This is a genomic window from Streptomyces sp. NPDC056734, assembly GCF_042790455.1.
In the GTDB taxonomy this organism is placed as follows: Bacteria; Actinomycetota; Actinomycetes; order Streptomycetales; family Streptomycetaceae; genus Streptomyces.
In genome coordinates this window covers 200,763-249,301 of the sequence record NZ_JBHTZD010000016.1, presented here as the reverse complement: position 1 = coordinate 249,301, position 48,539 = coordinate 200,763, and the positions used below count along the sequence as shown (strand labels likewise).

The window sequence follows — 48,539 nt, the reverse complement described above, 5'->3', positions numbered from 1 at the left end:
GACGAAGCCGGCCTTGCCGGTCTTGTCGTTCACGGCGGCTCCGGCGGCGGCGACCTGGTCCCAGGTCGCGGTGGCCGGGTCGATCTCCTGGCCGGCTTCGGCGAGCAGGTCGGTGTTCACGTAGAGGGCGTACGGCGAGTTGGAGAACGGGTAGGCGTAGAGGGTGCCGTCGCGGCTGAACTCCGCTGTCACACTGCCGAGCAGGTCGTCGTACTTCCAGCCCGGGGTGGCCTTGAGTGTGTCGGTGAGGCCGAGGAGGGCGTCGGAGGCGATGAGGTCACTGGACAGGTCGCCCATCCAGGCGAGGTCGGGGGCGTTGCCGCCGGCGATCTGGGTGGTGAGCGTGGTGTTGTAGTCGGCGAACGGCAGGCTCTCGAAGGTGATCCCGGCGACGTCCGGGTGGTCGGCCCGGTAGGCGTCGGCGATGCTGTTCAGCAGCTTCAGCTGGGCCTCGTCCGACGTCCAGACCGTCATCCGCAGCTGGGTCGCGGTGTCCTGGCTGTCGGCCGCCGGCCCGGAGCAGGCCGCCGCGCCGAGCGTGAGCGCCGTCGTCGCGGCGAGTGCGCCGAGCGCCTTTCTGGTTCTGAACATGTGCGCGTTCCCTTTCGTGGTGCTGGTCGGCCCTTCGCGGCTCAGTAGCCGACGATCTCGGGCCAGTGCAGTTCGACGCCGGCCTCGGTCAGGCGGCGCTGGAGCTGATCGACGAGTGCGGGTTCGGCGGCGACCTGCCGCGGGCTGAGCGCGCGGTCCAGGCAGAAGGCGGCGAGTTCGCCCGCGGACTCGCCGATGTTCCATTCGACCGGATGGAGCCGGTAGGCGCCGTTGGTGATGTGGGTGGTGCCGATGTTCTTGGCGGCCGGGATCAGGTTCTGGGTCCGGACCGGGACCAGGGCGCCCAGCGGGATCTCGAACGGCGCCGACTCGACGTCGATGTAGTTGTCACCGCCGGTCGAGGGATGCAGGTCGATCCGGTACATGCCCACCCCGACGGACGCGTCGAACCGGGCCGGGCCGGCGTATCCGCGGGCCTCGATCGAGATGTCCTGCTCGCGGATGGTGGTCAGCGCCTTGATCCGGCGCGATTCGCGGATGTACGGCGCCTGCGCGAAGCCGTCGGTGGTGCCGACCACATCTCCGCGCAGCCGCAGCCCCGGCCAGCCGCGGCCCCCGTCGGGCCGGGGCGCCTCGGTCTGGAGCCAGTGGACGTAGGCCCGGGACTGTGCCTTCGCCGCGGCCAGGTGCGTCAGCCGCTCGTCGGTGTCGATGATGGAGCCGCCGACGTAGTCCAGCTGCGGCCAGTTGGCCAGCACGATGTCACTGCCGTACAGCCCGTCGGTGAAGGTCTGCCGCGCGGCGATCCGCCGGAACTGCCACAGGTCCCGGTCACCCGCGTCGAACCGCGGGTCACCGGAGACGTCCCGCTCCGGATTGACGATCATGGTGCGCTGCTCCGGCACCAGGGTGCGCGGATCGGGCGCGGTGAACGACAGCATCGGCGCTCCCCAGAAGGGCAGTTCGAGCGCGCGCCAGTCGTCGTAGTCGGCGGGCCGGGCGATGGTGTGATCGCCGTGTGCGTCGTGATCGAAGACGAAGCACCACGCGATCGACTGCACGTTGGTGGGGTCGGCGACCTCGGCCGCGCTCGGCTCACCGGTGTCGGACCGCGCCTCGGCACCGACGACGTACTCGGTGCCGGTCAGCGGGAGCAGGTCACCGGTCTCCGTGCCGTCCAGCACGAACCGGGCCGTGATCACACTCTCCGCCCCGGTCGCCGGATGGGCGACGGTGACCGTGCGGACCACGCCGTCCACGACGTCCGCCGCGAGGGGAACCGCGGGTTGCAGGACGGTCAGCCGGCCGCTCGACCGGTACGGGGCGAGGAGAGCGTCGATCACCGCGAGCGCCACCCGCGGCTCGTGGCACAGCCGGCTCACCCGGCCGCGGCCCGGGTTGAGTTCACGGTCCGCGCGCGCCGCCGCCGACAGCGGATAGTGGTCCCGGTAGTAGCGGCGGATGTGGTCCCGCAGCGTCCGGTAGCGGGCGGTGACGCCGAACTGCTCCACCCAGATGTGCTCGTCCGGCGGCACCGCCTGGGAGGTCAGCTGGCCGCCCAGCCAGGGGTATTCCTCGGTCATCACCACCTGGTGACCGCGTTCCAGCAGCGCGAGCGCCGCCGCCACCGATCCGAGGCCGCCGCCGATGATCGCCACCTCCGCGGCGAGCGCGTTCACGAGAGCCCCGTCGAGCGGGCGACAACGGTCTCGCCCGCTTCGACCTCGGCCACCAGCAGCCGCTGGGTGTCCAGGCCGGCCCACTCCTGCGGGTCGGTGACGATCAGCTGCTGCAACAGCTCCAGCGCGTCGGCGGCGACCTGCTTGCGCGGCACCCGGAAGCCCGTCAGCGCCCGCCCGTCGACGCGATGCCCCCGCACCTCGCCGAGCGCGGCGACGGAGATCTCGCCGGGCACGTCGACCCCGGCGCCGACGAGCGACAGGATGACATCCTCGGTGAGGAAGGCGTCCTCGGCGATGATCAGCGTGGCCTCGGTGGCGCGGGCCAGCCGGGGCAGGTCGGCGACGCGCTCCTCACCGACGAGCATGAACGCCATACGGCCCGCCGCCGAGGCCGCCTCGACCGCGCCACGCCTGTCCCGCGCGGTGGCGGTGTCGCGGCCACGGTGCACATACAGCGCCTGGCGGTGCCCGCCGGCCGCGGCCAGGTCGATCACGGTGTCCGTCGGAGTGACGTAGTCGATACCGACGTAGGGCACCGCCGCGGCCGTCTCGTCCCTGCGGCCGACCGCGACGAACGGGAACTGCTCGGCGACCATCCGCTCCAGCTCGGAGCCGACCATCTGCTGGCCGAGCAGGATGCAGCCGTCGGTGAGGCGCAGGCGGGTCTTGCGGTGGAACAGACTGCGGGTGCCGTTCTCGACCGGCGAGGACGTGAAGAACAGCAGGTCCCAGCCGATCGTCTCGGCCGCGCGCTCGATGCCGTTCAGCAGCGGGCCGTAGAAGTCCATGCTCTCCGGCGACAGGGCTTCCTCGTAGGTGAAGACGCCGATGATCTGGTTGTCCAGACCGGCCAGCCGGCGGGCCGCCGGATCGGCTACGTAGGTGGCCTGATCGAGCGCCCGCCTGACCCGCGCCCGCGTCTCCTCCGAGATGCGGGCGTTCGTGTCGTCACGGTCGTTCAGCACCACCGACACGGTGGTCTGACTGACGCCCGCGATCTCGGCGATCTCGCGCTGGGTCACCCGGCGCGGCTTCGTTGGCATCGATCCTCCGCTGATAATGCGTATCTGCAACGAACATCGGTGACCTTAAGCCGCCGGAAACAAGAACGCAATCCCCTCTTGACCAACGGGTCACCGAGTTGACATCGTCCGTCTCGCCGCGCTGAAGCAGCCACGACGGCAGCCATGACGGCGCCGTGAAGATAGGCATTATCACGACACCGCGCGGCCGGACAGGAGCGAACGATGACCACGCCCCATGCTCAAGGCCCTCATGCCCGAGGCCCCCGCCTCAGCCGTCGCGGTCTGCTCGGCGCGGCGCTCGCGGCCAGCGTCGTACTGATCGCCGAGCCCACCGCCGTGACGGCCCACGCCGCGGCCGGTGATGTCACCCTGACCGCCGGCGGGATCAGTCTGCTGGCCGGTGTGGGTGGTCGGCTGGCCATCCGTGACGCGGCCGGTGTCACCCGCTCCGCCGGGTCGAAGTTCCAGATCAAGGACCGGCTCACCGGCATCCACCTGTCGACCGGCGGCACCCCCGCACCGGCCTCACTCCCGGACGGCACACCGGCGATCCGGATGGACTACACCTTCGACGCCGCCGCCGGCCCCACCACCGTCGTCGGCTGGTTCAGCGTCAGCACCGGGCACGCCCGGCTGGAGTGGCGGATCAGCGGCGCGGACACCCTGGTACCGGACGGCTTCCTGTTCAGCCGGGCGATCCAGGCACCGACCGGGCCCGACGACTACATCGCGATCACCGAGTGGGTCCGCGACACCGGCGGCGGCATCCCGTACGAGGAGACCGCGGGCGTCGCGCACACCTCGGCCTGGGGCAGTCTGCACGGGCTGTTCCTGCTGGAACGGTCACGTCAGGCATGGACGAACACGACCTGGGTGCACGCACCGGGGGTGGCGGACCCGGCCGGCGGGTGGACCAGCCGGGCCGACTTCTTCTTCTCGGAGACCAGGCCGTCGGCGACGGCCACCATCGGCCGCGGGATCGAACTCGGCCTGGAGCTGACCGCCGACCGCGACTTCAACCTCTATCAGGTCCCCGGCGAGCCGATGCTGCTCACCGCCCTGGTCGCCAACGGCGGCGCCGCACGGACGGCCGAGCTGGAACTGTCGGTGCGCGACTTCGACGGCGCACACCTGGCCGCCACGACGGTGACCGGCAACATCACCGCGGCGGGCACCTGGCAGCACACCTTCACCGTGCCCGCGCCGACCGCCGGCATCGCGATGGCCGAGGTCGTCGTACGGTCGGCGGGCGACGAGGCATTCGCCCGGACCAACCTCGCGACGCTCGCGCCCCACACCTACCAGGCCGGTGCGGACAGCATGTTCGGCATCGCCAACTATCCGTGGCTGCAACGGCCGAGCGCCACCGCCGTACTCGATCTCTGGCAGCGGGCCGGTATCTCACTGGTCCGCATCGCCTACGACGGCGGCCCGGGGCTGCCTCCCTCCGCGTTCGACGCGCGCGGCATGCGTCACAACATCGAGCTGCAACCGTCACTCGAAGCGACCGACACCGAGGCGGCTGCCTGGGCCGCCGACAAACTGACCGTGGCGCAAGGGGCGGGCGCCGGCTATTTCGAGGTCGGCAACGAACTGAACCGGCCGTTCAACACCGGGGTGGCCGCCCAGTCCTATCTGGACAAGGCGCTGCGCCCGGTCTTCGACCGGCGGGCGGCGACCGGTGCCACGATCAAGCTGATGAACAACGGCCTCGCCGGGATGGACAAGCCCTGGGTGGAGAATTTCATCGCCGCCGGCGGCTGGGACCTGATCGACGCGTTCGCCTATCACCCCGGGCGCGGCAACTTCACCCCGGACTACATACCGCCGGGCGGTGACTGGAGCACCGGCCCCGAGGGCAGCTACTGGAACTTCTACGGCGGGCTGAAGCAGCTCAAGACGCTGATGGCGCAGCACGGCGAGAAGGAGATCTGGCTGACGGAGGCCTACGCGCCGACCAGGCCGAACAGCTGGTGGCACGACACCTACCGGCACGCGGCGGAGAACGTCCTGCTCAGCCTGGCACTGGCCAAAGCCGAAGGGGTCACCTGTGTGTGCTGGTACCAGTTCCACGACAGTGTGCTGGGCATGCCGCAGGTCGCCGACCCGGACAATGTCGAGTACCACTACGGGCTGATGAACCGCGACCTCAGCCCGAAGCCGTCGCTCCTCGCCTACGCGACCGCGGCCCGCCTCCTCGACCAGGCCACCTTCCAGGGCCACCTGGCCTTCACCGACCCGCAGACCTTCGGCCTGTGGTTCGCCACACCCGACGGCCCGGCGGTCGTCCTGTGGAACCGGGCCGACGGCTACCTCCTCAACACCTCCGGCCAGCGCACCGACTGGCACTTCCCCGCCCCCGAGATCTGGGTCGACCCATGGCCGACCAAGACCCTCCTCACGGTCACCGCGGGCACCGCCGTACGCGAGCTGGACGCCATCGGCCGCAGCCGGCAGCTCTCACCGGCACAGGGCCAGGTGACACTCACCCTCGACGGCGCCCCACGCGTCTTCTACGGCCTGACTCCGGTGGCCCAGCAGGGCACCCATACGCTGGCGGGCTGCCGCATCACGACGGCGAGGGCGCGCGCGTGAGGCGGCGGCGTGACTCCGTGTGGTGCTTGAGCAGGCGGGCGGGGCGGGATCATGATCGGTATGGACACTCCCTTCACCATGGACTCTCGTTTCACCATGGACCGTCGTTCCACCATGGACACTCGTTTCGTCGGCATCGGCGAGCTGGTCGAGGTCCCGTCCGTCGCTGTCGTGGTGGACGTCATGCGTGCTTTCACGGTGGCCGGCTGGGTCTTCGCCCAGGGGGCGGAGAAGATCGTGCTTGCCGGGTCGCTGGACGAAGCCCTCGCGCTCAAGGCCCGCCACCCGGAGTGAGTGACGCTCAAGGACGGCCCGAGGGCGCCCGGTTTCGACCTGGTCAACTCGCCGGGCCTGCTGCGGTCGGTCGACCTCGGCGGACGGACCGTTGTGCAGAAGACCACGGCAGGGACGGTCGGCGCCCTCGCGGTCAAGGAGGCGTCGCTGGTGCTGTGCGCGAGCTTCGTGGTGGCGGAGGCGACGGCTCGGGTCCTGCGGACACGCGGGAGTGACGGTGTCACGTTCGTGGTCACCGGCGACGACGGACGGGCCGATGAGGATCTGGCGTGCGCTCACTACATCGCCCGGAGAGCCGTCGAGCCCGGGACGGACGCCGCCGGGTTCCTGCGCCGCGCCGCCGGGTCGCGCGCCGCCGCCGAACTGGCCGACGGTGTGCGTCAAGGGGTCCATCCCGATGACGTGGAACTCTGTCTTGAGCTGGACCGGTTTCCCTTTGCCATGGCGGCGGCGTCGGAGGACTCACTCATGGTGCTGCGTCCGTGCGCCGTGCCTTCGCCGGTCGGCGACGCCTCGATCTGACGGGGTCTCTCCGTCGTCACCTGGTGCCGGGTAGCGGGCCGTCGCCGTGCGGCCTCCCGGCCGGGGCGCCCTGTACGGCCGCGAGTTCCACCGCCAGCAGCAGGCGCAGGGTGGGGTCCTCCAGGGGCAGGCCGAAGATCCGCTCGGCCTTGCGCAGCCGCTGGCGCAGGGTGTTCTGGTGGACGTGCAGTGCCGCACTGGCGGGAGCTACCTCGCCGAAGTGCCTGAGGTAGGCGGCCAGCGTGGTCAGGAACTCGGTGCCGTGCTGGGCGTCGTGGGCGGCGATCCGCTCGGCGGTGCCGGTGCGCAGGTCCGCCCGTTCACGCACGGTCCGCAGCAATCGGCGCAGCACCAGGTCGGCGCGGAGGTCGCCGATGCGGTACAGGCCCGGCCCGGCGCCGGTGTCGTCCAGGTGGTCCAGGGCGGCGTCGATGTCATGGCGTGCGACGCGCAGCCCCGGCGGGGCTACATCGGCGTCCGTGCGCACCGCGACGTACCGGCGCCGGGTGGCTCGGTACGCCCGCTGGAGAAGGTGGTCAAGCAGTTGACCGAAGGGCACGGCGGCGCCTGAGGCGGCCGGCAACAGGGCGTACAGCCGCCCGCCGATCACCGCCGCCGCGGGCTCGTACCCGAGGGAGCGCCCGTCCAGGGCCACCAGGTCGAGCAGACGCAGCAGATCGGCACGGTGTCGGCGTCGGGCCTCTTCGGGTGCGGTGCGGGGCGCGGATTCGGCCGGGGGCGGGGGCGGGGTCTGGGGTGGGGGTGGCGTCGAGGCTGTGGACGCGGTCGGGACTGGTGACGCGCTCAGGTCCAGGGGCCCGGTCGAGTCCGCAGGCGCGGTCAAGTCCGGAGTCGCGGTCGAGTCCGCAGACCTGGTCCAGATTCGAGACGCGGTCGACTCCGGAGACCCGGTCCAGTTTCCTGACCCAGTCGAATTCGAGGACCCGCTCAAATCCGGAGACCCAGCCGACCCCGGCGACCCAGCCGACCCCAGAGACCCGGTCAACCCCGGAGCCACCACCGCTTCCGCCAAGCCAACCAGCACCCCACCCAGCAGCAACCCACCCGAGACCCCGGAAGCCTCACCGGGCGCGGACCGGCCGGCCTGCGGGGGGTCCAGGGCAGCCCGCAGGGCCTGGTTCCGGCTGTCCTGGTCGGCGTCGATCTGCCGGCGCAACGCGAGCATGTGGAGGGCGGCCACCCCGGCGGCCTCGCGGAGGGCGGCCTCGAAGTCGCCGGCCGGGCCGTCGGGTGGGAAGGCCACCCAGAGGGATCCCAGGACATCCATGCCGGCCCGGATCGCCACGGCCAGCCGCGGCAGGTCACCGGGCCGGTGATGGCGTACCACGGAGTCCGCCCGCCACAGTTCGCGGTCCAGATGGTCGGCCACGGCGTCCTCGGGGACCTGCCGGCTCAGGATGCCGCGTCGGCGGGTGTCGTCGATGGGCTGGCCGGGCAGCGTGGAGTAGGCCACGACGATCCGGTGGACGTCCATGATCGCGACAGCCCCGCCGACGATCGCGGCGAGGGCGTCCGCCAGGGCGAAGAGGTCTCCCCCGGCCGGCCGGTCCCCGCCCCGGCCCGCGTTGGCGGACGGGGCGGCGAGCAGCGTGCCCACCATGTGCTGGATGCGGCTCCACGGCACTTGGGGGTCCACGGCGAGCACCGCCACCCCCTCGCGGCGGGCCTGCTCCAGCAGGGCGGGGGCGGCGGGCAGCGGGGTTTTGACGGCGAGGGCGGCCGAGCAGCGCGCCGCGGTCCGCAGGGCTTCCCCGGCCGCCGTACCACCGGGATCGAGGCCCACGCCGAGCAGCAGCAGCCCCGGCGGAAGGTCGCCGGTGGCGTCCGGGCAGTCCAGCAGGTCGACCCCGGTGACCGCCTCGGGCCGCCCCTCGGTCAACGGGGTCACCGCGCCCTGGGGCAGCGCGCCCACCAGGCGCCGCAGCGACAGCGACGGCATGGGTCCGGTCCCTCCTCATGGCAGACACTCGACGGGTTCTCGGCACCCGACGTCGGATCCGATGTCGGATCCAGTGTCGGATCCGACACCAGCGACCGACTCTCAGTGTACGTTCCGCCATTGCCGCGAGGAGTGCGCAAGTCCGATGCTCGTTATGAGCCGCTCTCCCCAGCTGTCCCCGGTCGTCACGGGCCACGTCCGGCACGGCCCAGGCCCCCACCCCACCCCGCCACCGCCCCGCCATCGCCCACCCCCACCCTCGCCCGACCCGAAGGAGCCACGGTGACTCTCGCGGCGCATCCGCCCGTCCCCCAGCCGCCCCCGTCCATGAGTGACGCCGAGTGGCAGGCCCGTCTGGAACTGGCCGCCTGCTACCGGATCTTCGACCATCTCGGCTGGGTCGAAATGATCTTCAACCACATCACGCTGCGCGTCCCCGGAGAGGACGGCAGCCTGCTCATCAACCCGTTCGGCCTGATGTACCACGAGGTCACGGCGTCGAACCTGGTGAAGATCGACTACGAGGGCCGGATCCTGTCCGACTCCCCGTGGCCGGTGAACGAGGCCGGGCTGCTGATCCACACCGCGCTGCACGCCGCCCGTACCGACGCCCACTGCGTCATGCACACCCACACCACCGCCGGTACCGCCGTCGCCTGTCTCGCCGACGGCCTCGACCCGGACAACTTCTACTCGGCCCAACTGCACGACATGGTCGCCTACCACGACTTCGAGGGCATCACCGTCAACCCCGGCGAGCGGGAACGGCTGGTCAGCGACCTGGGTGAGCGCAATCTGATGATCCTGCGCAACCACGGGCTGCTGGCGCTCGGCCCCACCCTGCCGGCCGCGTTCTCCGCCCTGTGGACGCTTCAGCGTGCCTGCGAGATCCAGCTGGCCGCGGCGTCCGCCGGGCAGCCGCTGGCCAAGGTGAGCCACGAGGCCGCGGTCCAGTCGACCCAGGAGTCGTTCCAGATGGGCGACCGCACCGGCGCCGGACGCACGCTGTTCGAGGCGCTGCGCCGCAAGATCGACCGTATCGACCCGTCCTACCAGAGCTGAGGGATGTCCGTGAAGATCACGATTGTGGGGCCGGGAGCCGTCGGCGCGACCCTGGCCGCCTCCTTCCTCCCGTCCGGTGCCCAGGTGTCCCTGCTGGGTGCCCCGGGCACCCACCTCGACGCGATCGAGGAGCACGGCCTGCTGCTGCGCACGGGCGGGCAGGAGGTACGGCACCGGCTGGCCGCCTCCGCCGACCCCGCGCGGCTGGACGAGCCGGACCTGGTGGTCATCTGCGTCAAGACGCAGGATCTGCCCGGCGCCGTCGCCTCCGTGCACCCCTGGATCGCGGCGGGCGCCGATCTGCTGGTCGTGGCCAACGGCGTGCCCTGGTGGCTGCTGGCGACCGTCGAGAACGCCCCCGGCGACCAGGTGATCCGCGCGGTGGACCCCGAGGGGCAGTTGCTCGAACTGCTGCCGCCGTCGCGGGTCCTGGCCGGCGTCGCGCACTTCAGCAGTTCCGTCCCGGCACCCGGCGAGGTCGCCCACACCGGCGGCGACCTGCTGATCCTCGGTGAGCCGCTGGGCGGCACCAGCGAGCGCGCCGAGAAGTACGCCAAGGCGCTGTCGCAGGGTCCGGTGCGGGCCGAGCTGAACACCGACATCCGCACCGCGATCTGGGAGAAGCTGCTCGGCAACGTCAACCTCAACCCGGTGAGCGCGCTGACCGAGGCCACCGTGATCGACATCCTGGACACGCCGGCCGTACGGGACCTGTGCGCGACGATCTTCACGGAGGCCGCCGAGGTGGGGGCCAGGCTGGGTGTTCCGACGGCCATGACGGCGGAGGAGCGTCTCGACGTGGCCCGCCGGCTGGGTGCCTTCCGTACCTCGATGCTCCAGGACTCCGACCGTGGCCGGCCCTTGGAGACGGACGCCATCCTCGGCGCGGTCAGGGAACTGGCCCGCCGTACCGGAGTGCCCAGCCCGGGCATGGACGCCGTGGACGGCCTGCTGTCGCTGCGCGAACGCATGCGGCACGGCGAGACGGGGCGGGGCGGCCCGGAGCAGGGCTCCGCAAACAGGGCGCGCGGCTGATGGGGCACCCGCTCGGCACCACGCCATCGAAGATCATCGCCCTGCATCTGAACTATCCGAGCCGGGTGGCGGAGCGGGGCCGGGTTCCGGCGCAGCCGTCGTACTTCCTGAAGCCCCCGTCGTCGCTGGCGGGTTCCGGGGAGCCGCTGGTGCGCCCCGAGGGGTGTGACCTCATGGCGTTCGAGGGGGAGATCGCCCTGGTGATCGGCGCGCCGGCACACCGCGTGGCCCCCGAGGACGGATGGCGGCACGTCGCGTACGTCACCGCCGCGAACGACGCGGGGGTGTACGACCTGCGGTACGCGGACCGGGGCTCGAACCTGCGGTCCAAGGGCGCCGACGGGTTCACGCCGATCGGGCCCAGGCTGCTGGACGCGCGGACGCTCGACCCGGCGGGGCTGCGGCTGCGGACCTGGGTCAATGGGCAACTGGTGCAGGACGACACGACGGACACCCTGCTGTTCCCCTTCGGACAGCTGGTGGCGGACCTGTCCCGGCTGGTCACGCTGGAGGAGGGCGATGTCATCCTCACCGGCACCCCCGCGGGGGCGTCGGTGGTGGTTCCCGGGGACATCGTCGAGGTCGAGGTCGGCGACGGCACCGTGTCCACCGGCCGTCTGCGCAGTGAGGTGGTGCGGGGCGAGGCGCTGGACCCGTACGGGGCGATGCCGAGGGCGACCCCCGCGGAGCGGGAGGCGGCGTGGGGTGCGGCGTTCACGCCGAAGCCGCTGCTGGACAAGCGGATCGCGGACGGCCTGCGGTCGGTGTCGGTGGCCACGCTCAGTGCCCAGCTACGGGCCAGGCACGGGCTGCCGCACATGTCGATCGACGGGGTCCGCCCCACCCAGCCGGGCCGGTCCATGGTCGGGGTGGCCCACACCCTGCGGTATCTGCCGCTGCGCGAGGACCTGTTCAAGCGGGTCGGCGGCGGGATGAACGCGCAGAAACGCGCGATCGAGGAACTCGGTCCCGGGCAGGTGCTGGTGATGGACGCCCGCCGGGACACCACGGCCGGAACGCTCGGTGACATCCTCGCGCTGCGGGCGCTCCAGCGGGGTGCGGCGGGTGTGGTCACCGACGGTTCGATCCGTGACAGCGCGCTGATCGCGGCGCTCGACCTGCCGGTGTACCGCGGGGGTGAGCATCCCTCGGTGCTGGGCCGGCGGCATGTGCCGTGGGACACGGGGGTGCCCATCGCCTGTGGGGGCGCCCTGGTCCAGCCGGGCGACCTGCTGGTCGGTGACAGTGACGGCGTGGTCGTGGTGCCGCCCGAGCTGGCCGAGGAACTGATCGCCGACAGCCAGGAACAGGAGCGGCAGGAGCGGTTCGTCACCGAGCAGGTGTACGCGGGGCAGAGCATCGACGGTCTCTACCCGCTGGGCCCGGCCTGGCGTGAGGCGTACCGGCAGTGGTGCGCCCGGCAGGACACCACACGCAATCATGGTCAAGGAGTGGATGATGAAGTTTCGTAGTGATCCGGCGTCGGTGCGTGGGTCGATCGCCCCGGTGGTGACGCCGTTCGGCGAGGACGGGGCGGTCGATCACGAGAGTCTGCGGGCCCTGGTCCGGTTCCAGCTGGAGTCGGGTTCGCACGGGGTGTCGCTGGGCGGGTCGACGGGTGAGCCCAGCGCGCAGAGCACGGCCGAGCGGATCGCCGCGATGCGGACGGTGTCTCAGGAGATCGCCGACCGGGTGCCGTTCCTGCCCGGGACCGGGTCGCACAAGCTGGACGAGACCCTGGAGCTGACGGCCGCCGCCCGCGAGCTGGGGGCGGACGCCGCACTGGTCATCACCCCCTACTACGCGCGCCCCACCCAGGAGGCGCTCTACCAGTGGTACGCGACGGTGGCACGGGAGTTTCCCGATCTGCCGATCGTGGCCTACAACGTGCCCTCGCGGACGGCGGTCGACATCTCCCCCGAGACGGTGAAGCGGCTGTTCACCGAGTTCGACAATTTCGTCGGGGTGAAGGAGACGACGAAGGACTTCGAGCACTTCTCCCGGGTGCTGCACGCGTGCGGGCGGGAGCTGCTGGTGTGGTCCGGCATCGAGCTGCTGTGCCTGCCGCTGCTCGCGCTGGGCGGTGCCGGGTTCGTCAGCGCGGTCGCCAACATCGCCCCGGGGCCGGTGGCCCGGATGTACGAGTTGTGGGAGGCCGGTGACTTCGACGCGGCCCGGGATCTGCACTACCGGCTGCACCCGCTGGTGGATCTGCTGTTCGTGGAGACCAACCCGGCACCCGTCAAGTGGCTCCTGCACCAGCAGGGCCGGATCGCCTCCGCCCATGTGCGGCCCCCGCTGACCGGCCCCACCGACGCCGGGATCGCCAAGATCCGCGCCCTGCTGGCCGAGGGCGGCGACCTCACTCCCCAGCTCGCCCCGGTCCCGTAGCTCCCCCGGCTCACCCAGATCCCCGGTCCCCCGGCTCACCCGCCTCACCCAGATCCCCCGGTCCCCCGGCTCTCCCGGACCGGCGCGGGTCCCGTAGATCGATCCGACGTTTGAAAGGCCCCTTGTCATGCGACCCACTGGTCTTCCCGACGCCATCCGGCACTGGATCGGCGGCACCCTGCTGGACTCCGCCGACGGGCGCACCTTCGAGGTGGCCGACCCGGTCAGCAACACCGCCTATGCGCGTGCGGCCGCCGGTGCCGCCGCCGATGTGGACCGTGCGGTGGCCGCCGCACGGGCGGCGTTCCCCGCGTGGGCGGGGCTGTCCAGCCGGCAGCGGGCCACCGTCCTGCACCGGGTCGCGGACGCGATCGAGGCCCGCCATGAGCAGCTGGCGGAGTTCGAGTCGTTCGACTCCGGTCTGCCGATCACCCAGGCGCGGGGACAGGCCCGGCGGGCGGCGGAGAACTTCCGCTACTTCGCCGATGTGATCGTCGCCCTCGGCGAGGAAGCGTTCCGCCAGGGCGAGGAACAGATCAGCTACGTCGTGCGCTCCCCCGCCGGCGTAGCTGGTCTGATCACCCCGTGGAACACCCCGTTCATGCTGGAGAGCTGGAAGCTCGCCCCGGCGCTCGCCGCGGGCTGCACCCTGGTCCTGAAGCCGGCGGAGTGGACACCGCTGTCGGCGTCGCTGTGGCCGGACATCTTCGCCGAGGCGGGGGTTCCCGCCGGGGTGGTCAACATCGTGCACGGCATCGGCGAAGAGGCCGGGCAGGCTCTCGTCGACCACCCGGAGGTGCCGCTGATCTCCTTCACCGGCTCCACCGACACCGGCCGCCACATCATCCGTTCGTCCGCCCAGCACCTCAAGACCACCTCCATGGAGCTGGGTGGCAAGTCGCCGGTGGTGGTGTTCGCCGACGCCGATCTCGACGCGGCCCTCGACTCGGTGCTGTTCGGGGTGTTCTCCCTCAACGGCGAACGCTGCACCGCCGGCTCGCGCGTGCTCATCGAACGTCCCGTCTACGAGGAGTTCGCCCGGCGCCTCGCCGAGCGCGCCGCGGCCGTCCGCGTCGGACCCCCCTCGGACCCGGCCACGGAGGTGGGCGCGCTCGTCCATCCCGAGCACTACGCCCGGGTCATGCACTACGTCGAGCTGGGCAGGAAGGAGGGCCGTCTGCTGGCGGGCGGCACCCGGCCCGAGCACCTGAGTGAGGGCAACTACCTCCAGCCCACGGTGTTCGCCGATGTCTCCCGGGACGCCCGGATCTTCCAGGAGGAGATCTTCGGTCCGGTCGTCGCCCTCGCGCCCTTCGACACCGAGGACGAGGCGATCGACCTGGCCAACGCCACCCAGTTCGGCCTGGCCGCGTACATCTGGACCAGCAATCTCAGCCGCGGGCACCGCATCGCGCACGCCGTCGAGTCCGGCATGCTCTGGATCAATTCCCACAACGTCCGTGATCTGCGCACTCCGTTCGGCGGGGTCAAGGCGTCCGGGGTGGGCCGGGAAGGCGGCGCCCACAGCATCGACTTCTACACCGAATCGAAGATCGTGCATGTCGCCCTGACGGACGTACACACTCCCCGCTTCGGAGCCCGGTCATGACGGCACCCACCCCCTCGACGGGAGCCCACCCCGACGCCCCCGATGTCGTCCGCTCGGCCTACGCCCAGCTCGCCGTGACCGACCTGGGTGCGGCCCGCTGGTTCTGGGTCGAGATGCTCGGCTTCCATGTCCAGCACGAGGACTCCGACGCCCTCTATCTGCGCGGCACCGACGAACTCACCCATCACTCCCTGGTCCTGCGCCAGGGGCCGGTGGCGGCGCTCGACCATCTCGCCTACCGCGTCCGCACCCCCGAGGACGTCGACAAGGCCGAGCGGTACTTCACCGGTCTGGGCTGCCCGGTGCGCCGGACACCCGCCGGGCAGGGCACCCACGCGGTCGGGGACGCCGTCCGGGTCATCGACCCGCTCGGCTTCCCCATCGAGTTCTTCCACCACATCGAGCGCGGCGAGCGCCTCATCCAGCGCTACGACCTGCGCCGCGGCGCCGAGATCGCCCGTCTCGACCACTTCAACATCTGCACCCCCGACATCCCCGCCGCCTACACCCACTACAAGTCACTGGGTTTCGGCTGCTCCGAGACCATCGAGGGCGACGAGCACGAGCTGTACGCGGCCTGGATGTACCGCAAACAGACCGTCCACGACGTCGCCTTCACCGGCGGCGCCGGGCCCCGGCTGCACCATCTCGGCGTCGCCACCCATGAGTCCCACCAGGTTCTGCGGATGGCCGACATCCTCGGCGCGCTCCGCAAGGAGCACCACATCGAACGCGGCCCCGGCCGCCATGGTGTCTCCAACGCCTTCTATCTCTACCTGCGCGACCCCGACGGTCACCGCGTCGAGATCTACACCTCCGACTACTACACCGGCGACCCCGACCACGAGACCTACCGCTGGAGCGTGCACGACGACCGCCGGCGCGACTTCTGGGGCAACGCGGTCATCGAGTCCTGGTACAAGGAAGCCAGTCCGGTCCTGGATCTGGCCGGCACCCTCCAGCCCGTCACGGACACCCTTCTCGACGAGTCCGCCGTACGGGTCGGCGCCGACGGACTGGGCTGAGCGAGCGACCCGGCGGACGGCTGTCCGCAGGCACCCGAAGGGGGCCGGAGTACACACTCCGGCCCCCTTCGTCGATGCGTGGGGCGCCCCCGCGGCTCAGCCGCCGTCCGCGGTGAGGCCGGCGGTCTCGATGCCGTGGACCGCGCACGCCTCGTCCTTGTCGGGGTGGTCGCCGCTGATGCCCACGGCGCCGATGACCCGGCCCTCGCCGTCGCGGATCAGTACGCCGCCGGGCACCGGAGCGATCCGGCCGTCGGAGATGGCGGTGAGCGCGGTGAAGAACTCCGGTGCGTCGGCGGCCCGCTTGGCGAGGTTGCGTCCGCCCGCCCCCATCCCCAGCGCGCCCCACGCCTTGGCCTCGGCGATCTTCGGCCGGAGGATCCCGCTGCCGTCCTGCCGCTGGAGAGCCACCAGGTGGCCACCCGCGTCCAGGACCGCCACGGTCAGCGGCCTGGCGCCCAGGGTGTGCCCGTGCGCCAGCGCGGCGTCGACGATCCGGGCGGCGTCGTTGAGTTGAAGGTACATGTTCTCGTTTCCGTTCCTTGTGCTGCTCGTACGTGGTCCTGCATGTCCCGCGTGGTTCCTCGCGGTGTCCGGTCCTGTCCTGTCCTGTCTGGTTTGGTCCGCTTCAGCCGACAGCGGCGTGCACGGCACCGATGGGGGTGGTGCCGTGCACGCCGCGTGAGCCGGTCGGCCCCAGAGATATCAGACCCGCTGCCCGGGCCGCTCCACGGTCGGCTGCTCCGGGAGGGTGTCCGGAAGAGTGTGTCCCGGGATCTCCTCCAGGTCGTACTCGTCGGACTCGGCCGGCGGGATGACCACCGGCGGCAGTCCGATGAGGAAGATCTCCAGCTGCTGCGTGGCGGTCATCCGCAGGGTCTCGCCCGGATCGGCCTGGATCGCGGCCAGTTCGGACACGGCCTGGCCCTCGGCGGTGCCCTCACCCGAGCGCACCACCAGCAGGCGGCGGGCCCGGGGGTCGGTCGAGGTCCAGGTGGCGCCCTTGGCGACGCGGACCATCTCGATCCAGACACCCCGCTCGGAGTAGGACCCCATGAACTTGTTCTCGACGCCCTGGGCGCCGTCCACGGGCAGCCAGTTGAACCGCTTGATGTCCGCGATCTGCACGTTCTTGTAGCGCGGCCGGGGGTACTTGAGCCGCTCGCCGAAGACATGCTCCCAGATGGTGTTCAGGCCCCACTGCACCTTGCCGTCCGGCCGGTGGTAGTAGGGGCCGACGAACTTCCCTCCTGTCTCCAGCAGTTCGTCCCACGCCTTGCGGCGCTGCTCGATGCTCATGAAGCCGTAGCCGGAGGAGCCGCCGAACTGGAGGACCATCGACAGGCGCTCGCCCGGGGCGGCCTTGCCCAGCGGGTCGTCCTGCGGCCCGTAGGACAGCCCTTCCGGGAAGTAGCCGACCTGGCCCACCTCCAGGACCTGGCCCCGGCCGATGCTCATCGAACCCACGATCGGCAGCCGGATCTGCTCGAAGTTGTGCCGGTGGCGGGGCATCGCGAAGTCGGCGTCCTGCCGGCCCAGCACGTACATGAAGTTCTCGCGGGACTCGGGATCGCCCTTGAGCATGTGCTGGAACGCGATGGCTCCGGTGGGGTGGTCCTTCTTCCAGTTGCTCTCGTCGAAGGGAACGATCTTCATGAGGTTTCTCCAGACACTCAGGACGTGACAGTCTTGTCGAGGGGGACCTGTACGGGGGTCCGCGCCTCGGCGATGTGCCGTCGGGTCAGGCTGAACGCGAACAGCACCAGTCCGCAGATCAGTGAGGCACTTCCCGCCACCAGGAACATGGTCGCGGGGGACGCCCCGTCGGCGAGCAGCTTGGCTCCGATCATCGGGCCGATGATGCCGCCGAAGCGGCCGGCGCCGATGGACCAGCCCACACCGGTGGCCCGCAGCCGGGTCTCGTAGAAGATCGCGCACAGGGAGACCGTGCACAGCTGGGCGCCGATGGCGCCGAGACCGGCCACGAAGGTGACGAGCAGCAGCAGTCCGCCGGAGCCGTCGGCCCAGCCGATGAGGGCGATGAAGACCGCGCCGACCGCGTAGGCCCCGCCGATCAGCAGGGCGGGCCTGGCGAGCCGGTCGGCGATCCGGCTGATCACCAGACAGCCGATCACGCCGCCGAGGTTGAGCGCGGACACGGCCAGCAGGGCGTTGCTCATCCCGGCACCGGCCGCGATGGTGGGCAGCCAGACGGTCAGGAAGTACGCCATCAGCAGGGTGAAGAACATGGCGGCCCACAGCAGCAGGGTGCCGCTCGCCCGGCCCTGCCGGAACAGGTCGACCATGGGCGACTTGGGGGCACTGGAGTGGCTGGCGTCCTCCACCGCCGTCGCGGGGTCGATGCCGAGCCGGTCCAGGACCTTGGCCGCGCCGGCGGTGTCGCCGCGGACCTGGAGGAAGCGGGCGGACTCGGGGAGCTTGGCGAAGGCCAGCACCAGGACCAGCAGCGGCACCACGCCGCCCACGTAGAAGAGGCTCTCCCAGCCGTAGGCCGGGATCATCCACGCGGCGAGCAGACCGCCGATCACGGCGCCCATGGGGAAGCCGCACCACATCATGCCGACGATGGTGGCCCTGGACTTGGCCGGAGCGTACTCCGACGCCAGGGAGACGATGCCGGGCACCGCGGCGCCCAGGCCGATCCCGGTGACGAAGCGCAGTATCTCCAGGGATTCCATCGAGGTGGCGAGGGCCGGGGTCAGAAGGGTGAGGAGGGCGAACTCCAGGACGCCGAACAGCACCAGCGGCCGGCGGCCCACCTTGTCACCGATCACTCCGGCGACCATCGCGCCGAGCAGCCCGCCGAGCAGGCCGATGCTGAAGATGGTGCCGAAGTCATGCGGGTCGACATGCCACTCGGCGCCGATCGCGGGGGCGGCGAGGGAGATCGCCTGGGTGTCGAACCCGTCCAGGAGGGCCACCGAGGCACACAGGGCGATGACCATCGCCACGCCGCGGGTGCTGCCTCTGCTGGGGATCGCTGAATCCTCATTGATTCGTTGGCGGGACATGGGTCTCCTCGGTCAAATGTCAGGTCCTGCTGAGTGGTGTTCCTCCTGAGGGCCGCGGAGCGGGGTGCCGCTGCACGACCTTCACGGTCCGGTGCGCTGCGAGCCTGTGGCGGCAGGGCGGCGCTGCGGTCGGTGTGACGGTCAGCCGGTCACCGGGTGGTAGCGGTGGACCCGGTGTTCATCAGGGATGCGATGAGCTGGGAGAACTGGGGGTTGGTGATCGTGACCCCGTCGGTGCGGGGGCGGGCGGTGACCACTTCCAGTGCCCGGGAGTGATAGGCCCGTACCATGGCCGCCGCCCGAGCGCCGTCCCGGGCCTCGACGGCCTCCACGACGGCGATGCGGTAGGCGTGCAGGGCGCCCGTGTTGCGTTGCCAGTCGGCGAGGCTGGGTCCCCCGGAGATGGCGAAGGCGAGTTCCACCTGCACCTCGGAGAAGAACCGGCACAGCGTCGACAGCAGGTCGTTTCGCGAGAGGCCGGACAGCCGGTTGAGGAACTCCCTCAGATCGGCGGCCGTCTCCCCCACGTCGGTCACCACGGCGAGCTTCTCCGCGGCCGACCGCAGCGCGGCGATCTCCTCGTCGGAGGCGTCGGCGGCGCCGGTCTCCACGGCGCGCGCGTTCAGCACCCCGAGCAGATCGAGCACCTCGGGGGCGCCCACCTGCTTCAGCTGGATCGCGGAGGCCATCGACTCGGCGACCATCCGGTCCGCCGACGCGGTCACGAACGAGCCACTGCCGTGGCGCACACTGACCAGGCCCATGGTCGTCAGGGCCCGCACGGCCTCACGGACCGTGGCACCGCTGACCCCGTAGTGTTCGGCGAGTTCGCGTTCCGCCGGCAGCCGTGACCCGTCGGTCAGGGTGCCGGACAGGATCTGATGGCGCAGGTCTTCCATGATCCGGTCGGCGACCCGGCCACGGTCGAATCTCCGGAACTTCGGTTCGTTGTTCATGTCATCCGTCATGGGTGCATCCTCCGTGGTCGGCCACGGGCGCCGACGGGTCGGGTCGCCCGGTGTGCGACTGGGGCTCGGGAGGGCCGCGGGTGTGCGGCACGCCCGTCCGCAGCAGCACACATGGGTGCCGGCCGGCGGGTGAAGGGTGTGCGGGTGGTGGAGCCTGGCGGGGCTCCGGGCATTGGTTGTCGGGCGGCTCAGCCTGTAACGTGGCTCAGACTAAGTCACTAGGTGACTTAGGGTCAATGCTCCGGCCGGAATGTTCTCCGGACCACTCCTGCGGTGCCCTCGCCGATACCGTGCACCGCATCCGGCCCACCTCAGGGCAGTACCAGAAGGGACGACCGACCATGGTTCTCACCCCGCCCGATCCCCACCTCGGCACCTCCGCCGCACCCGCCGACGCCGTGCACCACGGCATCGGCTCGCTGATGACCCGCTTCGGTGCCGCGATCGACGGCAAGCAGGCGCAGGAGGTCGCCGCGCTGTTCACCGACGACTGTTCCTTCTCTCCCCCGACGGGTGAGGCGCTGCGGGGCCGGGCGGCGGTGGCGGAGTTCTACGAGGGCCGGTTCGCCGACCTGCGGCGGCGGACCTGCCACACCTGGGCCAATCTCCAGGTGTTTCCCGAGAGTGCGGACCGGGCCCGGTCCGAGGCGGTCATGACCACCTACGCCTTCGAGCCCTCGGTGTCCGAGACCCATGTACAGCTGCGGGTGGGCAGGGTGCACGGCCGGTGCGAGCAGGGCTCGGACGGCATATGGCGCTTCGCGGAGCACAGCTTCGAGATGGCCTTCCCGCTCAGCATCCCGCTGAAGGACTGACCGGCGGATGCCCGGCGGTGCGGCATGGCCCGCCGGGCACCGGCTCCCGGAAGCCGGCAGTGACGGCGCGCCCCGGAGGTTCAGTGGGTCCCGGCCGTGGCGCGCAGCTCGTGGATCGGCTCGGTGACCGGATCGGCCTCCAGTGGCCGACTGCGTGTCTCCGCGTCCAGGACCGTCACCTGCGGCGCGGTCGCGTCGGCGGCCGGCCAGGGGGTGCCGTCCGGGCTGCTCGGTACCCCGGTGCGGGCGAACTCCGTCCAGGCGTGGAGCATCGTGTCCGACACCCGTTCGTCCTGCTCGTCGTAGCCCTGGCCGTCGTCGATGTGCCCGAAGACGTAGGGGATGTCGGAGCGGTGGGAGGCGAGCATGCCCGACTCACGGCGAGAGCCGGTCGAACCGGTAGGCGTACGAGGTGCGGCCCAGGCCGGTGAATCGCCGGTACGAGGCGAAGGCGGGCTCGGTCCACACAGCGGCGGTGACCACCTGCGCCAACGCCTCGCAGGGACCGCCGGTGAGCTGGGCGAGGATGGCGTCGGCGTACTTTCCGCCGACGACGGCCGTCATGTTCTCCAGGGTGGTGGGCGGGCAGATCCCGCCGGAGTGGGCGGCGCAGGGCGGCCTGCCGTGGGGACGGGGCGGGACTCCGTGGGCGCCGGGCGGCCCGCTGTCGCGGCCGGTCCGAACCCGGCAGCGTCCCGCACGCCTTGCCAAGGGGCGGGCGGCTGCGGCGACGCCCACCGCAGCTCCCCCACCGGTAGGGCGGCATAGGGCACCCCCCGGAAACGGCGTACCCCGCGCCGCTCATTGCCCTGGAGGATGCCTTGTCCACGCGGACCTGGCTCGTGATCACACTCCGGCGAAGGACTCTAGGGACCGAGGTGCTTCTGATCCGCGGACAGTTGTGAGACGAGCCGGGCGAAATCGGTGTCGGTGAGCCGGAAGGACTTCGACCGTGACGCGGTGTCGATCAGATCGCGCATGCGGTCGGAGTAGTTCTCCAGGCACTTGACGGCGCGCTCCGCGTCCCGGGCCTCCAGCGCGGCCACGAGGGCCATCCTGTCGTCCCGGAGCGGGCCCGCCGCCTTCTTCCATGCGGCGGGCTTCCTGGTGCCCAGCTCAAGCGCGAGCCGCACCTGGACGTCGATGAGGAACCCGCACAGCGCGTCCAGCAGCGGGTTGTGGCCGATGGCCGCCAGTCTGCGCAGGAAGACGCTCAGGTTCTCGGCGGACTCCTCCGGGCCGGGGGCGAGCAGGTGCTCCGCGCTCTCGCGGAGCTGGGCGAGGTCTTCGTCCGAGGCGTGGGTGACGCCGAGCGCCGTCGCGTGGGACAGCAGTGCGGCGAGGACACCCAGGACGTCGGCGACCCCCAGTTTGTCCAGTTGGATGACGGAGGCCAGGGACAGGGCGGTCAGATTGCCGCTGCGGGCCGTCACGAAGGCGCCGCGCCCCTGCTTCGAGGTGACCAGACCCATGGCGGTGAGCGCCCGGATCGACTCGCGGACCGTCTGCCCGCTCACTCCGTACTCGGCGGCCAGGTCCCGCTCCGCCGGCAGTCTGGTGCCGTGGGGAAGAGCGCTGCTCAGAATCCGGTCACGCAGATCCTCGTAGATCAGATCCGAGACCCTCTCGCGGGCGAACTTCCTGGCCCCGGCATCCGCACTCATGCCGCCAAGCTATTCCTCTAGAGACCTAGTGTCAAAGTAACTGACGACCTGCGGGCTCCCCGCACACCGGATCGCTGCGCGGCCAGAACCACCGTGGGCGATTCCGCCAGAGGCATCATGGGCGATCAGCGGTGGTCGGCGAAGAACGCGCGGATGTCGTCGAGCAGCAGGTCAGGGGCCTCCATCGCGGTGAAGTGGCCGCCGCGGTCGAAGTCGGACCAGCGCACCACGTTGTTGGCCTTCTCCTCGACGAACCGGCCCTGTGGGTGGGGCTGGTGGGCATCCCCTTCACCGTGCACGAGCCACCCGGACTCATCACCCACGTCCAGGCCCTCGCCGCCCGCCGGGCCCAGGGGGTTCCGCGCGCCGGCGACCGCTGACGACCGCTGACGGCCGCCCGCCGGGGGAAGGGCGGGCGCTGTGCGCTCAGGTTCCGGTGGTCGTGGCCGGCTGCGGGAAGGTGACGCCGGTCAGCTCCTCGGAGACCGTCCACAGGCGCCGGGCCGTCGCGGGGTCGCTGGCCGCCGGGGAGCGGCCGACGAGGGTCGGGTTGCCGCGCACCTCGCCGCGGCCGTCCGGGCCGACATAGCTCGCGCCGGGGAGGTCCTGGACGGCGGCGTACAGGGTCGGCAGTGCTCCGGCCCTGCTGTCCTGGGCCACGACCCGCATGACCGCGCGGCTCAGGGCGCTGCCGTCATGGCGCTGGAGGTTCGTGACGGCCCAGCCGGGGTGGGCGGCCAGGGCGCGCACGGGTGAGTGCGCGGCGGCGAGGCGGCGCTGGAGTTCCAGTGTGAACAGCAGGTTGGCCAGCTTGGACTGGCTGTACGCCTTCCTGGGCCGGTACTCGCCGGTGAGGCTGAGGTTGCCGAAGTGGATGTGCGGGGTGCCCGGCTTCTTGTGCGCCTCGGACGACACGGTCACCACGCGGTCGGTGATGTGCGGCAGGAGCAGGTTGGTCAGGGCGAAGTGGCCCAGGTGGTTGGTGCCGAACTGTGTCTCGAAGCCGTCCTTGGTGCGGGACTCCGGGGTGTTCATGACCCCGGCGTTGTTGATGAGCAGGTCCAGGTCGCCTCGCCAGGCGGCGGCGAACTCCCGCACGGAGGTGAGGTCGGCAAGGTCGAGCCGGCGTACCTCCACACTGCCGTCGACGCCCGCGGCGGCGGCCTCGCCGCGTTCGGGGTCCCGTACCGCGAGCACCACATGGGCGCCCGCGGCGGCCAGCGCGTCGACGGTGGCGATGCCGATGCCGCTGTTGCCGCCGGTGACGACGGCGGTGCGACCGCGCTGGTCCGGGATATCGGTGCGGGTCCACTTGCCGGGTGCGGCACTGGTTGCGGTAGCGGTAGCCGATGCGGCACGGGGTGCAGTAGTCATGGGCCCCGATTGTGGGCGACGCCCACATTGTTGTCAATGACAGCAATGGAGGCGCGGGTCAACAATGTGGGCGTTGCGAACATGGCCGATACACTGGCCCCCATGCCGACCCGCCCACGCCCCTATCACCACGGAGATCTACGCGCCGCGCTGCTGGCCCGCGCCGAGGAGACGCTCCGGGAAAGGGGTTCCGCCGCCCTGTCGCTGCGCGAACTCGCCCGCGACCTCGGGGTCAGCCACAACGCGCCGAACCGACACTTCAAGGAGCGCCAAGCGCTGCTGGACGCACTCGCGCTGGTCGGCTACGAGCGGATGACCGAGGCCATGCTCGCGTCGCAGGAGGGCGCCGGGGAATCGTGCCGCAAGAAGCTGGAGGCGGTGGTCCGCGCGTATGTGGGCTTCAGCCTGGACAATGCCGCGCTGCTCGACCTGATGTGCTCGGTCAAGCACGACGCGCACGCGTCCGCCGCGCTACTGGAGGCCAGTAAGCGCTGGTCCGAGCTGATCGAGGCCCTGATGCGGGAGGGCCAGCGTCAGGGTGAGGTGCGCGAGGGACCCCTTGAGTGGATCGGCGTCCCGGTCTTCGCGACACTGCACGGCTTCGCCGACCTGGCCGCGACCGGCATGATCGCCCCGGAGGTCGCGGAACGCGGGCTGGACGAGGTGATCGCGTTCATCCTGCGGGGCTGCGCGCCGGACGGCCGCGACTGAGCCGGCGTCCGCTCCGCCCCGGATCCGGGGCGGAGCGGACGCCGGCGGGGAACACCACCACTACCGCCGCCGACGCCCGTCAGGAAAGCTGCCCCGGCCCACGGTTACCCTCTCGTCGCCAGGTGTCGGCCGGGGGTTCCGGCTCCCGGTGGGAGAGCGCGAAGTGGAACACCCAGGTGCCGATGATGAACAGCAGCACGGCGAGAACCAGCGCATAGACCGGGTCGATCAGGGCGACCAGGATCACCAGGGCCACGGCGATGAGCACGGCGAGGGCCATCTTGCGGAGCAGGGCGAGCACGGAGGGGGCCTCTCGATGGGCGGTCGTTGCCTGCCTGGACGCGCCTGCGGGCAGCCCGGTTGCACGCGCCACTGCCCCTGGCGGCCAAGGGGCCCCGCCCCCACGCCCCACCACCTCTACCGCCGCATCCACCCGTCGGCGCGGCGGGCCGCGGCGCGGATGTTGCGTTTCACGCCGCGCGGGAGGCGTCGCACCACCGTGCGGTAGCCCTGGCGGACGCGGTGGTCGGCGGCGGTCCGCAGCAGGAGGCGGCGGGTGGTGCCGATCCGGTCGGGGCCGCTGACGGCGAGTTCGAACTGGCCGCCGGGCCCGGTCCAGGCCGGGGTGACCAGACGCGGTGGTACGCCGACCGCGACGGTGCCCAGCGAGATACGCGTACGGCCCCGGGTGGGGACCAGCCGGGGGCGGCGGCCGATACCCAGCAACTGGGCACCGACCCAGACCTGGTGGGTGCCGGGGGTCATGGGCCCGGCACCGGTGAGAGTCAGCGGGTCGATGACCGTCTCCCCGGCGACCACGACCCGGTGGCGGCCACCGCCGAGCGCTTCCAGTTCTGGTGCCAGCTCCCCGTCGGGGAACCACCATTGGTTCTTGGCGGTGTCATGGACGATGAGTTCGCCGTAGGCGTGCGAGAAGGGGTCGGGGACCTCCCAGCCCTCGGCTCCCTCGATGCCGTCGAGGAGTTCGGGGTCGAGGAGCATCCGTCCGCCGCGCTCGACGAGGGTCAGCGGGCGGCCGTCGGCGCGGATCATGCCGATCCGGGTCCGGATCACCAGCCTGTCGTTCCGCCAGCGCATGTCGTCCACCTCGACATGCGGCTTGATCCGCTCGGTGCGGCGGGCGAGTTCGATCAGGGAGTCCAGCCGGTCCTGCACGAGCAGCTCCGCACGTAACCGGCTGAGCGCCGGGAGCCCGTCACGTACCCCCGGCGGGTAGCTCGTCATCGCCATCCTGCGGACGGTGGTGAAGTACTCCTCCAGATCCTTCCCGGTCCGCCGGAGCACCCGTGGCTCGCTCACCGGCCGCAGCAGCTCCACTCGGAACGAGCGGCGCAGCAGCCGGTCCTGGAGGTCGCCGGGCTGGGTGCCCTCCTTGATCGCTTCCACCACCTTGTCCAGGTGGCCGTAGTAGTCGTCGGCGGTGACGCGGCGGCTGCTGTTGTTGCCGCCGTCCTCGCGCCGGTTCCACTGGTAGCAGGGGTAGTCGCCGAGAATCGACACCGTCTTCGCGCGCACGTAGGCGCGGGCCATGAACAGCTGGTCCTCCAGCCTGACCCGGCCCTCCGGGAAGCGGATCCCGTGCTCCCGCAGGAAATCCCGGCGGAACATCTTGTGCGGTGTCAGGCTCTCGAACAGGGGTGCGTCGGCGGCGGTGCACCGCTCGACCGTCCGCTTGAAGACATTGCTGGGCCCCTGCATCGTCCCGTGGATCTTGCCCAGCACGATGTCGGAGCCGTTGCGATCCCCCAGGGCGAAGAGCCGTTCCAGCGCCTCGTACGACAACTCGTCGTCCTGGTCCACGAACTGGACGTACTTCCCCCTGGCCCGGTCGACCCCCACATTGCGCGGCTTGCCCGGCCAGCCGGAGTTCTCCTGCTCGTAGACCCGGACGTGCGTGTGCGCGTCGGCCAGCCGTCGGAGGCGCTCGGCCGAATCGTCCGTCGACCCGTCATCGACGTACACGACCTCGTACGCGTCGGCCCCGAGGCTCTGGTTGACGAGCGAGGGGGCGCAACGCTCGATGTAGGAACCGGCGTTGTAGATCGGCACGACGACGCTTACCTTGATCAAAATTCTCCTCCATGGGACAAGTGCTGTTGCCGTACCAGACACTTGCTGTTGGGGAGAAGTTGTACGGCCCTTGGTGCACATCAGACGAAACGCGCCACAGCCCTTTGCCGTCACGGGTCCGGCGGACAGTCACCGTGCGTCTCATGGGGCGGGGCGTGGGACGCGGCGTGGGTGGATGAGGGCGACGGTGGTGAGGACGGCGGTGAACGCGAGCAGACCGGCGGCCGTGAGGACGGCGCGTGTGCCGTCGGTGACCTCCTGGCCGCCGGTCCCGGTGCCGCCGTAGCGGGCGAACACCGCGCCCAGCGCGGCGGTGCCGACGCCGGCTCCGAGGGAGGCGAGGGTGGAGACGGTCCCGGCGACCATGCCGATCCGCTCGGGTGCGGTGACCCGGACCGCCACGGCCATGACGGGGGCGCCGGCGAGTCCGCCGCCGGCGCCCCAGGCCAGCAGCGGGAGCACCAGTGCCCACCAGGGTGTGCCGGGTGAGATCAGCAGGGCCAGGGCGATGAGGCCGAGGCCCTTGAGTGCGTAGCCGGATCCGATCACCAGGCCGGGGGCCAGGTGGCTGAGGAGCCTGGAACCGGCCATGCCCGCGGCGATCTGTGCGAGGAAGATCGGTGTCATGAGCAGACCTGCGGCGGTCGGGCTCAGATTCAGGCCGTCCGACAGGTACAGCACCAGGTAGACCGAGGCGCCGATGGTCAGGACGCGGGAGAGCAGGACGGCCAGCATCGCGCCGCTGAACGCGGGCCGGGTGAACATCCGCAGTTCCAGCGTCGGCGTCGGCACGCGGAGCTGGAGGGCCAGGAAGGCGGTCAGCGCCAGGCAGGAGGAAAGCAGGACGGCGGTGTCCTGAACGGCCCAGGGTTCGTCGCCCGTACGGAGCATGAGCAGGGTCGCCGTGCCGAGGCCGAGCAGCAGACCACCCGCCCAGTCCGGGCGCCCCGTTGAGGGTGCGGGGGTGGTGTGCGGAAGCACGCGGGCGGCCAGCGCCCAGGCCGCTGTGCCGAGCGGGATGTTGATCGCGAAGACCGCCCGCCAGCCGAAGGCATCGATCAGCAGGCCGCCGACGGTCGGGGCCAGGAGTCCGGCCGCGGTCGCGAAGGACCCCCATGCGCCGATGGCGAGGTTGCGCTCCTCGCCGGTGTAGCGGTCCGAGAGCAGCGGAATGCCGTTCACCATGATCACTGCGGCTCCGCAGCCCTGGACCACCCTGGCCGCGTTCAGCCACCACAGGTCGGGCGCCAGTGCCGCGGCCAGGGAGGCCAGGGTGAACACGGCGATCCCCGCCAGGAACAGCGGCCGGCGCCCCCACCGGTCCGAGAGGCTTCCGGCCACCTGGGTGAGCGCCCCCATCGCGACCATGTAGGTCACCACCACCGACTCCGCCGACGCCCCGTCCGCGGCGTCGGCGCTGATCTGCGGGAGTCCGAGGGCGACGATCGTGAGGTCGATGACGACCAGCCCCGTGGAGGCCATCACCAGGACGAGGACGCCGCTGGGCGGAGGGAATCGGCGGGACTTCGGGGCTGCCATGTGGGCGTGACCTCCAGGTACTTGCGGACGGTGACGCCAGCCTGGGGGCACCCGACGCTAAAAGTCAACATGCGTGAAGTTTAAGGGGCGGTTCAAGGGGCCCGTAGGCTGGCGCCATGCCTGCCGCTTCCCGCCGCCGTCCCACCACCCGCAAGGGCCGCCCCGTCCTCACCCGGGAAGCCATCGCCGCCAAGGCGCTGGAGATGGCCGGCGCGCAGGGCTTCCGCTCGCTCACCATGCGCGCGCTCGCCACCGAGCTCGGGGTGACGGTGCGGGCGCTGTACAACTACGTCGAGGACCGCCAGGACGTCGTGGACCTCGCCCTCGGGCTCATGCTCGACTCCTGGAACCCGCCGCCCCTGCGCGCCGCGGACTGGGAAAGGTCCCTCGCCGGGTACGCGGGCTCGCTGCGCGAGCTGTACCGGCGCTGGCCGCGCGCCCTGCTGGTCTCCCTCGACGAGGACACGCCCCCCGCCGCCGTCCACCCCAACCGGCTGCTCCACCTGGACCGTTTCCTAGCGTTCCTGCACAGCGTCGGTCTCGATCTCCCCACAGCCCTGGAGGTGCATCGCCATCTCTCCTTGCTCGTGCTGTCCTTCGCCCTCCTGGTCGACCACCCCGCCGAGCAGGCCGCGCCGGGCCGTAGTGCCGTCGTGCCAGAAACCTGGCTGACGGCCCACTGCGAGCTGGACATCCCCGTCCTGCGCCGGGCCGCCGCGCTGCCCGTCCCCAGTGCGGACACACAGTTCGACCAGCTCGTCGCCGCCGTGATCACACAGGTCCGCGGCCAGGTGGGCGGCGCGTCCACGTAGGCGGGGTGTCCTGCGGTGGCCGATGGTCGACGCGGGACCAGGGCGCGCGGCGCGTGCCTCCCGGTGGCCGTGTCCGCCGCAAAGATCGACGTCCGATGGTCGGAGCGCGGTGATAGACAGTCAGCATGGCCAATACTCTGGAGTTCCCCGTTCTGCTGGGGCTGATCAGCGAACGGTCGGTCGCGTTCCGGGGCGCGGTCGCGTCCGCGTCCGGCCTCGATGTGCGGGTGCCGTCCTGTCCCGAGTGGACGCTGTTCGATCTGGTGCGGCATCTGGGCAAGGTGCACCGCTGCTGGGCCGCCGCCGTGGCCGCGGGGCCTGCCTCGGCTCCCCCGGACGAGACGGCTCTGGAAGGCATCCTGGCTGTCTCCCGGGAGCGCGAGGCCCTGCTGGCCTGGTCGGCCGAGGCCACGGAGCAACTACTGTGCGCGCTACGGGAGTCCGGACCGGATCGCGGCTGCTGGACCTGGTGGGGAGGGTCGCAGTCACCGCAGACCTGCGGTGCCGTCGCCCGGCACCAGCTCCAGGAAGTCGCGGTGCACACCTACGACGCCCAGCTCACCCTGGGCGCCCCGCAGCCGTTGCCGGACGAGGCGGCGCTCGACGGTGTCGAGGAGTTCCTGTCCACCAGTTGCTCGTGGACCGCCCCTTGGCCGCATAAACCCGCCGCCGTCGATTTTCACGCCACCGAGGGCCGCTCCTGGCGCCTCTCGCTCCGCGCCGAAGGCACCCGGACCAGCCGTCTCCCCCACTCTCCCGGGACCCTGCCCGCCGTCTCCGCCCGGGGTACGGCCGGTGAGCTGGTCCTCGCCCTGTACGGCCGGATTCCGGTGGACTCCTTGCGGGTCGACGGCGACCGACGGGTCTTTGACCGGCTCCTGGCCCGGGACCCGGATCGGTAGACGGCCCGCCGCCCACCGCTTCGACCGACCGTCCGGTGGCGCCGCCCCCACCCCCGGCACCGGCCGGTCGGCTTCCCGGTACGTGGTCCAGGTCCATGTCCGTGACGGTGTCCCAGGCCGGTTCGGCCACCAGGAGGCTCAGTTGCCGGTCGCGGAGATCGATGTCGAGGACGTACCGGAAGCCGGCGGCCGCAGCTGCCCCGGCGGAGGAGTGGTCGCGGAGGCGCCCGGCGGCGCGGCGTTCCACTCGGATGATGACATCGCCGGCCGGCGCGCGCAGGCGCAGGCGCAGGCGGGCGGTGAAGCGTGCCCGGGAATCCACGGCGATCTGCCAGGAGCCGGGGATGTCCAGCGCAGTGTGATCTCCGTCGTGCCGTCCACTCTGATCACGGCTGTACGGTGTCATCCCACTGTTCGTCGGGGACCCCGCCGACGGCGCCTCGTCGACCACACCAGGCATGGCTGCCAGCGCCGGCTCGACCTCGGCCGGACAGACGTTCTCGCCGCCGCTGATGACCAGGTCCTTGAGCCGATCGACGATGTAGAGGTAGCCGTCCTCGTCCAGGTGGCCGATGTCGCCCGAGTGGAACAGGCCCTCCTCGTCGGATGCCGCGCGGTTGGCCTCCGGGTTGTTCCAGTGACCCGAGATGACGTTGGGACCACGGACGACGAGTTCCCAGGGATGTGTTGGTGGCCGCGTCGACCACGCGGACCTCGGTGAAGAGCATGGGGATGCCCGCGGAACCGATCTCGTCCAGGGTGCGCCCGCCGGGCAGATGCGCGACGGCGGCGGCCGGGTTGAGGTCGACCCGCAGGCCCGACTTGGGTGGGTGTGGGGTCGTGGCTCCGGCGGCGAAGGGCCGGGGGCACGAGCGGCTCCCCGTTGGGCGGCGTACTCGTCCGCGACCGGGCGTCCCTACGCCGCGGCCCCCGCACCCGCCTCACCCGGGTCGCCCAGCGGCTGGGTCAGGGTGTCCTCCGCGCTCGCCCGGCGTCCCGGCTCCGTCTCGTCCAGCTCCCAGTGGTGGCGGCACTCGTCGCACCGGTACTCCACCGGCCCCACGTCGATCGTCAGCACCGCCCCGTACGGGCAGGCGCTGCCGTCGCCACGCCCCGCGCACTCCTGCTCCTGTGTGTCCCCCACGGGTCCGACGATGCGCCGTACCCGCAGGATCGGGGCAGAGTGCGTGCAGGGCGCACAGGCGCTCATACCGGGCAACACGCCCCAGCACCCGCCAGTAGCCCCACGAGACGCCCCGGCCCTCCGTTTCCCATCCCGCCACCGGGATGCCGCACAGCCCGGTCAGCCGCCGGTGATCTCCACCGCGAGATCGTTGTCGACCGTGTAGTAGGGGCGGGCCTCCAGCGCGTCCAGTGTCGAGGCCGGGTAGACGAACACCTTCTTGCGGTCGGCGACGTCGTCCAGGAGCCGGGCCGTACGGACCAGGAGTGTGTCCGCGGACGGGCGGACGAAGACGTCCCACAGGCCGGGTCCGGCGGTGCCAGGTGCTTCGAGCAGGTCCTGGTAGGGGGCGGTGAAGGAGAAGGTGTGGGCGTACTGGGCCGTCAGCTCCGCCTCCCGTACGGGGCCGCCCTTTCCGCGGCGGCGCAGCACGGCCACCGCTCCGGCGCCCAGGTCGGTACCGAAGAGCCGGCCCTGTACCGACATCGCGGCATCGGTCACGTGGACGCGGTCCACCTCCGCGTGCGCCGTGCGCAGCCAGGTACGCAGGGCGAGGTAGCCGTCCAGCGTGACGTACGGGATACGGACCGCCAGCGGTGACGGGGTCGTGCCGGGAGCGCGGCCGGTCACGAGGGCGCGCAGATCGCGGACGCCGGGGAGGAGCCGTTGGCGGGAGGTGTCGGCCGGGTCGGTGGCGGCGGGGAGGAGGTAGGGGTCCCATCGGCCCTCCTCCAGGGTGGGCTCCGGTCCGATGGTCGTCTGCCAGTGGCCGGGGTCGGCGGCCGGTTCCAGGTCGAACACGTGCTTGATCTGCTCGGGTCGGCCCTTCGGGGGGCGCAGACGCAGCAGCAGCCGGGGGCGGGAGGTCATGGTCGCGGGCGTGACGGGGGTGGTGATGCGCAGGGCAATACGGCCGTCGCCGTCCACCGTGCAGTGGGCGCGGGGACGCACGGTCCCGGCGGCGGGTCGCTGACCGGACGGCCGTACGCTCCGGGCGCTCGCGCCACTCTCGCCACTCTGGGCGCTCTCGCCGCGGTCCGTGCTCATCGCCTTGCCTTCCGTACGGTCCTCAGGATGGCGCTGGCGGCCGAGTACGCGGCGTCGCGGGCCGCGTAGCCGCCGGCCACGAGTGTGCCGTCGATGCCGGTGGTGTGCGTGGCGGGCGGACGGTCCGCCGCTCTCGCCGAGGTCAGGGCGCCGAAGAGGTCTTCCGCCTGGGCCACGATCGGGCCGGGGGCGTAGCGTTCGGAGTTCTTCAGTGCCGCGCGTCCCATCCGGCGGCGCGTCTCGTCGTCCCGTACGAGTGCGAGCAGGGCGGCGGAGAGGGCCGCGCGGTCGCCGACGGGCACCAGCGTGCCGTCCTCGCCGTCCGTGATGATCTCGGCCGGGCCGTGCGGGCAGTCGGTGCTGACGACGGGGAGTCCGCAGCGCATCGCCTCGACGAGGGTCATGCCGAAGGGCTCGAAGCTCGATGTCGCCGCGGCGATCGAGGCTTTGGCCCACTCGGCCTCCATGGGGATCGCGACGCCCATGAGGAACACGTTGTTGTACAGGCCGAGTTCCTCGATGAGCCGTCTCAGCCGGTCGTGTTCGTCGCCCTTGCCGTAGATCCGCAGCTGCCAGTGGGGATGTTCGGCCGCCACGGCCGCGAACGCCTCGATGAGCAGGTCGTACCGTTTCACGGGGACCAGCCGGCCGGCGGCGGCCACGACGGGGGCCGTGCCGTCCGAGGGCGGGAGCGAGGGGTCGGGGACGCTGTTGGGCAGCGCCTCCACGCGGACGCCCGGCAGTCGCATCTTCCTGCGGTACGCGGTGGCGTCGGCATGGGTGACGGTGGTCAGTGCGTCCAGGCGCGGATACGTCCGGCGCAGCACACGGCGGAGTCTGGGCGGGTGGTTGTCGAGGGTGAGGTGTTCCTGTCCCACCCGCACGGTCCTGGTGGGCGCCTGAAGCGCGAGGTGCACATTGAGGCCCGGCCGCGTCCCCACCACGACATCGGCGTCCGTCGCCGCCAGGAACTCCCCGATCCGCTGATCGGTCAGGGCGCTGTACTGGCGGTAGCGGTACTCGTAGGTGGGGAACACCTTCGCCGGTGTGAGATGGAGCGGGTGCTGCCGCTCGGACCGCAGGTCGACGAGGGGGCGCAGCCGTACCCGCGGGTGCGTGGGGACGTTCGGGTGCTCGCGGTGCCGGAGGGCCGAGACGATTTCCACCTCATGCCGTTCGGCCAGCGCGCCGGCCAGGTTGTTCGTGGTGGTGATGGTCCCTCCGATCCCGTAGGCGTTGTGAATGAGGAAAGAAATCTTCATGTGAGTGAAGATTGGTTTGCTCACCGATGCGTTGCCTGCGTTACGGGGACTTGCGGGACTTGAGGGACTTGGGCGTCAGGACGAGCATCGTGGCGTCGTCGCCGATCTCGCCGCAGTACTCCAGCAGGTCGGCCCACACCCGCGCGGTCAGCACGGCCGGGTCCTCGCCGTCGAACGCCCGCAGCCGCTGCGCGAGCGGGTAGTAGTCGCCGGAAGCGTTCCTGGCCTCCCACACCCCGTCGGAGGCCAGGAACAGCCGGTCGCCCGGTCCCAGTCCCAGGGTGATCTCCTTGGGCGGGTCGCCCCCGAACCGGCCGATGCCCAGCGGAATCCCCGGGGTGACGGTGATCTCGCGGGCCTGTCCGTCCCGCAGCAGTACGGGCGGCGGATGGCCGCGCACCACGATCCGCACCGAGCGGACATCGGCGGAGAACTCCATCAGTACGGCGGTGGCGAACATCTCGGAGTCGCGCGCACCCGACGAGTCCACCGTCAGCCTGCGGTCCATCCGCGCCGCGACCCCCGCGAGGTCCGGCTGGTCGAGCACCGCCTCCCGGAAGGCACCCAGCAGCGACACCACGGTGGGGACCGTGGCCAGTCCATGGCCCTGCACATCGGCCATCACGGCCCGCACCCCGTACGGGCCCTCTCGCACGTCGAAGAAGTCCCCGCCGACCAGTGTCCCGTGCTGGGCGGCCCGGTACAGCCCGGAACAGCCGATGTCCCCGACCCGGTCCGGCAGCGGCGGTGCCACCGCATGCTGCACGGCCTCCGCGACCGTCCGTTCGGTGACCAGCTGAGCGTCCCGGTGACTGCGCACATAGGACACGAACACACTCAGTAGCACGACGAACACGAGGGTGAGCAGATCGGTGTTCCCCGGCTGGTTGAGATGCGTCCTCGGCACGTTCATCACGGTCACCACGAGGGCGCCCATCACCCCGGTGGCCAGCGGACCGTAGCTCAGCACGGTGAGCGGCGGGATGGCTCCCAGCAGGAAGCCGATGTCCAGCGCGTCACGGCTGATCAGCGTGGCCGCGGTCACCCCCACGAACAGGGCGACGGGCAGCACCCGCACCCAGCGTGGCGGCTCCGCTCCCCGCAGCCAGCCCCGCTCGTCCCCGCGCCGCCGCGCCGGCCGACCGCGGATCGTTGCCATACACCCACGCTACGCCCGGCATCATCGCCCGGCGCCGCGCCGATGCGGGCCGGCCCCGGCAGTGGGAGAGCACCGGCACCACGGACGACGTCACGCTCCGCATGGAGGCTGGGGCGGAGCGTGAATGGGTCCCTGCGACCCGATCCGGCACCGAACGCAAAGCCAGGCACCGATCCACTCATGTGAGGCAGATCACGTCCGATATGCCGGATTGCCGGGTCTCCCCGCCCCGCCATGATGCCCGCAAGCAAGCAGTCAAGGGACGGAGTTCATCAGTGGACGACAGTCAGAGCGTCGGGTCGTGGCGGGAACTCGGCGGCCATCTCGGCACCGCCGTGGTACTCGCCGGGGGCGTACTCATCGGCGCCGTCACGATCTACCTGGCCGCGAGCCTGCTGCCGACGGCGGTCGCCGACATCGGCGGTGAACGCCTCTACGCATGGAGCATGACCGTCTTCCTGACCGCCCAGGTCGTCGCGACCATGCTCGTGAACCGCGCCCTTGCCCGGCGCGGCAGTATCGGCGCCTACCTGCTCGGCTTCGGTGTCTTCACCGTCGGTTCGGTTGTCTGCGCGGCCAGTCCGTCCATGCCGGTACTGCTGGTCGGCCGGGGCACGCAGGGACTCGGGGCGGGCCTGTTGACCGGTCTGGGGTTCGCTCTGATCTATTCGGCACTGCCGCGCCAACTGTGGGTGCGGGGCAGCGCGTTGATCTCCGCCCTGTTCGGCCTGGGAAACTTCGTCGGTCCGGCTCTGGGCGGGCTCTTCGCCCAGTTCGGGTCGTGGCGGCCGGCCTTCGTCGTGCTGGCTGTCGCCTCCGCGGTGATGGCAGCGTTCGTCCCCCGGGTACTGCCGGGGAGTGACCCGGCCGGGGCGGTGGCGGTTCCGGTGCCACTGGGCTCGTTGGTGCTGGTCATCGGGGCCGCAGGTGCCGTGAGTGTCGCCGGGATCCTCTCGAACGAGGTCATGATGGCGGTGTTCATCGCGCTGGCACTGGCGTTGGTCGGGGCCTTTGTGGTGACGGAGAAGCGGAGTCAGGTCCGGGTCCTGCCCCGCGCGACCTACGAGGCCGGCTCCGCTGTGCGGTGGGTCTACCTGACCATCGTGTTCCTCGCGGCCGGTGTCGCCGTGGAGATCTTCCTGCCGCTGTTCGGTCAGCGCCTGGGCGGACTGCCGCCGGCCGCCGCCGGGTTCTTCGGGGCGGCCCTGTCGCTCGGCTGGTCGGTGAGCCAGGTCGTCAGCTCCTCGGCAGAGCGGCAGCGGACGGTGCGCAGGCTACGGGTGGCCGGTCCCGTTCTTCTTGCGGCCGGGCTCGCCGTGCTCGCGCTGTTGCAGCAGCGCGACGCACCACCCCTTCTGGTCATCGCATGGCTGCCCGTGCTGCTCCTCGCCGGCACCGGGATCGGCCTGGCCATGCCCCATCTGTCCGTTGCCGCGATGGCCGGCACAGCGGACAAGGAGGAGGGAGAGAAGGCCGCCGCGGCCATCGCGACGGTGCTCACCATGTCCACGGCGTTCGGTGCGGCGGTCGCCGGCCTCCTGGTCAACCTGGGCGGCCCTTCCACCGTCACATCCGCCCGCTTCCTCCTGCTCGGCTTCGCGGCGATCTCCGCCCTCGGAGTACTGACCGCGCTCCGCGCCAACCACCTCACTCACCTCACCGTGACGACGGTGACCAGCGACGAGAGGGTATGACCGCGCTCAAGGCCGCCGTCGTCGCCTCGGCCCAGCCCGGCCCCCAGCACAGTCCCGCACCCGACCCCGATCACGATTCGCCGCCGGCAGGGTCCCCCACACGAAGCGACGCCTGAAAGGCACGTTGAGCAATGTCCTCGAAGCCGACTGGCCCATGACCCGTGAGCGCGGCGACATCACCGGTGACCTCGGCGAATCGCTGCCCCCGCACGGACTCGAACATGCTCGCGAAAGCATAGGTCCACCACGGTGTGACGTGCTGCCGCAGAAGCAGTGCGGCGAACTCCGTCGGATCGATATCGGTGGGCCGCACCGGCCGGGAACCGAGCCGCGCAGCAAGGCGGGCGACCTCCGCAAGGCCGTAGCTCTCCTCCCCGGTGGCATGCACCAAGGAGCCGGCGCGGCGGACAGCGCACTCGACCAGGCATCGCGCGACGTCATCACGCGAGATCAGCGACACTGTGCCATCCCTCATGGGCAGCGCCAGCTCACCGGTCGAAGCCGCCTCCACGACCCAACGCAGAAAGAACTCACTGTAAATGGAGGAGCGCACGACGGTGTGGGGCAGTCCGTGGTCCCGCAGCATCCTTTCGGTCTCGCGATGCACCGGCGCAAAACAGAACGGTGAGTCCGCCTCAACATCGAGGATGCTGAGATACACCACATGCTCCACACCCGCCGAGACAGCCGCGGCCAGCACATTGCCGTGGTGGATGAGCATCGGGGCCGCCTCGCCGTCGCTGGAGATGAACACCAGCGTGCCGACACCGTCGAGCGCGGACTCCAAGCCCTCGCGTGACTGGTAGTCGGCCTGGCGTACATCCACCACCCGCTCAAGAGCAGCCAGTCGGGACGGGCTCCGGACCCACGCGAGCACGTCTGTCTCACCAGCGGCCAGGAGTCCCCGTACCACAGCCCCACCGACGTTCCCCGACGCTCCTGTCACCGCGATGCCTCTGGTTGCCATGGACGAACCCTAGCCGCCGTACGGACACCGGAGGGGAGTCCCTGGTGAGACGATCACGCTGAGGCTTTCCGGGACGGCGCTGTCACCCGGCCGACGCACTGGACCAAGGGAAAGAGGCAATCGGTGTCGATGCTCTCCAAGAGCGAGATCGAAGCCATCCTGTACGTCGATCTCGGTCTGCGGAGCCTGCCCGGCGCTGTCGTCGCGGATGTCGTGGGCGCCGAATCGCTCACCGGCGGTATGGCGCACGACGTCTGGCGTCTGACTCTGGCCGATGGATCCCACCTCGTGCTCAAGGGCTCCCCCAGGGCGCCGGCCACGCTGTTCCCCTTCGAGGCGGAGGGGTTGCGCGTACTCGCGGAGCCGGGTGGGCTCCAGGTTCCTCGGGTGATCGAGGTGAGCGAGCGTCATCTCCTGATGGAGTCGCTGGAGGCAGACCTCCCCGGCACGGACGCGTACTGGGAGGCGGCGGGCCGGGCCGTCGCCGCCCTGCACTCCGTGCGCGGAGGCCGCTTCGGCTGGGAATCCGATGGCTGGCTGGGCCTTCTGCCCCAGGAGAACGGGTGGATGGGTGACGGGCACGGGTTCTTCGCGGAGCGCCGCATCCTCCGATATCTGCGGGAGCCCAAGGTGTGTCAGGCGCTCGACGCGGCCGATGTGGCGGGCCTGGAGAGCATCTGTGCCCGCCTTCCCGAACTGGTCCCGCCCGCACCGGCGGTGCTGAATCACGGCGATCTGTGGCACGGCAACATGGTCGCGAGCGTCGGCGGTGAGCCCGCGTTCATCGATCCGGCGGTGTGCTGGCTGTGGGCGGAGTCCGACCTGAGCATGTTGTACTGCACGGCCCCGCCGCCGGAGCGCTTCCTCGGCGCCTACCAGGAGATCTCACCACTGGCGGACGGCTGGCGAGAGCGTATGCCGCTGCTGCACCTGCGTGAACACCTCAGTGTGCTGGCCCACTTCGGCGCGGTCGGGAACCACGTGGCAGAGATCCGAGCGGTCATCCGCGCCTTCTCCTGAAGCCATTCGTCCGCTTCCTTCTCAACGGAACCCGCCCGCACTGAGCACACGGCTGGTGGCGGCCCGCCACCAGCCCGAACGGGGGTCACCGCTCCCCTCGGCCGCCCCTTACGACGCTCAGGATCGGGTCGCGGTCCCGCACCCCGCGTCGCCGGCCTCCTCCATCCGCGTGTCCATCGACTCGCTACGGTCGTACGGGTCGACCGCGGGGCCGTCGTCCGGGGACGGCCCGGTGAGTTCTGAGCCGAACTCGGGGGTGAGGTAGCCGGTGAAGGTGTCGCAGCCGCCGTTGGTGGTGTCCACCATGTAGGAGACGAGGGAGAAGGTGCCCGGCTCGATGATGATCTTCACCGGGTCGTCCCAGCTCATGATGATCTCGCGGCGCACGATGGTGCGGGTGACCTCGTCGCTTCCCTCCGCGGCGCGGGTGACCGGATAGACGTAGGTGACATCGGTGGTCACCTCGACCGCGCCGCTGTCGCCTTCGCGGTAGGTGATGCTTCCGCGCGTCTTGATCACGTCGCCGACAAGTCGGATCCTCGTGCCCTCGAACCGGCTGAACAGCAGCAGGGGGTCATTCTCCTGGCCCGGGGTGTCGAAGGCGGCCGTCAAGTAGTCCTGGACGTCCTGCTGATGGGGATTGATCAGCGAGATCGCTTCGGTCGGGCGGTCACCGCGCAGCACGCCTGTCTCCAGGCTGGACGCGGCGAGGAAGTCGCGGGTCTGTTGCAACGCCCGGGCGACCTGTTCCTTGTCCATCCAGCCGGTGGCCCGCGCCTCGGGCAGGCTGATCCCGGCCGTGCCGTCGGCCCACTGTGCCGCGGGCGAGCCCCTGAACGGCTCCTCCAGGGTCGGCCCTTGAGCCGCCGGGTCGGTCGGCGGCGGCTGGTCCGGGCGCTCCGACTCCGCGGCGAGCGGCGCGCTCCCGCCGTCCGCGCCGCCGTCCGTGAACCATCCGGTGACCCGTCCGGGATCCAGCGCCACCACCAGTACGACGGCCAGGGCCACCAGGCCGACCACGTACCAGCCCTTGCCGCCGCGGCGCCGGGGCGGTTGGTGACTCCGCCAGGGCTGCGGTGGGCCGCTCTCCTCCTGGAGCCGACGTGTCACCATCCGGGCACGTGCGGACGGCTCCTCGGGCACGTCCTTGCCCCCGGCCCCGGCCTCACGGAGGAAGCGTTCCCACTCCTCGTCCGGTATGGATTCCCCACCCTTGCCCACGCTGGGCCCGCCCTTCTTCCCCAACCGGCCCCATTCGGGGGCGGCTTGTCCCGTACGCCATCGCGGTGTCGCTCACCCCGGGGCCCGTGATCGTCACCGCTCGGGCCGTCGGCACAGTGATCTTAGGGGGTAGTAGCGCAACGGGCCCTCGCCCGGCTCCAGCGGGTCAGTCATAGACGATGGCATGGATGCGCCGGGCCGCGAAGGTGAGGCACAGGGCCGTGGCCGCCAGCAAGTAGACGGCGTGCCAGGCGCATTGGGGGCCCAGGTCGCCGATGCAGATACGGCGGAGGAGTTCGACCGCGTGGTACAGCGGGGTGACTTCGAGCAGGGCCTGTGCCGCGACGGGGTAGTCCTGGGTGGGTGAGAAGGTTCCGGAGAAGAGGAAGAGTGCCATCTGGGCCGTGGTGAGTGCGTCGAAGTCGTGCCAGCCGCGCATCAGTGTGCTGGCGGCCAGTCCGATCGCGGCGAAGGCCACCACTGCGAGGACGGACGCCGGGAGGGCCAGCAGTGCCCAGCCGGCCGGGACCGTGTCCAGGAGGACCATCGCGACCAGGAAGAGACCGCAGAACACCGCCCCGCGCAGGGCGCTCCACACCACCTCGGCGACGGCGACCTCCATGGGGCGTACGGGGGTGACGAGGACGGCCTCGTACACCTTGGACTGCCGGAGTTTCGCGAAGAAGGAGAAGGTCGTGGTCGAGAAGGCCGCCGTCATCGCCGAGGTGGCGAGCATCGCCGGGGCCACGAACGCGGCGTAGGGGATCTGGTGTCCCCGGTAGGAGATGTCCTGTGCGATCAGGCTGCCGACTCCGATGCCGATGGAGAGGAGGTAGAACAGGGGCTCCACCAGGCCGGCCATGACGAGGAGCCAGGCCGAGGGCCCGGTCCGCATGGCCCGTGCGTTGCGTTTGACCACTGCGGCGGACCGGGTCGCAACGAGGCGACCGGCGACGGCTTGTGTGAGCATCGTGGGGCTCCCTCAGCTCGCGAGCCGACGGCGGAATGCCACCTCGGCGCAGATCCAGCCCGCCACCGCCCACAGCAGCAGGTATCCGATATGCCAGGCCACCGGCCAGGCGGGCGACGTCCCCAGTGCGGCGGCGCGGCACAGCTCGACGGCGTGCCACAGGGGCGACGCGCAGGCGAGTTGCCGGAAGCCGTCGGGGAGTTCGCTGATGGGGAAGAACACTCCGGCGAACAGGGTGCTGGGGATGACGACGAAGCGGATCAGCAGTTCGAAGTAGCCGTCGTTGCGGATGCACGCCGCGAACGCCATGGTCGGGCCCGCCGCGCCGAGCGCGAGCACCGCGCACACCAGGGGCACGGTCCACACCCACGGCGAATGCAGCACACCGAACATCCAGGCGATGGCGAGGAACGCGACGACGGACAGGGTCACCACGAACAGCACATACAGGAGCCACCCGGCGATCATGTCCCGGATCGACACCCGCGTGCCGCGCATGGCGTGGAATCCGCCGACCCACTCGAAGTCGCTGAGGACGCCGTACGTCGATTCGTTGGCGGCGATCTGGTATGCCGTGGCGGCCAGGATGCCCGGCGCGATCCAGTCCAGGTAGGAGACCCCGTCGACCTCGCCGACATAGCCCCCTACGCCCGCGCCGATGCTGACCAGGAACAGATAGGGCAGGGCGAAGAAGGAGAACACCGACGCTTTCCAGAGCCGTCGGTACAGAAGCATGTGCCGTTCGAGCACGGCCACCGAAGGATGAGCCATCGCTACTCCACCAGTGCCCGGCCGGTGAGGCGGAGGAAGACGTCCTCCAGCGTGGACCGGCGCACCAGCACACTCGCCGGCCGCAGACCACGGCGGTGGACCTCCTTGACCACCGCGTCGCCGTCGCGGGCGTAGACCAGGACGCGGTCCGCCAGCGGGTCGACCCGGTCACCGATCCCGTCCAGTTTCCCGGCGTATGTGTCGGCCGCGTCGTAGCCGAACCGCAGCTCGACCACCTCGGGGCTCGAATGGACCTCGATCAGCTCGCGCGGCGATCCTTCCGCGGCGATCCGGCCACCATCCATGATCACCAGCCGGTCGCACAGTTGCTCGGCCTCGTCCATGTAGTGCGTGCTGATGACCAGCGTCGTCCCGCGTTGCTTGAGCCGGAACAGCCGCTCCCACAGCAGATGCCGGGCCTGGGGGTCCAGCCCGGTCGTGGGCTCGTCCAGCAGCACCATGTCGGGTTCGTTCGCCAGTGCGCGGGCGATGCTCAGCCGCCGCTTCATCCCGCCGGACAGTGACTGCACCCGGTCCCCGGCCCGGTCCGTGAGCCGCGCGAACTCCAGCAGTTCGGCCGCCCTGAGCAGGGCCCGTGCTCGGGACATTCCGAAGTACCGCGCATACGTCGTGATGTTTTCGACAACCGTCAGATCCAGATCGAGATTGTCCGCTTGGGGGCAGATCCCCAGCCGCTCGCGGATTTTTGTCTGTTCCCGTGCCGGGTCACGGCCGAGGATCCGCAGTTCACCGCCGGACGGCACGCTGACACAGCTCAGCATCCGCATGGTCGTCGTTTTCCCCGCGCCGTTCGGGCCCAGCAAGCCGAAAGACTCCCCTCGGTGGATGTCGAAATCGATACCGGCGACCGCCGTGAAATCACCGAAGCGCTTCACCAGGCTCCGGGCCCGCACCAGGGTGTGTCCGCTCCGGGCATCACCGCACACACGTTCTTCTTTCACCGTCATGCTGTCCTCCGAAATCCGGCACCGACGCGACGGGCCTCACCGGCAAGCTACCGATTTCAAACCGAAAACAACAGCCGGCGCCCGTCCGGGAGTTTCAGCGGCCCCCCGGGGCATCCGATTCAGGACACCGGCCCCTTGAATTTCGCCCCGGTTTTCTCCAGCGGGTAGAAGAAGCTCGTCGCCCGGCCCTCCTGGAGTGTGAAGGGCCGCTCCTTGGCCCGGCCGTTGACCAGGTCGGCCACCAGCCGGGCGTGGAAGCGGAGGTAGGACGTCTCGGTGAAGGCGAGATGCTCCCGCACCCGCTTCGACACCACGTGCAGGTTCCAGGCCGGAATCCCGGGATAGAGGTGGTGTTCGGCGTGGTAGTTGGTGTTCCAGTTGAGGAAGCCGAACCATGTGCTCCTCGTGTACACCGAGTTGGTGTTCCGCCACGGGTTGTCCGTCCGGTCCACGTAGTAGTGCTCGGGCATGATGGAGAAATTGTTCAGGACCCAGGCCAGACAGGTCGGCACGATGTACAGGGTGAGCATCGCCATGGGCCACAAGGCCGTCGCGGCGGCTGCGGCGGCCACCCACAGAGCGATGATCCCGGTGTCACGGCGGATGGCGGCGCGGGCTCGGTCGGTCGTGACGAAGTAGGGGTACCGGTGCCACAGGGAGGCCGCGGACATCCGCAGAAAGCCCAGGAAGTAGTCCAGATTGAGCATGGCGATGACGTACTGCCCCGGATTGATGATGACGCCGTCGGGTTCGGGATCGTCGGCCGTCTGGGTGTTGCGGTGATGGTGCAGGTGGAACACCCGGTACAGGGCGCTGTTCATGAGCAGGAGCGTGCCGGCGAGCTGCCCGGCGACGCGGTTCCCGCGGTGGGTCCTCATGAACGTGCCGTGCGAGGTGCAGTGGAGCACGTTGTGCAGCGAGGCGACCACGAAGGCGCCCAGTACCCAGCTCAGCCCGGTGGCCCACCAGGTGTCGAGGACGAGAGCCCCGGTCATGATGACCGCGTACAGCAGGGCGTGCACCGAGGAGCGGCGCAGGGCCAGGCCGCTGGAGCGGCGGGTCAGCTCACGTAATTCGGTGGAGGAGAAGACTTCGTTGCGGTCGGGGTGGACGTTCTCCTGCGCGAGTGTCATTCCTGGACCTCCAAAAGTGCCGGGAAAGCGCCCGGCGGACGCCGTGGCCGGGGCCGCGGCTTACTGCCACGGCTCGAAAGGCTCACTTACTCACCTTGAATTCTCATTCTCAAGCTACAGATTTCGAGACCGAAACAACACCCCCCGTTGTCCACGCCGAAAGCATGTAAAGCTGTCCGCGAATTGCGCGTTGTCCGATTATCCGCTCATGGCACTTGGCCAGTACGAACGCCCCCCTCTTGCCCGTTCGATCCCGAATTTGGTAGAAAGTCGACCGTACGGCTTGATTCGCTGCGTATAGAGCCAACGGGGGGACTGTGGACGCATCGGCTTTATCGTGTGGCACTGAAATCTTCCGGCCGCTGGACATCGTCACTCTGCTCCGGGACGAGATATTGCGGCTCGGGATGGATGCCACGCTGGACGGCATCCCCCTGGTCGGTACCGTCCGGCACTGCCAGGACTGGACCGAGGCCCAAGGCATGGTCGGCGCCCGGTCACCCGACGTACTGATCCTGAGCGACCTCGCCGAGATCGACGGCGCGCTCGGCCAGTCCGGGGGCACCCGGCCCAAGATCCTGCTCATCCTGCACAGCACCGACCTGACGGTCCAGCGCTTCGCGGGCCCCTTCAATCCCGACGGTTTCCTGATTCTCGGCGAGCTGAGCGCGAGAGCCCTGGAGGACGCGTTGCGTCAGCTGGTGGCGGGGCAGGTGCCCATGCCGGCCCCGCTGGCCCGCGAGCTGATCCAGCGCGCGAACGGGCTCCCGGTGTCCGCCCGGGAGCGCAACGGCTCCCTGACCGTGCGCGAGAACGAAGCGCTGGCACTGCTCGCCCAGGGACTCAGCAACAAACAGATCGCCCGGCGCCTGTCGATCTCGACCCACGGCGCCAAACGCATCGTCGCCAGCGTGCTCCTGAAACTGGGCGCACCGAACCGCACGGCGGCCGTCGTCACCGCCATCCAGCGCGGACTCATCCAGCGCTGACCCGCTCCCAGTCCACTCGCCGCATCCGAAGCCACCCACACATCGCTCACCGCCCCCGCACCCACACCCACACGGCTCACCACTCACCGCTCACCCCAACTCCACCCCGTCACCCGTCCGAGGCGCCCCCTTCCGGCAGCAGTACGACCTTCAGCGCCTGTCGCGCGTCGAACAACCGATAGCCGTGGGCCGCCTCGGACAGCGGCAGCCGGTGCGACACGAGCGATGCCGTGTCCAGCAGGCCGGCGCGCAGCAGGGCGACCACCCGGTCCCGTACGCGGATGGGGTTGCCCACCGCGAACCGCAGCGTCGACTCCCGGGCGAAGGCGTCCCGGGCGTCGAGCGGCACCGCCCGGGAGGCGTGCGAGCCGACGGCCACGACGGTGCCGCCGTAGCCGACGTTCTCCAGTGCGCAGGTGAGTGCCGCGGCGGAGCCGACCGCCTCGATCACCGCGGCTGCCCCCCGGTCCGGGCCGGACCGCAGGACCGGTCCGAACGCACGCGGCTCGATGGCCTCGAAGCCCAGTTCCTCCGCCTTCGCGCGCCTGCGCGGATCGGGGTCCGTGACCACGACGCGTGCCGCGCCGAACACCCCGGCGCACTGGGCCGACAGCAGCCCGACCGGTCCCCCGCCGACCACGCCGACGACATCCCCGGGAGTGATCCGGGCGGCCTCCGCGCCCGCGTAGCCGGTGCTCAGGATGTCTCCGACGAACAGCATCCGGTCGTCGTCGAGGTCGTCGGGGCAGGCGGACAGCACCACGTCCGCGAAGGGGACCCGGACATAGTCGGCCTGGCCGCCCGCGACCTCGGGGCCCGCCAGGGTGGAGTAGCCGAACAGTGTGCGCTCGGGGCACTGGTAGTGCCAGCCGCGTGTGCACGGGGCGCACCGGCCGCAGGCGATGATGTCGGAGGCGACGACCCGCCGGCCGACGGCGAACGGGACCTGCGGGCCCGCCTCGGTGACGACCCCCACGAACTCGTGGCCGAGCACGCTCCCGACGGCGAACCCGGGCAGTTCGCCCCGGTAGGGGTGCAGGTCGGTGCCGCAGATGGCGGTCCTCGTCACCCGGACCACGGCGTCCCGGTCGTGCCGCACCCGGGGCAGGTCGAGTCCGGTGTCGACCTCGATCCTTCCCGGGCCTCGATAGACCACCCCGCTCATCATGCGGCGGCTCCCGGTCCGGGGGACGCGAGAACCGCCCAGTCCTTCGCGGCGACGGTGACGCCGAGCGCCTGCCGGGGGACGGTGCCGTGATTGACCAGTACGGTCGTCCGCGCGCCGACGGCGACCTCCACCTCGGGTGCGACCGACTTCACGAGTGGCCGGATTCCCCCCAGTTCGGCGATTCCCTGGTAGAGGGAGTGCCACGGCCGGGACTCCAGTCGTCCGGGGACGTCAAGCATCCGTTCGACGGGCACGGCACAGAACACCACGCGCCCGGCGCCGACCGGGTGGACGACCAGTGCCGGGGTGCCATCGGCGAACGTGGCGGCCACGCGGCCGGTCGTCGCCCGCAGGGTCACCGGGGCGGATCTGCCCGTGTGCCAGTCGACGGGCCAGTCGGTGCCCCGCCAGGAGAACGACGCCTTCCCCTGGTCGGACAGCGCGAAGTCGACGATCTCCGCGCCGGTCAGTTCCTCGCCGGGGAAGCCGTGGTGCCGGTCGCCGAGGGACACGTAGACGGTGGCGCCGCCGGATGCGGCGGACTTGAGGCGTTGGACGTCGGTGAGGGTCAGCTGATCGGCGCAGGGGCAGATGACCAGGTCATGGCCGTCGACGGGTCCGGCGACGAAGTGGAAGTCGAGATGCCCGCGTTTGAGGAGCAGATGGGCGTAGAAGGCGGCGACCGTGCCCACCTCGTGGTCGAGATACGACTCCGGTCGGGCGCGGATCCGTTCGGGCAGGTACACGGCGATCCGGGGGTCCTGTGGGTCGAGCGCGAGGGACGCGGCCGAGCGGGCCAGTCGGGCGAACCGGGTGAACGCCGGTTTCGCGGATCCGTCCAGACGCCGCAGCCCGGCGTGCCGTTCCGCCGGGCTGCCCGCGTACGGTTCGTCGGTCGACGCGATGTCCTGCCAGCACCAGGCGAGCACGCCGCCGGCGCCGTTGGCGAGCGCCGACGCGGCGGACGCGCCCAGGTAGGCGGCGGCGGTGGCCTCGTTCACGCCGTAGCTGCCGAGTTCGTCCACCAGCGGCACCCCGTAGGCGGCGGCGAACCGGACGAGGAACGAGTTGAGGCTGGTGGCCTTGTACGACAGCGTGGACTCGATGGAACCGGCTGCCCAGGACGGGAAGCCGTGGACACCGATCACATCGAGCGGCTCCGCGTTGTCCGCGCCGAACGGTGAGGGGCCGAACACGGACGACGCGTTGTTCGCCTGGAGGACCAGCACGCCGGGCGCCTCCTCGCGCAGGGCGCCCGCCATCCGCGCGTACCAGGACGCCACCTCCTCGCGGGACAGGGCGGCGGCCTCGGCCGGGGCGACGGCGGGGATCTCGTCGCCGAGGTCGAACGCGAGGACGTTGCCGTGGGCACGTACCGCGCGGGCGATGTGTCGCGCGAAGTTCTCCTCGGCGTCGCGCATCGCCGGATCGCGCCACAGACTGCGGCCATGGCGCCAGTCGAGGTCCAGCAGGCGGCCGTTCATGAAGATCGTGAAGACGGAGAGGACGCAGGACAGGCCGTGCTCGGCGGCGATCGCCACGGCTTCGGACAGCCGGGCGAATGCCTTGTGTTCCGGCCGGCCCTGGGCGGGTTCGAAGTCGCGCCAGAACACGAACAGTCTGGCGGTCGTGAACCCCGCTTCGGCCATGGCCGCGAAGTCCTCGCGCACGGCGGCCGGATCCCAGTCGCTCCAGACGCGGCAGCCCGCCCGGGAGGGGTGGTAGTTGACGCCGACGACCGGCACAGGCCGCCCTCCGGTGTGGATACGGCCCGCGCGGGTGGTGAATTCCATCGCGTTACCTCCATGCCGATCGGCGCAGGCCGGTGGTGACGGCGTCGGCGACGTAGACCGCGTCGGCGTCGGACATCAGGGCGTGCAGCGGCAACGTCAGCAGCCGGGGTGCGAGGTGCTCGGTGAGCGGCAGTTCCCGCAGCGCGCTGCCGTGCTGTTCGCGGTAGTAGGTGAACTGGTGGGTCGGCGGGTAGTGGACGGAGGTCTGCACCCCGAGGGTGTTCAGCTCCTCGCGCAGCAGGGCGCGTTCGATGTGCGGGGGCAGCAGGACGACGGCCAGGTGGTGGGCGCCGTCGTCGGGCCGGTCGTCGAAGGGCATCGCCAGGCCCAGTCGCTCGCGGTACACCGACATGACGGACCGCCGGCGGGCGCGGTCCTCGGTGAGCTTGGCCAGTTGCACCCGCCCGAGCGCGGAGGAGATCTCGGTCGGCCGGTAGTTGAGTCCGACGGCGGGTACGTCGTAGGTGGCGCCTCCGGTGCGCATCCGCTCCGTGGTGTCATGGGTCAGGCAGTGGGATCGCATCGCCCTGACCCGGGCGAGTACGTCGGGGTCGCGGGCGACCACCATGCCGCCCTCGCCGGTGGTGATGTTCTTGGTGGCGAAGAAGCTGAAGCAGCCCAGGTCACCGACGGTCCCGGCCATGCCGAGCGGGGTCGGGACGAGGGGCGCGTGGGCGGCGTCCTCGATCAGGGCGACACCGCGGGTGCGGCTGATCGCCCGAAGGGCCTCCAGGTCGGCGGGGTGTCCGCCGTAGTGCATCGCGACGATGGCCCTGGTGCGGGCGGTGATGAGCTTCTCCACCTCGTACGGGGCGACCGTCAGGTCGTTGCCCGAGCGCACGTCGGCGAAGACCGGCCGGGCTCCGTGGAGGGCGGCGACCTCGGCGGAGGCGACGAAGTTGAGGGACGGGGTGATCACCTCGTCGCCCGGTCCGATGCCGAGCGCGAGCATGGCCAGGTGCAGGGCGGCGGTTCCGCTGCTGACCGCGACGGCGTCGGCGGCACCCAGCGCGGCGGCGAACTCGCGCTCGAAGGCGCGGGTCACCTGCCCAAGCGACAGCCATCGCGAGGCGAGGACCTCGGTGACCGCCGCGCGCTCCTCGGCGCCGACGGAGGTGTCGGCGACCGTCACTCTCCACTGCGGATCGGTGTTCACCCTGCCTCCCTCGCTGTGTGCCGTGCCATGACCGGCCGTCGTGGGGTGAGAGCCGCGTGATAGCCGGCGGCCACATCGGCGGCGACCCGGTCCCAGCCGAACTCGGCGCGGCTGCGGGCGAGTCCGGCGGCCCCCATGGCCCGTCTGCGTCCGTGGTCGGTGAGCAGCGCGAGGAGGGCGTCGGCGAGTTCACGCACCCCGCGTCCCACGATCAGCCCGTCGACGCCGTGCCGCACCACGTCCTCGACACCGGGGAAACGGCCGGTGATGACGGGCCGCCCGCATGACCATGCCTCGGCGAACACCAGCGGGAAGACATCCGCCGTGGTCGGCAGCGCGAGGACGTCGCACGCGGCCATGGCGTCGAGCTTGTCCTGG

The 48,539-nt window shown here is 70.9% G+C and carries 45 protein-coding genes and 1 pseudogene (1 of these 46 only partly in view); 15 read left to right on the top strand and 31 right to left on the bottom strand.

Annotated features, from left to right (window positions below):
- The 3 genes from ACFRFC_RS25090 to ACFRFC_RS25080 form a co-directional block, all read right to left on the bottom strand.
- The coding region (locus tag ACFRFC_RS25090) for an ABC transporter substrate-binding protein (RefSeq protein WP_383112655.1) at positions 1-591 on the bottom strand (591 nt) is incomplete at its 3' end.
- Positions 592-632: 41 nt separating this feature from the next.
- On the bottom strand, positions 633-2,231 hold the full coding sequence (locus ACFRFC_RS25085) for an FAD-dependent oxidoreductase (RefSeq protein ID WP_382689536.1): 1,599 nt from the start codon (positions 2,229-2,231) through the stop codon (positions 633-635).
- Positions 2,228-3,277: a LacI family DNA-binding transcriptional regulator gene (locus ACFRFC_RS25080; protein WP_382689538.1), complete on the bottom strand. Its 1,050-nt coding sequence runs from the start codon at positions 3,275-3,277 to the stop codon at positions 2,228-2,230. Before ACFRFC_RS25080 ends, ACFRFC_RS25085 begins: the two co-directional genes overlap by 4 nt.
- A 204-nt stretch (positions 3,278-3,481) precedes the next feature.
- On the opposite strand from ACFRFC_RS25080, the gene ACFRFC_RS25075 reads away from it, so the two are divergent.
- Together ACFRFC_RS25075 and ACFRFC_RS25070 are read left to right on the top strand one after the other, a co-directional pair.
- Positions 3,482-5,854 (top strand): hypothetical protein, encoded by a 2,373-nt coding sequence (locus tag ACFRFC_RS25075; RefSeq protein ID WP_382689540.1) that lies wholly within the window; start codon positions 3,482-3,484, stop codon positions 5,852-5,854.
- 114 nt (positions 5,855-5,968) lie between these two features.
- A pseudogene (locus tag ACFRFC_RS25070) lies at positions 5,969-6,670 on the top strand (2-phosphosulfolactate phosphatase).
- 16 nt (positions 6,671-6,686) lie between these two features.
- Here ACFRFC_RS25070 and ACFRFC_RS25065 read toward each other — a convergent pair.
- Positions 6,687-8,630, bottom strand: coding sequence for a PucR family transcriptional regulator (locus tag ACFRFC_RS25065; protein WP_382689542.1), 1,944 nt, complete (start codon positions 8,628-8,630; stop codon positions 6,687-6,689).
- Between the two features lie 282 nt (positions 8,631-8,912).
- Here ACFRFC_RS25065 and ACFRFC_RS25060 point away from each other — a divergent pair, with 282 nt between their 5' ends.
- The 6 genes from ACFRFC_RS25060 to hpaD all read left to right on the top strand — a co-directional run bounded on the left by ACFRFC_RS25060 (position 8,913) and on the right by hpaD (position 15,752).
- Positions 8,913-9,692, top strand: coding sequence for a class II aldolase/adducin family protein (locus tag ACFRFC_RS25060; protein WP_382689544.1), 780 nt, complete (start codon positions 8,913-8,915; stop codon positions 9,690-9,692).
- 9 nt (positions 9,693-9,701) lie between these two features.
- Positions 9,702-10,727 carry a 2-dehydropantoate 2-reductase gene (locus ACFRFC_RS25055; protein ID WP_382689546.1) on the top strand — a complete coding sequence of 342 codons (1,026 nt, stop codon included), beginning with the start codon at positions 9,702-9,704 and terminating at the stop codon, positions 10,725-10,727.
- Positions 10,727-12,199 (top strand): fumarylacetoacetate hydrolase family protein, encoded by a 1,473-nt coding sequence (locus ACFRFC_RS25050; protein WP_382689548.1) that lies wholly within the window; start codon positions 10,727-10,729, stop codon positions 12,197-12,199. The genes ACFRFC_RS25055 and ACFRFC_RS25050 overlap by 1 nt, the downstream gene beginning before the upstream one ends.
- Complete coding sequence (gene dapA / locus ACFRFC_RS25045) at positions 12,183-13,118, top strand: 4-hydroxy-tetrahydrodipicolinate synthase (RefSeq protein ID WP_382689550.1); 936 nt, start codon at positions 12,183-12,185, stop codon at positions 13,116-13,118. The genes ACFRFC_RS25050 and dapA overlap by 17 nt, the downstream gene beginning before the upstream one ends.
- A 127-nt stretch (positions 13,119-13,245) precedes the next feature.
- Positions 13,246-14,727, top strand: a complete 1,482-nt coding sequence (gene hpaE, locus ACFRFC_RS25040; RefSeq protein WP_382689552.1) for a 5-carboxymethyl-2-hydroxymuconate semialdehyde dehydrogenase — start codon at positions 13,246-13,248, stop codon at positions 14,725-14,727.
- Positions 14,724-15,752: a 3,4-dihydroxyphenylacetate 2,3-dioxygenase gene (hpaD, locus tag ACFRFC_RS25035; protein WP_382689554.1), complete on the top strand. Its 1,029-nt coding sequence runs from the start codon at positions 14,724-14,726 to the stop codon at positions 15,750-15,752. The genes hpaE and hpaD overlap by 4 nt, the downstream gene beginning before the upstream one ends.
- Positions 15,753-15,848: 96 nt before the next feature.
- Here the strand turns inward: hpaD and ACFRFC_RS25030 are convergent, their stop codons facing one another.
- The 4 genes from ACFRFC_RS25030 to ACFRFC_RS25015 all read right to left on the bottom strand — a co-directional run bounded on the left by ACFRFC_RS25030 (position 15,849) and on the right by ACFRFC_RS25015 (position 19,752).
- A complete protein-coding gene (locus ACFRFC_RS25030; protein ID WP_382689556.1) occupies positions 15,849-16,277 on the bottom strand; it encodes a heme-binding protein in 429 nt (142 codons plus the stop codon).
- Positions 16,278-16,457: 180 nt separating this feature from the next.
- Positions 16,458-17,408 (bottom strand): hypothetical protein, encoded by a 951-nt coding sequence (locus ACFRFC_RS25025; protein ID WP_382689558.1) that lies wholly within the window; start codon positions 17,406-17,408, stop codon positions 16,458-16,460.
- Between the two features lie 17 nt (positions 17,409-17,425).
- Entirely contained in the window at positions 17,426-18,784 is a 1,359-nt protein-coding gene (locus tag ACFRFC_RS25020) for an MFS transporter (RefSeq protein ID WP_382689560.1), read from the bottom strand.
- Between the two features lie 149 nt (positions 18,785-18,933).
- Complete coding sequence (locus tag ACFRFC_RS25015; RefSeq protein WP_382689562.1) at positions 18,934-19,752, bottom strand: FadR/GntR family transcriptional regulator; 819 nt, start codon at positions 19,750-19,752, stop codon at positions 18,934-18,936.
- Positions 19,753-20,093: 341 nt separating this feature from the next.
- Between ACFRFC_RS25015 and ACFRFC_RS25010 the strand changes: the two genes are divergently transcribed.
- Positions 20,094-20,567, top strand: a complete 474-nt coding sequence (locus ACFRFC_RS25010) for a nuclear transport factor 2 family protein (protein WP_382689564.1) — start codon at positions 20,094-20,096, stop codon at positions 20,565-20,567.
- An 80-nt stretch (positions 20,568-20,647) separates the two neighbouring features.
- Here the strand turns inward: ACFRFC_RS25010 and ACFRFC_RS25005 are convergent, their stop codons facing one another.
- The 6 genes from ACFRFC_RS25005 to ACFRFC_RS24980 all read right to left on the bottom strand — a co-directional run bounded on the left by ACFRFC_RS25005 (position 20,648) and on the right by ACFRFC_RS24980 (position 23,605).
- Positions 20,648-20,935, bottom strand: a complete 288-nt coding sequence (locus ACFRFC_RS25005; protein ID WP_382689566.1) for a carboxylesterase family protein — start codon at positions 20,933-20,935, stop codon at positions 20,648-20,650.
- A 7-nt stretch (positions 20,936-20,942) separates the two neighbouring features.
- Positions 20,943-21,131, bottom strand: a complete 189-nt coding sequence (locus ACFRFC_RS25000) for a hypothetical protein (RefSeq protein WP_382689568.1) — start codon at positions 21,129-21,131, stop codon at positions 20,943-20,945.
- Positions 21,128-21,385, bottom strand: a complete 258-nt coding sequence (locus tag ACFRFC_RS24995; RefSeq protein WP_382689584.1) for a carboxylesterase family protein — start codon at positions 21,383-21,385, stop codon at positions 21,128-21,130. The genes ACFRFC_RS25000 and ACFRFC_RS24995 overlap by 4 nt, the downstream gene beginning before the upstream one ends.
- Before the next feature lie 48 nt (positions 21,386-21,433).
- Positions 21,434-22,231, bottom strand: coding sequence for a FadR/GntR family transcriptional regulator (locus tag ACFRFC_RS24990; protein WP_382689570.1), 798 nt, complete (start codon positions 22,229-22,231; stop codon positions 21,434-21,436).
- Positions 22,232-22,356: 125 nt separating this feature from the next.
- Entirely contained in the window at positions 22,357-22,554 is a 198-nt protein-coding gene (locus ACFRFC_RS24985) for an alpha/beta fold hydrolase (protein ID WP_382689572.1), read from the bottom strand.
- Between the two features lie 103 nt (positions 22,555-22,657).
- Positions 22,658-23,605: an oxidoreductase gene (locus tag ACFRFC_RS24980; protein WP_382689574.1), complete on the bottom strand. Its 948-nt coding sequence runs from the start codon at positions 23,603-23,605 to the stop codon at positions 22,658-22,660.
- 102 nt (positions 23,606-23,707) lie between these two features.
- On the opposite strand from ACFRFC_RS24980, the gene ACFRFC_RS24975 reads away from it, so the two are divergent.
- The gene (locus tag ACFRFC_RS24975) at positions 23,708-24,316 is read left to right on the top strand and encodes a TetR/AcrR family transcriptional regulator (RefSeq protein WP_383112654.1); all 609 of its coding nucleotides are present in this window, start codon (positions 23,708-23,710) and stop codon (positions 24,314-24,316) included.
- Between the two features lie 79 nt (positions 24,317-24,395).
- Here the strand turns inward: ACFRFC_RS24975 and ACFRFC_RS24970 are convergent, their stop codons facing one another.
- From ACFRFC_RS24970 to ACFRFC_RS24960, 3 genes are all read right to left on the bottom strand, one after another.
- The gene (locus tag ACFRFC_RS24970) at positions 24,396-24,617 is read right to left on the bottom strand and encodes a hypothetical protein (RefSeq protein ID WP_382691534.1); all 222 of its coding nucleotides are present in this window, start codon (positions 24,615-24,617) and stop codon (positions 24,396-24,398) included.
- Between the two features lie 116 nt (positions 24,618-24,733).
- On the bottom strand, positions 24,734-26,407 hold the full coding sequence (locus ACFRFC_RS24965) for a glycosyltransferase (RefSeq protein WP_382691532.1): 1,674 nt from the start codon (positions 26,405-26,407) through the stop codon (positions 24,734-24,736).
- 141 nt (positions 26,408-26,548) lie between these two features.
- Positions 26,549-27,946 carry an MFS transporter gene (locus ACFRFC_RS24960; RefSeq protein WP_382691530.1) on the bottom strand — a complete coding sequence of 466 codons (1,398 nt, stop codon included), beginning with the start codon at positions 27,944-27,946 and terminating at the stop codon, positions 26,549-26,551.
- A 116-nt stretch (positions 27,947-28,062) separates the two neighbouring features.
- Here ACFRFC_RS24960 and ACFRFC_RS24955 point away from each other — a divergent pair, with 116 nt between their 5' ends.
- Together ACFRFC_RS24955 and ACFRFC_RS24950 are read left to right on the top strand one after the other, a co-directional pair.
- A complete protein-coding gene (locus ACFRFC_RS24955; protein WP_382691528.1) occupies positions 28,063-28,758 on the top strand; it encodes a TetR/AcrR family transcriptional regulator in 696 nt (231 codons plus the stop codon).
- Between the two features lie 125 nt (positions 28,759-28,883).
- Positions 28,884-29,660 (top strand): maleylpyruvate isomerase family mycothiol-dependent enzyme, encoded by a 777-nt coding sequence (locus ACFRFC_RS24950; RefSeq protein ID WP_382691526.1) that lies wholly within the window; start codon positions 28,884-28,886, stop codon positions 29,658-29,660.
- A 916-nt stretch (positions 29,661-30,576) separates the two neighbouring features.
- On the opposite strand, the gene ACFRFC_RS24945 is transcribed toward ACFRFC_RS24950, so the two are convergent.
- From ACFRFC_RS24945 to ACFRFC_RS24930, 4 genes are all read right to left on the bottom strand, one after another.
- A complete protein-coding gene (locus ACFRFC_RS24945; protein ID WP_382691524.1) occupies positions 30,577-30,804 on the bottom strand; it encodes a hypothetical protein in 228 nt (75 codons plus the stop codon).
- A gap of 159 nt (positions 30,805-30,963) precedes the next feature.
- On the bottom strand, positions 30,964-31,890 hold the full coding sequence (locus ACFRFC_RS24940) for a transferase (protein ID WP_382691522.1): 927 nt from the start codon (positions 31,888-31,890) through the stop codon (positions 30,964-30,966).
- Entirely contained in the window at positions 31,887-33,152 is a 1,266-nt protein-coding gene (locus ACFRFC_RS24935; RefSeq protein WP_382691520.1) for a glycosyltransferase family 4 protein, read from the bottom strand. The genes ACFRFC_RS24940 and ACFRFC_RS24935 overlap by 4 nt, the downstream gene beginning before the upstream one ends.
- A gap of 40 nt (positions 33,153-33,192) precedes the next feature.
- A complete protein-coding gene (locus tag ACFRFC_RS24930; RefSeq protein ID WP_382691518.1) occupies positions 33,193-34,311 on the bottom strand; it encodes a PP2C family protein-serine/threonine phosphatase in 1,119 nt (372 codons plus the stop codon).
- 275 nt (positions 34,312-34,586) lie between these two features.
- Between ACFRFC_RS24930 and ACFRFC_RS24925 the strand changes: the two genes are divergently transcribed.
- Positions 34,587-36,005, top strand: coding sequence for an MFS transporter (locus ACFRFC_RS24925; RefSeq protein WP_382691516.1), 1,419 nt, complete (start codon positions 34,587-34,589; stop codon positions 36,003-36,005).
- Positions 36,006-36,075: 70 nt separating this feature from the next.
- Here the strand turns inward: ACFRFC_RS24925 and ACFRFC_RS24920 are convergent, their stop codons facing one another.
- Complete coding sequence (locus tag ACFRFC_RS24920; RefSeq protein ID WP_382691514.1) at positions 36,076-36,972, bottom strand: NAD(P)H-binding protein; 897 nt, start codon at positions 36,970-36,972, stop codon at positions 36,076-36,078.
- Between the two features lie 129 nt (positions 36,973-37,101).
- On the opposite strand from ACFRFC_RS24920, the gene ACFRFC_RS24915 reads away from it, so the two are divergent.
- Complete coding sequence (locus ACFRFC_RS24915; RefSeq protein ID WP_382691540.1) at positions 37,102-37,992, top strand: fructosamine kinase family protein; 891 nt, start codon at positions 37,102-37,104, stop codon at positions 37,990-37,992.
- Between the two features lie 117 nt (positions 37,993-38,109).
- On the opposite strand, the gene ACFRFC_RS24910 is transcribed toward ACFRFC_RS24915, so the two are convergent.
- The 5 genes from ACFRFC_RS24910 to ACFRFC_RS24890 all read right to left on the bottom strand — a co-directional run bounded on the left by ACFRFC_RS24910 (position 38,110) and on the right by ACFRFC_RS24890 (position 43,055).
- The gene (locus ACFRFC_RS24910; protein ID WP_382691512.1) at positions 38,110-39,213 is read right to left on the bottom strand and encodes a hypothetical protein; all 1,104 of its coding nucleotides are present in this window, start codon (positions 39,211-39,213) and stop codon (positions 38,110-38,112) included.
- A gap of 166 nt (positions 39,214-39,379) precedes the next feature.
- Positions 39,380-40,183: an ABC transporter permease gene (locus tag ACFRFC_RS24905; protein WP_382691510.1), complete on the bottom strand. Its 804-nt coding sequence runs from the start codon at positions 40,181-40,183 to the stop codon at positions 39,380-39,382.
- A gap of 12 nt (positions 40,184-40,195) precedes the next feature.
- Positions 40,196-40,954 carry an ABC transporter permease gene (locus tag ACFRFC_RS24900; protein ID WP_382691508.1) on the bottom strand — a complete coding sequence of 253 codons (759 nt, stop codon included), beginning with the start codon at positions 40,952-40,954 and terminating at the stop codon, positions 40,196-40,198.
- A 2-nt stretch (positions 40,955-40,956) separates the two neighbouring features.
- Positions 40,957-41,922, bottom strand: coding sequence for an ABC transporter ATP-binding protein (locus tag ACFRFC_RS24895; protein ID WP_382691506.1), 966 nt, complete (start codon positions 41,920-41,922; stop codon positions 40,957-40,959).
- A 119-nt stretch (positions 41,923-42,041) separates the two neighbouring features.
- Entirely contained in the window at positions 42,042-43,055 is a 1,014-nt protein-coding gene (locus ACFRFC_RS24890) for a fatty acid desaturase (RefSeq protein ID WP_382691504.1), read from the bottom strand.
- Between the two features lie 407 nt (positions 43,056-43,462).
- On the opposite strand from ACFRFC_RS24890, the gene ACFRFC_RS24885 reads away from it, so the two are divergent.
- Positions 43,463-44,044 (top strand): LuxR C-terminal-related transcriptional regulator, encoded by a 582-nt coding sequence (locus ACFRFC_RS24885; RefSeq protein WP_382691502.1) that lies wholly within the window; start codon positions 43,463-43,465, stop codon positions 44,042-44,044.
- Between the two features lie 109 nt (positions 44,045-44,153).
- Here ACFRFC_RS24885 and ACFRFC_RS24880 read toward each other — a convergent pair whose 3' ends face one another.
- The 4 genes in view from ACFRFC_RS24880 to ACFRFC_RS24865 are tightly spaced (at most 8 nt apart) and all read right to left on the bottom strand, a layout consistent with a single transcriptional unit that may run on beyond the window.
- On the bottom strand, positions 44,154-45,200 hold the full coding sequence (locus ACFRFC_RS24880) for an alcohol dehydrogenase catalytic domain-containing protein (RefSeq protein ID WP_382691500.1): 1,047 nt from the start codon (positions 45,198-45,200) through the stop codon (positions 44,154-44,156).
- A gap of 8 nt (positions 45,201-45,208) precedes the next feature.
- Complete coding sequence (locus ACFRFC_RS24875) at positions 45,209-47,005, bottom strand: hypothetical protein (RefSeq protein ID WP_382691498.1); 1,797 nt, start codon at positions 47,003-47,005, stop codon at positions 45,209-45,211.
- Positions 47,006-47,009: 4 nt separating this feature from the next.
- Positions 47,010-48,161, bottom strand: coding sequence for a DegT/DnrJ/EryC1/StrS family aminotransferase (locus tag ACFRFC_RS24870; RefSeq protein WP_382691496.1), 1,152 nt, complete (start codon positions 48,159-48,161; stop codon positions 47,010-47,012).
- Positions 48,158-48,539, bottom strand: the 3' portion of a protein-coding gene (locus ACFRFC_RS24865) for a glycosyltransferase family 4 protein (protein ID WP_382691494.1). It continues 716 nt past the right edge of the window; only the last 382 of its 1,098 coding nucleotides appear in the window; the start codon falls outside the window, past its right edge; it ends in the stop codon at positions 48,158-48,160. Before ACFRFC_RS24865 ends, ACFRFC_RS24870 begins: the two co-directional genes overlap by 4 nt.

Bases quoted from the DNA above. Each gene is read 5' to 3' on its own strand.
- ACFRFC_RS25080 (WP_382689538.1), bottom strand. From the start codon at position 3,277: ATGCCAACGAAGCCGCGCCGGGTGACCCAGCGCGAGATCGCCGAGATC.
- ACFRFC_RS25075 (WP_382689540.1), top strand. From the start codon at position 3,482: ATGACCACGCCCCATGCTCAAGGCCCTCATGCCCGAGGCCCCCGCCTC.
- ACFRFC_RS25065 (WP_382689542.1), bottom strand. From the start codon at position 8,630: ATGCCGTCGCTGTCGCTGCGGCGCCTGGTGGGCGCGCTGCCCCAGGGC.
- ACFRFC_RS25050 (WP_382689548.1), top strand. From the start codon at position 10,727: ATGGGGCACCCGCTCGGCACCACGCCATCGAAGATCATCGCCCTGCAT.
- dapA (WP_382689550.1), top strand. From the start codon at position 12,183: ATGATGAAGTTTCGTAGTGATCCGGCGTCGGTGCGTGGGTCGATCGCC.
- hpaE (WP_382689552.1), top strand. From the start codon at position 13,246: ATGCGACCCACTGGTCTTCCCGACGCCATCCGGCACTGGATCGGCGGC.
- hpaD (WP_382689554.1), top strand. From the start codon at position 14,724: ATGACGGCACCCACCCCCTCGACGGGAGCCCACCCCGACGCCCCCGAT.
- ACFRFC_RS25030 (WP_382689556.1), bottom strand. From the start codon at position 16,277: ATGTACCTTCAACTCAACGACGCCGCCCGGATCGTCGACGCCGCGCTG.
- ACFRFC_RS25025 (WP_382689558.1), bottom strand. From the start codon at position 17,408: ATGAAGATCGTTCCCTTCGACGAGAGCAACTGGAAGAAGGACCACCCC.
- ACFRFC_RS25020 (WP_382689560.1), bottom strand. From the start codon at position 18,784: ATGTCCCGCCAACGAATCAATGAGGATTCAGCGATCCCCAGCAGAGGC.
- ACFRFC_RS25015 (WP_382689562.1), bottom strand. From the start codon at position 19,752: ATGACGGATGACATGAACAACGAACCGAAGTTCCGGAGATTCGACCGT.
- ACFRFC_RS25010 (WP_382689564.1), top strand. From the start codon at position 20,094: ATGGTTCTCACCCCGCCCGATCCCCACCTCGGCACCTCCGCCGCACCC.
- ACFRFC_RS25005 (WP_382689566.1), bottom strand. From the start codon at position 20,935: ATGCTCGCCTCCCACCGCTCCGACATCCCCTACGTCTTCGGGCACATC.
- ACFRFC_RS25000 (WP_382689568.1), bottom strand. From the start codon at position 21,131: ATGACGGCCGTCGTCGGCGGAAAGTACGCCGACGCCATCCTCGCCCAG.
- ACFRFC_RS24990 (WP_382689570.1), bottom strand. From the start codon at position 22,231: ATGAGTGCGGATGCCGGGGCCAGGAAGTTCGCCCGCGAGAGGGTCTCG.
- ACFRFC_RS24980 (WP_382689574.1), bottom strand. From the start codon at position 23,605: ATGACTACTGCACCCCGTGCCGCATCGGCTACCGCTACCGCAACCAGT.
- ACFRFC_RS24975 (WP_383112654.1), top strand. From the start codon at position 23,708: ATGCCGACCCGCCCACGCCCCTATCACCACGGAGATCTACGCGCCGCG.
- ACFRFC_RS24960 (WP_382691530.1), bottom strand. From the start codon at position 27,946: ATGGCAGCCCCGAAGTCCCGCCGATTCCCTCCGCCCAGCGGCGTCCTC.
- ACFRFC_RS24955 (WP_382691528.1), top strand. From the start codon at position 28,063: ATGCCTGCCGCTTCCCGCCGCCGTCCCACCACCCGCAAGGGCCGCCCC.
- ACFRFC_RS24950 (WP_382691526.1), top strand. From the start codon at position 28,884: ATGGCCAATACTCTGGAGTTCCCCGTTCTGCTGGGGCTGATCAGCGAA.
- ACFRFC_RS24940 (WP_382691522.1), bottom strand. From the start codon at position 31,890: ATGAGCACGGACCGCGGCGAGAGCGCCCAGAGTGGCGAGAGTGGCGCG.
- ACFRFC_RS24935 (WP_382691520.1), bottom strand. From the start codon at position 33,152: ATGAAGATTTCTTTCCTCATTCACAACGCCTACGGGATCGGAGGGACC.
- ACFRFC_RS24930 (WP_382691518.1), bottom strand. From the start codon at position 34,311: ATGGCAACGATCCGCGGTCGGCCGGCGCGGCGGCGCGGGGACGAGCGG.
- ACFRFC_RS24920 (WP_382691514.1), bottom strand. From the start codon at position 36,972: ATGGCAACCAGAGGCATCGCGGTGACAGGAGCGTCGGGGAACGTCGGT.
- ACFRFC_RS24915 (WP_382691540.1), top strand. From the start codon at position 37,102: ATGCTCTCCAAGAGCGAGATCGAAGCCATCCTGTACGTCGATCTCGGT.
- ACFRFC_RS24905 (WP_382691510.1), bottom strand. From the start codon at position 40,183: ATGCTCACACAAGCCGTCGCCGGTCGCCTCGTTGCGACCCGGTCCGCC.
- ACFRFC_RS24900 (WP_382691508.1), bottom strand. From the start codon at position 40,954: ATGGCTCATCCTTCGGTGGCCGTGCTCGAACGGCACATGCTTCTGTAC.
- ACFRFC_RS24895 (WP_382691506.1), bottom strand. From the start codon at position 41,922: ATGACGGTGAAAGAAGAACGTGTGTGCGGTGATGCCCGGAGCGGACAC.
- ACFRFC_RS24890 (WP_382691504.1), bottom strand. From the start codon at position 43,055: ATGACACTCGCGCAGGAGAACGTCCACCCCGACCGCAACGAAGTCTTC.
- ACFRFC_RS24885 (WP_382691502.1), top strand. From the start codon at position 43,463: ATGGATGCCACGCTGGACGGCATCCCCCTGGTCGGTACCGTCCGGCAC.
- ACFRFC_RS24875 (WP_382691498.1), bottom strand. From the start codon at position 47,005: ATGGAATTCACCACCCGCGCGGGCCGTATCCACACCGGAGGGCGGCCT.